Origin of the sequence: Novosphingobium olei (assembly GCF_012927405.1) — a bacterium.
In the GTDB taxonomy this organism is placed as follows: domain Bacteria; phylum Pseudomonadota; class Alphaproteobacteria; order Sphingomonadales; family Sphingomonadaceae; genus Novosphingobium; species Novosphingobium olei.
Genome location: NZ_JABBGM010000003.1, coordinates 274,953 through 331,338, shown reverse-complemented (window position 1 = coordinate 331,338; position 56,386 = coordinate 274,953). Strand labels below are relative to the sequence as shown.

At 66.8% G+C, this 56,386-nt stretch carries 51 protein-coding genes and 1 tRNA gene (2 of these 52 only partly in view); 19 read left to right on the top strand and 33 right to left on the bottom strand.

Features of this window, described 5'->3' with window-relative positions; all coding sequences use genetic code 11:
* Positions 1-1,156: the 5' portion of an excinuclease ABC subunit UvrB gene (uvrB, locus tag HHL27_RS09510; protein ID WP_169493162.1), read on the bottom strand. 1,034 nt of this gene lie to the left of the window's left edge; only the first 1,156 of its 2,190 coding nucleotides appear in the window; its start codon is at positions 1,154-1,156; the stop codon falls past the left edge of the window.
* Positions 1,157-1,253: 97 nt separating this feature from the next.
* Between uvrB and HHL27_RS09505 the strand changes: the two genes are divergently transcribed.
* The 7 genes from HHL27_RS09505 (at position 1,254) to HHL27_RS09475 (ending at position 8,985) form a co-directional block, all read left to right on the top strand.
* Positions 1,254-2,972, top strand: a complete 1,719-nt coding sequence (locus HHL27_RS09505) for a hypothetical protein (RefSeq protein ID WP_169493161.1) — start codon at positions 1,254-1,256, stop codon at positions 2,970-2,972.
* 73 nt (positions 2,973-3,045) lie between these two features.
* Positions 3,046-3,894 carry an alpha/beta hydrolase family protein gene (locus tag HHL27_RS09500; RefSeq protein ID WP_169493160.1) on the top strand — a complete coding sequence of 283 codons (849 nt, stop codon included), beginning with the start codon at positions 3,046-3,048 and terminating at the stop codon, positions 3,892-3,894.
* Positions 3,895-3,984: 90 nt separating this feature from the next.
* Positions 3,985-5,418 (top strand): circularly permuted type 2 ATP-grasp protein, encoded by a 1,434-nt coding sequence (locus HHL27_RS09495; RefSeq protein ID WP_169493159.1) that lies wholly within the window; start codon positions 3,985-3,987, stop codon positions 5,416-5,418.
* 40 nt (positions 5,419-5,458) lie between these two features.
* Positions 5,459-6,406 carry an alpha-E domain-containing protein gene (locus HHL27_RS09490; RefSeq protein ID WP_169493158.1) on the top strand — a complete coding sequence of 316 codons (948 nt, stop codon included), beginning with the start codon at positions 5,459-5,461 and terminating at the stop codon, positions 6,404-6,406.
* 20 nt (positions 6,407-6,426) lie between these two features.
* On the top strand, positions 6,427-7,239 hold the full coding sequence (locus tag HHL27_RS09485) for a transglutaminase family protein (RefSeq protein WP_169493157.1): 813 nt from the start codon (positions 6,427-6,429) through the stop codon (positions 7,237-7,239).
* A gap of 86 nt (positions 7,240-7,325) precedes the next feature.
* Positions 7,326-8,093 (top strand): proteasome-type protease, encoded by a 768-nt coding sequence (locus HHL27_RS09480; protein ID WP_169493156.1) that lies wholly within the window; start codon positions 7,326-7,328, stop codon positions 8,091-8,093.
* Positions 8,094-8,364: 271 nt separating this feature from the next.
* Positions 8,365-8,985, top strand: coding sequence for a response regulator transcription factor (locus tag HHL27_RS09475; protein ID WP_169493155.1), 621 nt, complete (start codon positions 8,365-8,367; stop codon positions 8,983-8,985).
* A 385-nt stretch (positions 8,986-9,370) separates the two neighbouring features.
* Here HHL27_RS09475 and HHL27_RS09470 read toward each other — a convergent pair whose 3' ends face one another.
* Complete coding sequence (locus HHL27_RS09470; RefSeq protein WP_169493154.1) at positions 9,371-10,039, bottom strand: extensin-like domain-containing protein; 669 nt, start codon at positions 10,037-10,039, stop codon at positions 9,371-9,373.
* 278 nt (positions 10,040-10,317) lie between these two features.
* Between HHL27_RS09470 and HHL27_RS09465 the strand changes: the two genes are divergently transcribed.
* The 4 genes from HHL27_RS09465 to bdcA all read left to right on the top strand — a co-directional run bounded on the left by HHL27_RS09465 (position 10,318) and on the right by bdcA (position 15,229).
* Positions 10,318-11,466 carry a phosphoserine transaminase gene (locus HHL27_RS09465; protein WP_169493153.1) on the top strand — a complete coding sequence of 383 codons (1,149 nt, stop codon included), beginning with the start codon at positions 10,318-10,320 and terminating at the stop codon, positions 11,464-11,466.
* 116 nt (positions 11,467-11,582) lie between these two features.
* Positions 11,583-13,169 (top strand): phosphoglycerate dehydrogenase, encoded by a 1,587-nt coding sequence (gene serA, locus HHL27_RS09460; RefSeq protein WP_169493152.1) that lies wholly within the window; start codon positions 11,583-11,585, stop codon positions 13,167-13,169.
* Positions 13,170-13,241: 72 nt separating this feature from the next.
* A complete protein-coding gene (locus HHL27_RS09455) occupies positions 13,242-14,372 on the top strand; it encodes an ATP phosphoribosyltransferase regulatory subunit (RefSeq protein WP_169493151.1) in 1,131 nt (376 codons plus the stop codon).
* 143 nt (positions 14,373-14,515) lie between these two features.
* The gene (gene bdcA / locus HHL27_RS09450) at positions 14,516-15,229 is read left to right on the top strand and encodes an SDR family oxidoreductase (RefSeq protein ID WP_169493150.1); all 714 of its coding nucleotides are present in this window, start codon (positions 14,516-14,518) and stop codon (positions 15,227-15,229) included.
* Between the two features lie 230 nt (positions 15,230-15,459).
* Here the strand turns inward: bdcA and HHL27_RS09445 are convergent, their stop codons facing one another.
* From HHL27_RS09445 to HHL27_RS09430, 4 genes are all read right to left on the bottom strand, one after another.
* Complete coding sequence (locus tag HHL27_RS09445) at positions 15,460-17,472, bottom strand: serine hydrolase domain-containing protein (protein ID WP_169493149.1); 2,013 nt, start codon at positions 17,470-17,472, stop codon at positions 15,460-15,462.
* 88 nt (positions 17,473-17,560) lie between these two features.
* The gene (locus tag HHL27_RS09440) at positions 17,561-18,427 is read right to left on the bottom strand and encodes a helix-turn-helix domain-containing protein (protein WP_169493148.1); all 867 of its coding nucleotides are present in this window, start codon (positions 18,425-18,427) and stop codon (positions 17,561-17,563) included.
* Positions 18,428-18,450: 23 nt separating this feature from the next.
* Entirely contained in the window at positions 18,451-19,692 is a 1,242-nt protein-coding gene (locus HHL27_RS09435; protein ID WP_206069485.1) for a cytochrome P450, read from the bottom strand.
* On the bottom strand, positions 19,692-21,908 hold the full coding sequence (locus HHL27_RS09430; protein WP_169493147.1) for a TonB-dependent receptor: 2,217 nt from the start codon (positions 21,906-21,908) through the stop codon (positions 19,692-19,694). Before HHL27_RS09430 ends, HHL27_RS09435 begins: the two co-directional genes overlap by 1 nt.
* A gap of 298 nt (positions 21,909-22,206) precedes the next feature.
* Here HHL27_RS09430 and HHL27_RS09425 point away from each other — a divergent pair, with 298 nt between their 5' ends.
* From HHL27_RS09425 to HHL27_RS09415, 3 genes are all read left to right on the top strand, one after another.
* Positions 22,207-23,496 (top strand): adenylosuccinate synthase, encoded by a 1,290-nt coding sequence (locus HHL27_RS09425; protein ID WP_169493146.1) that lies wholly within the window; start codon positions 22,207-22,209, stop codon positions 23,494-23,496.
* A 1-nt stretch (position 23,497) separates the two neighbouring features.
* On the top strand, positions 23,498-24,037 hold the full coding sequence (locus tag HHL27_RS09420; RefSeq protein WP_420874039.1) for a L,D-transpeptidase family protein: 540 nt from the start codon (positions 23,498-23,500) through the stop codon (positions 24,035-24,037).
* Positions 24,038-24,120: 83 nt separating this feature from the next.
* The gene (locus HHL27_RS09415) at positions 24,121-25,191 is read left to right on the top strand and encodes a winged helix DNA-binding protein (protein ID WP_240959598.1); all 1,071 of its coding nucleotides are present in this window, start codon (positions 24,121-24,123) and stop codon (positions 25,189-25,191) included.
* Between the two features lie 86 nt (positions 25,192-25,277).
* Here the strand turns inward: HHL27_RS09415 and HHL27_RS09410 are convergent.
* From HHL27_RS09410 to HHL27_RS09390, 5 genes are all read right to left on the bottom strand, one after another.
* Positions 25,278-25,353: transfer RNA gene (locus HHL27_RS09410), tRNA-Val, on the bottom strand.
* A gap of 156 nt (positions 25,354-25,509) precedes the next feature.
* On the bottom strand, positions 25,510-25,959 hold the full coding sequence (locus tag HHL27_RS09405) for a PaaI family thioesterase (RefSeq protein WP_169493145.1): 450 nt from the start codon (positions 25,957-25,959) through the stop codon (positions 25,510-25,512).
* Positions 25,960-26,000: 41 nt separating this feature from the next.
* A complete protein-coding gene (locus tag HHL27_RS09400; protein WP_169493144.1) occupies positions 26,001-26,585 on the bottom strand; it encodes a TetR/AcrR family transcriptional regulator in 585 nt (194 codons plus the stop codon).
* A complete protein-coding gene (locus HHL27_RS09395) occupies positions 26,578-28,008 on the bottom strand; it encodes an efflux transporter outer membrane subunit (protein ID WP_169493143.1) in 1,431 nt (476 codons plus the stop codon). The genes HHL27_RS09400 and HHL27_RS09395 overlap by 8 nt, the downstream gene beginning before the upstream one ends.
* A 17-nt stretch (positions 28,009-28,025) precedes the next feature.
* Positions 28,026-29,570 (bottom strand): DHA2 family efflux MFS transporter permease subunit, encoded by a 1,545-nt coding sequence (locus HHL27_RS09390; protein ID WP_240959596.1) that lies wholly within the window; start codon positions 29,568-29,570, stop codon positions 28,026-28,028.
* Between the two features lie 145 nt (positions 29,571-29,715).
* Here HHL27_RS09390 and HHL27_RS09385 point away from each other — a divergent pair, with 145 nt between their 5' ends.
* Positions 29,716-30,828, top strand: a complete 1,113-nt coding sequence (locus HHL27_RS09385) for an HlyD family secretion protein (protein WP_169493141.1) — start codon at positions 29,716-29,718, stop codon at positions 30,826-30,828.
* A gap of 148 nt (positions 30,829-30,976) precedes the next feature.
* Here HHL27_RS09385 and HHL27_RS09380 read toward each other — a convergent pair whose 3' ends face one another.
* From HHL27_RS09380 to HHL27_RS09365, 4 genes are read right to left on the bottom strand one after another with little or no spacing between them, the layout of a single operon-like run.
* Positions 30,977-31,348, bottom strand: a complete 372-nt coding sequence (locus HHL27_RS09380; RefSeq protein ID WP_169493140.1) for a hypothetical protein — start codon at positions 31,346-31,348, stop codon at positions 30,977-30,979.
* A gap of 46 nt (positions 31,349-31,394) precedes the next feature.
* Complete coding sequence (locus tag HHL27_RS09375) at positions 31,395-32,390, bottom strand: aldo/keto reductase (protein ID WP_169493139.1); 996 nt, start codon at positions 32,388-32,390, stop codon at positions 31,395-31,397.
* Between the two features lie 23 nt (positions 32,391-32,413).
* Positions 32,414-33,247, bottom strand: coding sequence for an SDR family oxidoreductase (locus HHL27_RS09370; protein WP_169493138.1), 834 nt, complete (start codon positions 33,245-33,247; stop codon positions 32,414-32,416).
* Positions 33,248-33,259: 12 nt separating this feature from the next.
* Positions 33,260-34,249 (bottom strand): aldo/keto reductase, encoded by a 990-nt coding sequence (locus HHL27_RS09365; RefSeq protein WP_169493137.1) that lies wholly within the window; start codon positions 34,247-34,249, stop codon positions 33,260-33,262.
* A gap of 94 nt (positions 34,250-34,343) precedes the next feature.
* On the opposite strand from HHL27_RS09365, the gene HHL27_RS09360 reads away from it, so the two are divergent.
* From HHL27_RS09360 to HHL27_RS09345, 4 genes are all read left to right on the top strand, one after another.
* Entirely contained in the window at positions 34,344-35,246 is a 903-nt protein-coding gene (locus HHL27_RS09360) for a LysR family transcriptional regulator (RefSeq protein WP_169493136.1), read from the top strand.
* 404 nt (positions 35,247-35,650) lie between these two features.
* A complete protein-coding gene (locus tag HHL27_RS09355) occupies positions 35,651-35,842 on the top strand; it encodes a hypothetical protein (protein ID WP_169493135.1) in 192 nt (63 codons plus the stop codon).
* The gene (locus HHL27_RS09350) at positions 35,839-36,117 is read left to right on the top strand and encodes a hypothetical protein (RefSeq protein WP_169493134.1); all 279 of its coding nucleotides are present in this window, start codon (positions 35,839-35,841) and stop codon (positions 36,115-36,117) included. Before HHL27_RS09355 ends, HHL27_RS09350 begins: the two co-directional genes overlap by 4 nt.
* Positions 36,118-36,295: 178 nt before the next feature.
* The gene (locus HHL27_RS09345; RefSeq protein ID WP_169493133.1) at positions 36,296-36,529 is read left to right on the top strand and encodes a hypothetical protein; all 234 of its coding nucleotides are present in this window, start codon (positions 36,296-36,298) and stop codon (positions 36,527-36,529) included.
* Positions 36,530-36,662: 133 nt separating this feature from the next.
* Here HHL27_RS09345 and HHL27_RS09340 read toward each other — a convergent pair whose 3' ends face one another.
* The 18 genes from HHL27_RS09340 to HHL27_RS09255 all read right to left on the bottom strand — a co-directional run.
* Positions 36,663-36,875 (bottom strand): cold-shock protein, encoded by a 213-nt coding sequence (locus HHL27_RS09340; protein WP_169493132.1) that lies wholly within the window; start codon positions 36,873-36,875, stop codon positions 36,663-36,665.
* A 204-nt stretch (positions 36,876-37,079) separates the two neighbouring features.
* Entirely contained in the window at positions 37,080-37,763 is a 684-nt protein-coding gene (locus HHL27_RS09335; RefSeq protein WP_169493131.1) for a response regulator, read from the bottom strand.
* Complete coding sequence (locus HHL27_RS09330) at positions 37,760-40,402, bottom strand: DUF4118 domain-containing protein (RefSeq protein ID WP_169493130.1); 2,643 nt, start codon at positions 40,400-40,402, stop codon at positions 37,760-37,762. The genes HHL27_RS09335 and HHL27_RS09330 overlap by 4 nt, the downstream gene beginning before the upstream one ends.
* The gene (kdpC, locus tag HHL27_RS09325; RefSeq protein ID WP_169493129.1) at positions 40,399-40,995 is read right to left on the bottom strand and encodes a potassium-transporting ATPase subunit KdpC; all 597 of its coding nucleotides are present in this window, start codon (positions 40,993-40,995) and stop codon (positions 40,399-40,401) included. Before kdpC ends, HHL27_RS09330 begins: the two co-directional genes overlap by 4 nt.
* Positions 40,996-41,007: 12 nt before the next feature.
* Positions 41,008-43,047, bottom strand: a complete 2,040-nt coding sequence (gene kdpB, locus HHL27_RS09320; RefSeq protein WP_338114859.1) for a potassium-transporting ATPase subunit KdpB — start codon at positions 43,045-43,047, stop codon at positions 41,008-41,010.
* Positions 43,048-43,058: 11 nt separating this feature from the next.
* Positions 43,059-44,762, bottom strand: coding sequence for a potassium-transporting ATPase subunit KdpA (gene kdpA / locus HHL27_RS09315; RefSeq protein ID WP_169493127.1), 1,704 nt, complete (start codon positions 44,760-44,762; stop codon positions 43,059-43,061).
* A 15-nt stretch (positions 44,763-44,777) separates the two neighbouring features.
* Positions 44,778-44,867, bottom strand: coding sequence for a K(+)-transporting ATPase subunit F (kdpF, locus tag HHL27_RS09310; protein WP_169493126.1), 90 nt, complete (start codon positions 44,865-44,867; stop codon positions 44,778-44,780).
* Between the two features lie 93 nt (positions 44,868-44,960).
* On the bottom strand, positions 44,961-45,260 hold the full coding sequence (locus tag HHL27_RS09305) for a hypothetical protein (RefSeq protein WP_169493125.1): 300 nt from the start codon (positions 45,258-45,260) through the stop codon (positions 44,961-44,963).
* 152 nt (positions 45,261-45,412) lie between these two features.
* Positions 45,413-47,305 (bottom strand): DUF3604 domain-containing protein, encoded by a 1,893-nt coding sequence (locus HHL27_RS09300; protein WP_169493124.1) that lies wholly within the window; start codon positions 47,303-47,305, stop codon positions 45,413-45,415.
* Positions 47,306-47,324: 19 nt separating this feature from the next.
* Positions 47,325-48,347, bottom strand: a complete 1,023-nt coding sequence (locus HHL27_RS09295) for a HupE/UreJ family protein (RefSeq protein ID WP_169493123.1) — start codon at positions 48,345-48,347, stop codon at positions 47,325-47,327.
* Positions 48,347-49,240, bottom strand: a complete 894-nt coding sequence (locus HHL27_RS09290) for a peptidyl-prolyl cis-trans isomerase (RefSeq protein ID WP_169493122.1) — start codon at positions 49,238-49,240, stop codon at positions 48,347-48,349. The genes HHL27_RS09295 and HHL27_RS09290 overlap by 1 nt, the downstream gene beginning before the upstream one ends.
* An 80-nt stretch (positions 49,241-49,320) precedes the next feature.
* The gene (locus tag HHL27_RS09285; RefSeq protein ID WP_169493121.1) at positions 49,321-50,274 is read right to left on the bottom strand and encodes a TauD/TfdA dioxygenase family protein; all 954 of its coding nucleotides are present in this window, start codon (positions 50,272-50,274) and stop codon (positions 49,321-49,323) included.
* A gap of 47 nt (positions 50,275-50,321) precedes the next feature.
* Positions 50,322-51,704 carry an MFS transporter gene (locus HHL27_RS09280; protein WP_169493120.1) on the bottom strand — a complete coding sequence of 461 codons (1,383 nt, stop codon included), beginning with the start codon at positions 51,702-51,704 and terminating at the stop codon, positions 50,322-50,324.
* Between the two features lie 32 nt (positions 51,705-51,736).
* Entirely contained in the window at positions 51,737-54,154 is a 2,418-nt protein-coding gene (locus HHL27_RS09275) for a TonB-dependent receptor (RefSeq protein ID WP_169493119.1), read from the bottom strand.
* A gap of 35 nt (positions 54,155-54,189) precedes the next feature.
* Entirely contained in the window at positions 54,190-54,354 is a 165-nt protein-coding gene (locus HHL27_RS09270; RefSeq protein ID WP_169493118.1) for a hypothetical protein, read from the bottom strand.
* A gap of 403 nt (positions 54,355-54,757) precedes the next feature.
* Positions 54,758-55,507, bottom strand: coding sequence for an arsenical resistance protein ArsH (arsH, locus tag HHL27_RS09265; RefSeq protein ID WP_169493117.1), 750 nt, complete (start codon positions 55,505-55,507; stop codon positions 54,758-54,760).
* A complete protein-coding gene (gene arsC / locus HHL27_RS09260; RefSeq protein ID WP_169493116.1) occupies positions 55,504-55,962 on the bottom strand; it encodes an arsenate reductase (glutaredoxin) in 459 nt (152 codons plus the stop codon). The genes arsH and arsC overlap by 4 nt, the downstream gene beginning before the upstream one ends.
* Positions 55,955-56,386 carry the 3' portion of an aquaporin gene (locus tag HHL27_RS09255; RefSeq protein WP_169493115.1) on the bottom strand. 249 nt of this gene lie beyond the right edge of the window, so only the last 432 of its 681 coding nucleotides appear in the window; its start codon lies off the right edge, out of view; it ends in the stop codon at positions 55,955-55,957. Before HHL27_RS09255 ends, arsC begins: the two co-directional genes overlap by 8 nt.

Below are 56,386 nucleotides of genomic sequence, written 5' to 3'. Positions count from 1 at the left end.
GGTCGCCGCGCGCCATCGCGCCGACCTGCGGCACGGTCTGGTGGCTTTCGTCGATGAACAGCAGGCAGTTGTCGGGCAGGTATTCGAACAGCGTCGGTGGCGGCTCGCCGGGCAGGCGGCCGGTCAGGAAGCGGCTGTAGTTCTCGATTCCCGCGCACGATCCGGTGGCGGCGATCATCTCGAGGTCGAAGTTGGTGCGCTGTTCCAGCCGCTGGGCTTCGAGCAGGCGCCCTTCCTCGGTCAGCTCCTTCAGCCGTTCGGTCAGTTCGAAGCGGATCGCTTCTGCCGCCTGCTTCATCGTCGGGCCGGGGGTGACATAGTGCGAATTGGCGTAGACGCGCACGTTTTCCAGCTTCGTGCCCGCCTTGCCGGTCAGCGGATCGAATTCGACGATGCTCTCGATCTCGTCACCGAAGAAGCTCACGCGCCAGGCGGTGTCGTCGTAGTGCGAGGGGAAGATTTCGAGGTTGTCGCCGCGCACGCGAAACGTGCCGCGCTGGAAGGCGGCGTCGTTGCGCTTGTACTGCAGCGCGACGAGCTTGCGGATGATCTCGCCCTGGTCGACGCTGGTGCCGACCTTGAGGTCGAAGATCATCGCCGAGTAGGTTTCGACCGAGCCGATGCCGTAGATGCACGAGACCGAGGCGACGATGATCACGTCGTCGCGTTCGAGCAGCGCGCGGGTGGCCGAGTGGCGCATCCGGTCGATCGCCTCGTTGGTCGAGGATTCCTTCTCGATGTAGGTGTCCGAGCGGGGTACGTAGGCTTCGGGCTGGTAGTAGTCGTAGTACGAGACGAAATACTCGACCGCATTCTCGGGAAAGAAGCTCTTCATCTCGCCATAGAGCTGCGCGGCGAGGATCTTGTTGGGGGCAAGGATCAGCGCCGGGCGCTGCAGTTCCTCGATCACCTTGGCCATGGTGAAGGTCTTACCCGAGCCGGTGACGCCGAGCAGCACTTGCGTCTTCTCGCCGCCGAGCGCGGACTCCACCAGATCGGCAATGGCGGTCGGCTGGTCGCCCGCCGGCTGGTAGTCGGAAACGACCTTGAACGGCCGCCCGCCGTCCGATTTCTCGGGCCGCTGCGGCTTGTGGGGGACGAAGGTGCCGGAAGTGTCGGGCTCTTCGAGCCCGCGGCGGATGACGAGTTCGGCCATGCCTTCGAGTATGGGTGTTCAGCTTGCGTTCTGCAATGCCGGGCAAGACCATTGCCCCTTGAACAGTGGGACCTGCCAAGCGCCTGAAGGAACTGCCATGCTCCAGATGCGAATGCTGTTTTCCCTGTCGTCCGCTGCCCTGCCGCTCGCGCTCGCCGGACAGGCTGTTCAGGCTGCGCCGCCGCCTGCCGGTCCCTCCGCTGCCGCGCCCGTAGGGGTGCAATTGCGGGCGACGACCAGCAATCCGTCGATCAGCACGTTCACGCCGGGACAGCCTGTCTCGCTGCGATTTGCGGTCACGGGAATGAAGCCGGGGGCGGCGACGACGCTTGCCGTGACGATCACCGACGACCGGCAGGTCACGGTCCTGAGCAAGTCGGTGAAGGTCACCGCCGATGCGACCGGCGCCGCGCAGGTCGCGCTCGATGCGCCGCACGGACGGCTGGGATATTACGAGGTCGCCGCGCGGCTTGCCGATGGCACGGCCATCGCGGCCGAAGGCACGCGGCCCGCCGGCATCACCAGCTATGCCGTTGTGCCCGATCCGGCCGGGCGCACCGACTATGGCCCTGATCTTTCGCACTTTGCGATGCAGGGCGGGTTCAGTTCCAAGGCGCAGATCGTGCCGCTGCTGGGCCTGCGCTATTACCTCGATCGCGTGCAGTGGCACTGGATGGAGGAGAAGGCCCCGGGTGACTTCGCCAAAGCCTGGGACAGCGAGCGTGCGCGCAACGGCAACAAGCCTTGGCCAAAGGGCCTGGACCAGGACATGGCCCCGTCGTGGCAGGGCAAGCCGTGGGCGATGTATCCGATCGCGGCGGCGATGGGTTCGGGCGTGCCCGACTGGGCGCTTGTGCCCGGCACCGGCGGCAAGATCTGCAAGACCTATGGCCGGCTCAACGCGCAGGGCAAGGCGGCGCTTCCCGTCTATGCCGCGGCGCTGGCAAGGGCCTTTGCGCACGATTACCCGACGATGCACAAGCGCATCTACCAGATGGCGTGGGAGCCGGGGCAGGGCTGGTGCTTCGGCGGAACGAACGAAGACCTGATCGAATACTTCCGCCTGACCTACGATGCGATCCACGCGGCCGATCCCGATGCGGTGGTGGCGGGGCCGACGCTGTTTCCATCGTCCAACTATGACGATCAGTTGCGCGGGCTGTGGGCGGGCGGCCTTGGGCGCTACATCGATGCCTATTCGATCCATCCCTATTCGCCGGGCGATCCGCCCGAAACCCACGGCCTTGCCGAACACCTGCGCACGCAGATCGCTGCGGCGGAAAGGAGCGGCGGCCATCCCATCGGCCTTGTCGGCACCGAGCACGGCTCGGAAACCAGCCGCAGCGGCAATCGCGGGCAGGCGCGCGAGAACATCCGCGTCACGCTGATCATGCTGGGCGAAGGCGCCAGCGTCGACACTGCGTTCTACGTCGCCGATTTCTGGGGGCCGGGCGGGCCGCGATCGAAGGACGTGCAGACCCACGGCTTCTACTGGAACCTCAACGACAGGCTCGCCTTCGGCACCGACCGCATCGCGCCCAAGATGAGCGTGCCGGCCTATGCCGCAATGACCCGGCTGCTCGACGGCACCACCACCCGCGGTCCGTTGAGCGGCCTTCTGCCGACGCAGCGCGGCTATCGCTTCGTGCGCGGCGGCACCACGATCGACGTGGTGTGGGATTATGCCGGGACATCGAGCCGTGCCGTCCCACGCGGGGCGCAAGTGTGCGACTGGATGGGCAATTGCCGCGCCGGCAGCGCCACTCCGGCGAAGGTCGATGGCCAGCCGGTCTACATCGTCACCGGTCCGGTGTGATTCTTGACACAAATATGAAACACTCGGGCGAATCTGGCGTTGTGGGCGAAGCGGACCTACCAGCGGAGCGATCATGGCATCGGCGCAGCAACAGACCCTTTCCCGGAAAACGGCGTTCGACTGGCACGCGCTGGGCGAGCGGCTGACCGCGTTCCGGGAAGAGGCCGCGCGCCGCAGCGCCCTGGCGTTCGAGCCGCGCCCGACCGCGGCGCGGGGCCCGCACATGGCGCGGCTGCTGGCCGAGCTGCGTACCCCTGTCGAGCTGTGGCAGGCGCACCGCGCCGCGCGGCGGCATGTCGAACCCGTGCCGGGGCCGGGGTCCGACGCCGCCGCGCCTTCGCGTCCGGTCATGCTGCTGCCCGGCTTCGGCACGCATCCGGTGCGGATGAAGAGCCTGCGCGTGGCGCTCGAAGCGGCCGGCCACCGCGTCTCGGACTGGGGGCTGGGCTTCAACTTCGGGCCGACCGAGGAAGGGTTCGAACGGCTGGCCGAGCGCGTGGTGACGATGGCGCGCAAGGAAGGCGAACCGCTGGTGCTGGTCGGCTGGAGCCTTGGCGGCCTGTTCGCCCGCGAAATCGCGCATCGCCACCCCGAAGCGGTGGCGATGGTCGTCACGATGGGCTCGCCTTTTTCGGGTGATCGGCGCGCCAACAATGCCTGGCGTGCCTATCAGGCGATCGCAGGGCACAGCGTCGATGCCCCGCCGGTCGGGCATGCCTTTGCCGCAAAGCCCCCGGTACCGACGGTGGCACTGTGGAGTGCGCGCGACGGCATCGTCGCGCCGCGATCGGCCTGCGGGCGCAAGGGCGAGCGCGACCGCGCCATCGCGCTGCGCTGTACGCACCTGGGGTTCGCCGGCCACCCCGACGTTGCGCGCACGCTGCTGGCGCTGCTGGCGGACCTTCACGGCGCGGCGGCGTAACCCGATCGTAAAATATTTCGCAGGTGCAGCATCGGCGCTTGCGGGCCGTCGGATCCTATGCAAGCTTGGGTCCGAAGACGGGATGCGCCTATGAACAACTCCTCACCCTCGTCCTATGACGAGATGGTTGATGCCGATGGGGCGGTTCGCCCTGCCTATGCCGGTTACCGCCAATGGTTCGAGGAGCAGCCCCCCGATCTCCTGCGCCGCAAGGGCAGCGAAGCGGAAGCGTTCTTTCGCCGGACCGGGATCACCTTCAACGTCTATGGCAACGAAGATGCCGAAGAACGGCTGATCCCGTTCGACATGGTGCCGCGGATCATCACCGCGCACCAGTGGCGCAAGCTTTCGCGCGGGATCGAACAGCGCGTGCGCGCGCTCAACGCCTTCCTCCACGATCTCTACCACCGGCAGGAAATCGTGCGTTCGGGCCGCCTGCCGGCACGCCTGCTTAAGGGGAACGAGGCGTTCCTGGCGCAGATGGCGGGCTTCACCCCGCCGGGCGGCGTCTACACCCACATCGTCGGCATCGACCTTGTCCGCACCGACGAGGACGAGTTCATGGTGCTCGAGGACAATGCACGCACGCCCAGCGGCGTGTCGTACATGCTCGAAAACCGCGAAACGATGATGGCGATGTTCCCCGAACTGTTCACCCGCGTCCGGGTGCGCGAGGTTTCGGACTATCCCCGGCGCCTCGCGCGCAGCCTTGCCGCCTGCGCGCCGCCTGCCGCCCGCGGGCACAAGCCGGTGGTCGCGGTGCTCACGCCCGGCATCTACAATTCGGCCTACTTCGAACACGCCTTCCTGGCAGACCAGATGGGCGCGGAACTGGTCGAAGGCAGCGACCTGCGCGTGGAGAACGGGCGCATCGCCATGCGCACCACGCGCGGCTGGCAGCCGATCGACGTGATCTACCGCCGGGTCGATGACGAATATCTCGATCCGTTGAGCTTCAATCCGTCGAGCGTGCTCGGCGTCGCCGGGATCATGGACGTCTACCGCGCGGGCGGGGTGACCATCGCCAACGCGCCGGGCACCGGCATCGCCGATGACAAGGCGATCTACAGCTTCATGCCCGAAATCGTCGAATTCTACACCGGCGAGAAGCCGATCCTTAAGAACGTGCCGACCTGGCGCTGCAGCGAGCCGGACGCCCTGAAGTACGTGCTCGACAACCTGGCCGACCTTGTCGTCAAGGAAGTCCACGGCTCGGGCGGTTATGGCATGCTGATCGGCCCGACCTCCTCGAAGAAGGAGATCGCCGCCTTCGAGATCAAGCTGCGGGCGCGGCCCGACAACTACATCGCGCAGCCCACGCTCTCGCTCTCGACCGTGCCGATCCTGACCAAGGCCGGGCTCGCCCCGCGCCACGTGGACTTGCGGCCATTCGTGCTGGTCAGCCCCAACGGGATCGACATCACGCCGGGCGGGCTTACCCGCGTTGCGCTCAAGAAGGGGTCGCTGGTGGTCAACTCCTCGCAGGGCGGCGGCACCAAGGACAGCTGGGTTCTGGACGACTGATGGCGGAATACAATCTCGAGGGCATGCCCAAGGACACGCGATGCTAGGCAGATCCGCAAACGGCATTTTCTGGCTGTTCCGCTACCTCGAACGGGCGGAGAACACCGCGCGCCTGATCGAGGCCGGTTTCCGCATGGCGCTCACCCGCGATACCCGCGATGCGCAGGACGAATGGCGCTCGGTGATCGTCACGCTGGGCTTGCAGGGCGCGTACGAGGCGAAGTTCGGGCTCGATTACGCAGGCCCGCAGGTGTTCAACTTCGTGCTGCGCGACAAGGACAATCCCGGCAACGTCCTCGCCATGGTGGAAGGCGCGCGGCAGAATGCGCGCATGGTCCGCACCGGCATCACGCGCGAGGTGTGGGAGACCGTCAACGAAAGCTGGATGCGGCTCAAGGAACTGCTCGCCCGCCCGGTGACGGATGCGCGGCTCGGCCTCGTCATCGACACCATCCGCCGCCAGTCGACCGAAGTACGCGGCGCGATGGAAGGCACCATGCTGCGCAACGACATCTACAACTTCGCGCGCATGGGCACCTTCATCGAACGCGCCGACAACACCGCGCGCATCCTCGACGTGAAGTACTACGTGCTCCTGCCCTCGCTGTCCTATGTGGGCTCCAGCCTCGACAACGTGCAGTGGGAGAACGTGCTGCGCTCGCTCGCCGGGGAACGCGCCTATCGCTGGCTCAACGCCGGCCGGATGGAAGCGCGCGGCATTGCCGAATTCCTGATCCTCGACGGGCGTTTCCCGCGCAGCCTGGCGTTCTGCTATGGCAAGCTGCAATCCAACCTTGCGCATCTGGCTCGGGAATACGGCGCGCACACGCCGGCGCACGATATCCTCAACGCCGCCGCCGCGCGGCTGCAGGGCATCACCATTGAATCGATCTTCGAACAGGGCCTGCACCAGTTCATCGGCGATTTCATCGCCACGAACAGCCGCCTTGGCGCGCAGATCCAGCGCGATTACCGGTTCACAGAATAGGCCACGGGGGGAAGGCCGCCATGCGCATCGCCATCGAGCACACCACGCACTACCATTTTTCGCCCGGCATCCAGAACGGGTTGCAGCGGCTGCGCCTGACCCCGCGCAACAGCCAGGGCCAGAGCGTGATCGAATGGGCGGTCCATTTCGAAGGCGCGCGCGTCCAGCTCGAATACGACGATCACAACGCCAACCGCGTCACCCTGATCAGCTTCGAGCCGGGCACGCGCGAAGTCTCGATCCGCTGCGAAGGGGTCGTCGAAACGTCCGACCAGTCGGGCATCGTCGGGCGCACGGCGGGCTACCTGCCGCGCTGGCACTTCCTTGAGCCGACTCCGCTCACCCAGGTCGGGCCCAAGGTGCGCGCGCTGGTCGCGCGGCTTGCGCCGGGCGCCGACATGCTGGCCCGGCTCCATGCGCTGTCCGATCTCGTGGCCGACGCGGTGACCTATGAACTCGGCCATACCGACGCCGCGAGCACGGCCGAGGCAGTGCTCGCCGCAGGGCACGGCGTGTGCCAGGACCACGCCCACGTGTTCATCGCCGCCGCGCGCGCGATCGGCGTGCCGGCGCGCTATGTCTCGGGCTACCTGCTGATGGACGATCGCATCGATCAGGATGCCGGGCACGCCTGGGCCGAAGCCGAGGTGGAAGGGCTGGGCTGGGTCGGTTTCGACATCTCCAACCGCATCTGCCCCGATGCGCGCTACGTCCGCGTCGCCTCGGGCGCGGACTATCGCGATGCGGCCCCGGTTACCGGCATACGCGTGGGCAGCAGCGACGAGACGATGCACGTCAGGCTTGCGGTGCAGCAGCAGCGTGTGGAACAGTAAGACCGATCGGTGACAAAGCGCAGGGGCCGGGTTGACTCAGCGGCCCCTGTCGGACGATCGGCGACAGGGGAAAGCCGGGGAAGACAATGACGTATTGCGTGGGCATGGTGCTCGACAAGGGCCTCGTCCTGATGAGCGACACCCGCACCAACTCGGGCGTCGACAACATCTCGGTGTTCCGCAAGATGCATTCCTGGCAGGTGCCGGGCGAACGCATCATCACGATCATGACCGCCGGCAACCTCGCCACCACGCAGGCCGTGATCAGCCAGCTCGAAGAACGCAACAAGGCACCCAGCGAACGGCGCCCGTCCATCCTCGAGGCGCCCACCATGTTCCAGGTGGCCACCCAGGTCGGCCGCCTGCTGCGCGACGTGATCGAAGGGCGGCAGGATTCGGGCATGCAGTCCGAAGGGCCGCGCTTCACCGCCTCGATGATCGTCGCCGGGCAGATCCGCGACATGGAGCCGCGGCTGTTCCTGATCTATCCCGAAGGCAACTTCATCGAGGCCAGCTTCGACACGCCCTTCTTCCAGATTGGCGAGACCAAGTACGGCCGCCCTATCCTGCTGCGCGGCTACGATCCGGGGATGAGCTTCGAGAACGCGGTCAAGCTGATGATGGTCAGCTTCGATTCGACGCTGGCCGCGAACCTGTCGGTCGGGCTGCCGCTCGACCTGATGGTGATCGAGCGGGATCGGTTCGAACCGTTGCACCAGAAGCGCATCCTGGCGAGCGATCCCTACTTCAAATCGATCTCTTCCAGCTGGAGCGAAGCCTTGCGCAAGGCGTTCCATTCGCTGCCCGACTACACCTTCGATGATGAGGCGGCCTCGATCAGAACTATCGAGTAAGTAGAAAGCCTTAGGATAACCTCTGAGGCGAGTTTGGTAAGGGGCGAACCATACTTGGTAACTGCGATGAGACGCGCCAAGGCGCATATCCGCGGTCATGGAACACGACCTTCACCCTCGAACGCAAACGATCGCCGGGAACAAAATCCGATCCGGATATAATGCGGCTAAGGGAAAGCCTGTAGCAGCGTCCGAAAGGGCCACCATTTCGTTTCGGAACGAAGCTTTCGTCGATGGCGCTGCGTCTTCGGACGGCGTCTTACTTCCCGGCATGGTCGAACGTGTCACACTCCACATCCTCGATGGCGATAGTGCGCGACGCGCGCAACTCGCCCGTCTCGCTTTCGCAGCGGGGCATCATGCCGAAATCTACGCCAACGCGGAGGAGCTGCTCTCCCACGCGCCGTCGAACGGCCTGGTGCTGGCGCACGACGAACCGACAGGGCAGGGCATCGCCACGCTCATCGCGGCGATGATGCGCGCCGGGCACTGGCTGCCGGTGATCGCCGTGGCTGAAACGCCCGAAACCCACGCGGTCGTCACCGCGATCAAGGCGGGCGCGCTCGATTACCTCGCCGTGCCGCAGCAGATCGGCCCGCTCAACGAAGCCATCGCCCACGCCACCAAGGAAGCGGAAACGCACCGCGCCCAGCGCGCCCGCGCCGCCGAAGCGCGCCAGCGCATCGCCCGCCTCAGCTTGCGCGAACGCGAAGTGCTCGATCGCCTGGCCGAAGGGTGCAGCAACAAGGCGATCGCCCGCGATCTCGATATCAGTCCGCGTACCGTGGAAATCCACCGCATGAAGATGATGGGCAAGCTCGGCGCCCGCCATGCGGCAGAAGCGGTTCGCCTGCGCATCGAGGCGGCCGGCCTCGGAGACGTCGCGGCGTGACGACAGGGGGCATCAAGGCCGTATCGCAAAGCCGGTAACGCCCAGGAGGGATTGGGGCGCGGCAGGCGCACAGGGGGTGCGCAACGGCCAGGATCGACCATTCGCCACGCCGCGGCCATTCCATCTTCCTGCCGACCGCGCGCACCTTGCGCGCCCCGCTGGACAGGCTGGATATACCTGAGACCACGTTGCCCCCCGCGGTCTCATCGAGCGGGCCGCCCGGATCGTCAGCCGGGCGGCCCGCCTTCGTTTCGGGCTTCTGCATTCTTGGTCGCCCGGGTGGAGCATCTGACAGGCGCGCCGCGCCCATCGCTGCGCCGATGTATCCCCTTTCAAGCTCCATTCTCGTCGGGATGCCAGGGCAGCGCGGCTTTCTCCTTGCCGATCAGCGGCAGAAGCTGCGCGTGCCGCCCACTTCCAGGTGCAGGTGATCGTGGTGGGCCGCGTTGTAGTCCGGGCTCAGCACGGTGCCGAATCGCTTGCAGCCGCTGTCGCGGACGGTGCGCAGGAAGGCGCGGATTTGTGGTGAATCGCTGTTCCAGTCGCGCATCACGTTGATCCGCCGTCCGTCCGCTAACACAAATCCGCCGACGTCGATGGCATTGGCGGTGGCGTGGGCGGACATCCGGCTTGTGCCCGCCACCGTACGGCAGCTGTAGCTGCCCATCGTCTCGATGCGGACAAGCGGGCTGCCCAGGATCTGCCGCGCGGCGCGGTCCACGCCAAAGCGCGCCCAGCCCGAAAGCGTGTTGGCCGCCGTGCAGGTCACCGGGCCAAGGTTCGAAAGCTGCAGCCGCGAATCGTCGCTGCGCAGCCAGTTCAGCCGCACCGCGCCCAGCGTCGAACAACCCGCGCCGTAATACTGGTCGGGCAGGGGGGTGAAAGCGGCTTCGCTGCGGCCAAGGTTGGCAAGGCACTGCCGCTCGTCCGGGCGCGGCGCGATGGTGTCCACGGTCGTGCGCGTCGGGCGGCGCGGCGGCGCCTCGGGCGCGCCGACGCAGCCGGCCAGCAGCGTGGCAACAGAAAGCGCGGCCAGGGCAAGGGCGCGGGTCATGCAGCCGACTTTCGGCCCGGATGGTTAACGATTGGTGAGCGTCGCGACGAGCCGTGCATGACGATTCGCTGTCCTCCCCGGCGCCGCCTGTCACCGTCCTTGCGCCGCATGAAAATAAATCTGCGGCAGGGCGAAGCCACGGCCTTCCGCGGTTTTGGCGCCTGACCCGCGTAGAATCGCACAAGGGGCCGTGATTGACAACGCAGGGATCGCCGCTAGGGCGGCCGACGGGCCACGCGGTCCCAACGCCGCGCGTGCTCTCTGCAAGGAGAGACTACATGACTGAGCTTCCCGCCGCCAAGCCGGCCAATACGCCTGCACGTCCGTTCTTTTCGTCCGGACCCTGCGCCAAGCCGCCCGGCTACGCTCCCGAAAAACTCGCCACCGAATCGCTCGGCCGCTCGCACCGCGCCAAGATCGGCAAGTCGCGCCTGCAGTACTGCATCGATCTGATGCGCGAAGTGCTCCAGCTGCCCGATACGCACCGCATCGGCATCGTGCCCGGCTCGGACACCGGCGCCTTCGAAATGGCGATGTGGACGATGCTCGGCGCGCGCCCGGTCACCACGCTGGCCTGGGAATCGTTCGGTGAAGGTTGGGTCACCGATGCCGCGAAGCAGCTGAAGCTCGATCCCACGATCCTGCGCGCCGACTATGGCCAGATCGCCGATCTGAACGCGATCGACTGGTCGAACGACGTGCTGTTCACCTGGAACGGCACCACGTCCGGCGTGCGCGTGCCCAATGCCGACTTCATCCCGGCGGACCGCGAAGGCCTCAGCTTTGCCGACGCCACTTCGGCGGTCTTCGCCTACGACATCGACTGGTCGAAGATCGACGTCGCCACCTTCTCCTGGCAGAAGGTGCTGGGCGGCGAAGGCGGCCATGGCGTGCTGATCCTCGGCCCCCGCGCGGTCGAACGGCTCGAAACCTACACCCCCGCCTGGCCGCTGCCCAAGGTGTTCCGCCTCGTTTCCAAGGGCAAGCTGGCCGAAGGCGTGTTCAAGGGCGAAACGATCAACACCCCCTCGATGCTCGCGGTCGAAGACGCGATCTTCGCGCTCGAATGGGCCAAGGGCCTGGGCGGGCTGAAGGGCTTGCAGGCGCGCAGCGATGCCAACGCCGCCGCGCTCAACAAGATCGTCGAAGAGCGTTCGTGGCTCTCGCACCTTGCCTCCGACGAAGCGACCCGGTCGAAGACCTCGGTCTGCCTCTCGGTCGAAGGCGCCGATGCCGACTTCATCAAGAAGTTCGCCGCCCTGCTCGAAAAGGAAGGGGCCGCCTACGACATTGCCGGATACCGCGATGCCCCGGCGGGCCTGCGCATCTGGTGCGGCGCGACCGTGAACGCCGAAGACATCGAGGCGCTCGGTCCCTGGCTCGACTGGGCCTACGCCGAAACCAAGGCCGCGCTCGCCGCTGCCTGATTTCCTGTACCACTTGGCGTCACCCCGGCCTTGAGCCGGGGTCCCGCTTCGTTTTCTCGCCCGCGCAAACAAGCGGGATCCCGGGGCAAGCCCGGGGTGACGAAGGACATAAAGACATGACCAAGCCCAAGGTTCTCATTTCCGACAAGATGGATCCCAACGCCGCCCGCATCTTCACCGAGATGGGCTGCGACGTCGACGTGATCACCGGCGAAACGCCCGAACAGCTGGCCGCGCGCATCGGCGAATACGATGGCCTTGCCATCCGTTCGTCGACCAAGGTCACCAAGGAAATCCTCGCCGCCGCCAAGAACCTCAAGGTGATCGGCCGCGCCGGCATCGGTGTCGACAACGTCGATATCCCGGCGGCTTCGGCACAGGGCGTGGTGGTGATGAACACCCCGTTCGGCAACTCGATCACCACCGCCGAACACGCCATCGCCATGATCTTCGCCCTCGCGCGCCAGATCCCCGAAGCCAACGCGCAGACCCAGGCGGGGCTGTGGCCGAAGAACGGCTTCATGGGCGTTGAAGTCACCGGCAAGACGCTGGGCCTGATCGGCGCGGGCAACATCGGCTCGATCGTTGCTACCCGCGCGCTGGGCCTCAAGATGAAGGTCGTCGCCTACGATCCGTTCCTCACCCCCGAACGCGCGATCGAGATGGGCGTCGAAAAGGCCGATCTCGACACGCTGCTGGCCAAGGCCGACTTCATCACGCTGCACACCCCGCTGACGGCGGAAACGCGCAACATCCTCAGCCGCGAAAACATCGCCAAGACCAAGAAGGGCGTGCGCATCGTCAACTGCGCGCGTGGCGGCCTGATCGATGAAGCCGCACTGAAGGATGCGCTCGATTCGGGCCAGGTGGCCGGCGCCGCGCTCGACGTGTTCGAAACCGAACCCGCCAAGGCCTCGCCGCTGTTCGGCACGCCCAACTTCATCTGCACGCCGCACCTCGGCGCATCGACCACCGAAGCGCAGGTCAACGTCGCGCTGCAGGTGGCAGAGCAGATGGCCGAATACCTCACCACCGGCGGCGTGACCAACGCGCTCAACATGCCGAGCCTGTCGGCCGAGGAAGCGCCCAAGCTCAAGCCGTACATGGCGCTGGCTGAAAAGCTCGGCAAGCTGGTTGGCCAGCTGGCGCACGACAACCTGACCAAGATCGCGATCGAGGTCGAAGGCGCCGCCGCGCAGCTCAACCAGAAGCCGATCACCGCCGCGGTGCTCGCCGGGCTGATGAGCCAGTATTCGCAGTCGGTGAACATGGTCAACGCGCCGTTCCTCGCCAAGGAGCGCGGGCTGGACGTGCGCGAAGTGCGCCATGACCGCGAAGGCGAATACCGCACGCTGGTGCGCGTCACCGTTGGCACCGCAGCGGGCGACCGCTCGGTTGCGGGTACGCTGTTCGGCAACGGCCAGCCGCGCCTTGTCGAAATCTTCGGCATCGGCATCGAAGCCGATCTCGACGGCGACATGCTGTATATCGTCAACAGCGACGCACCGGGCTTCATCGGCCGCATCGGTACGCTGCTGGGTCAGGCGGGTATCAACATCGGCACCTTCCACCTCGGCCGCCGCAACGCCGGTGGCGAAGCGGTGCTGCTGCTCTCGCTCGATAGCCCCGTCCCGGCCGACGTGCTCAAGCAGGCGTGCGAGATCGAGGGCGTCCGCACGGTCAAGGCGCTCAAGTTCGTCTGACGGACGCCATGCTCCGACCCGTTCGCTTCGCCTTCGACTTTGGCGGGGCGAGCGGGTAGGGGGCGAATCGCGATGACCGACGATACCGACCTGCTGCCCGAGGGGCTCGAGGACCGCCTGCCGCGTGAAGCGGCGACGACGACGCGTGCGATGCGCAGCATCCAGGACGTGATGCACGGCCATGGCTACGACCGCGTGCTGCCGCCGATGATCGAGTTCGAAAAGAGCCTCGCATCGCGGATGGCAGGCATCCAGAGCAGGCGCATGTTCCGCTTCGTCGATCCGTCGAGCCTGCGGATGATGGCGCTGCGCAGCGACTTCACCCCGCAGATCGGCCGGATCGCGCAAGGCCGGCTGGCAGGCGCGGCGCGGCCGTTGCGGTTGATGTACGCAGGCCAGGTGCTGACGATCAAGGGCGACGGGCTCGACCCGGCGCGCGAGAAGCTGCAGTGCGGGGCCGAACTGATCGGCGCCGACAACGTGGCGGCGGCCATCGAGATCCTGATCGTGGCGATCGAGGCGCTGCAGGCGGCGGGCGCCCGCAGCGTCAGCGTCGATTTCACGCTGCCCGATCTGGTCGATACGCTGGCGGCCAAGGCCTTCCCGCTCGAACCCGGCGCGATCGAGGCGGTGCGGCGCGAGCTGGATACCAAGGATGCCGGCGGCCTGCGCGATGCAGGTGGTGAAGCGTACGTTCCGCTGATCTACGCGACCGGGGATTTCGACGGCGCGATCGAAAAGCTGGCCGCCATCGATGCCGGTGGCGCACTGGCCAGCCGCATCGCCGCGCTGCGTGAAATCGCCGCCGCCATCGCTCCGACCGGTGCGCGGCTGACGCTCGATCCCAGCGAACGCCACGGCTTCGAATACCAGAGCTGGTTCGGCTTCACGCTCTACGCCGAAGGCGTGCGCGGGCTGCTGGGGCGCGGCGGCACCTACCGCATCGCCGGCGCGAATGCGGGGGGAGAGGGCGAAGTCGCGACAGGCTTTTCGCTCTATCCCGATGCGCTGATCGACCTGATCGCGCAGAGCGAGCCGCTTTCCGACAAGGTGTTCCTGCCGCTGGGCCACGACCGCGAAGTGGCCGCCCGGCTGCGCAGCATCGGCTGGCGCACGGCAGCCGCATTGAGCGAGGGCGACAGCGCCGTATCGCTCGGTTGCAGCCACACGCTCGATGGCGGAGAGGTCGTGGCGCTGGCCTGAGCATCCCAGCGGCCTGAAACTTTTCGATTTACCTGTAGGGTTTGGCGGCAATTGTCGCACTGGTGCGATGGGGGATGCGGGTGCATCTCTGTCGCAACCGGTGGCTATCGGGCTGCCGACGATCGAAACAGGGGATTGAAATCATGACCGACCTTGCAGGCAAGACCGTCCTCGTGCTGGGCGGAAGCCGGGGCATCGGCGCCGCCATCGTCCGCCGCTTTGTTGCGGGCGGCGCCAAAGTATCCTTCACGTATTCGGGCTCCGAAGCCGCTGCGCTTGCCATAGCGGCAGAGACCGGTGCCGAGGCGATAAAGACCGACAGCGCAGATCGCGATGCGCTGGTCGCCACCGTCGCCGGTGCGGGCGCGCTTGACGTGATCGTGATCAACGCCGGTATCGCTCTGATGGGCGATCCGCTGACGCTCGATCCCGACGCGGTCGACCGGATGATCGACATCAACGTCCGCGCACCGTATCACGCCGCGGTCGAGGCGGCGCGGAAGATGAACGACGGCGGCCGGATCATCGTGATCGGATCGGTCAATGGCGACCGCATCCCGTTTCCCGGCGTTACCGCCTACACCATGACCAAGTCGGCGATGCAGGGCATGGTCCGGGGCCTGGCCCGCGATTTCGGCCCGCGCGGCATTACCGTGAACGTGATCCAGCCGGGGCCGACAGACAGCGACATGAACCCCGCCGACGGTCCGATGGCTGACCTTATGCACACCACGATGGCCATCAAGCGCCACGCCCGCGCCGACGAGATCGCCGAATACGCGGCTTATCTCGCAGGGCCGCACGCGGCGATGATCACCGGCGCGCTGCAGACCATCGACGGCGGATTCGGCGCCTGATGCGGGGCCTGATTCGGGGCCGCCTAAATCGGCCAAGTTGACGAAGTTGACAGACTTCAAAGAGCAAAGTCACCGATTGCCCCTGCCTGGCACATGCTGGCAGGGCAATCGGCGCAAATGCGTGGGTCAGGACCCGGGCAACAGGGTTGTAACGACCTTACGCACTGTAGGACAGAAGGTGGAGGGGCGTTGGTGATGCATCATGCATACGCAATGCCGCTTTGGAGCGCCTAGCCGGTCGTTTCGAGCAGGACATATTCGCGCTGCGGATCCTGCAGGACCAATGCGCGCTTGCCATCGCGGGTGGTGGCGAGAAATTCGAAGCCGCTGGCGCCCGGCGAGATCGTGGCGAGGCTGGTCGAGCCATCGGCGTTCTTCTTGAGCGCGAGGTCCGACCAGATCGATGTGGCACGCGCGTGGAGCACGCCGTCGGCATAGGTGACGGTGAGGGGGCCCAATTCGCGGTTGGCGTAGTTGCCGACATAGCGGCGCGCTTCTTCCGGCGAGACGTTGCGATCGAGCTGGCTGCGGTTCTTTTCAACCCAGAGATCGGCCTGCCGGGCGGCAACGGCGACCTGTTGGGCGGCCTTCGGCGCGCCGTCGTAGAGCAGCTCGATCATGCGGCGGCTGGCCGCCTTGGTCAGATCGTAGCCCATTTCGGAATTGGTAAGGACGACGATGCCCACCTGGGCCGAAGGGACGGCGAACCAGTCGGACTTGTAGCCGAACATGCTGCCGCCGTGGTGGATGACCGAGACGCCCGACATGATCGAATCCTCGAGCCCCATGCCGTACCACTGCTGATCGGCCACGGGCACGTTGTGGACGCGGCGGGCGAGCAGGTTGGTGGCCGAGACGAGGCGCTTGCCATTGGGCAGGCGGCCCTGGTCGAGTTCATCGAGCACGTAGCGCGCCATGTCATGCGCCGAGGACCATGCGCCACCGGCGGGGCGATAGGGCACGACGGTATCGTTGAACTTCATGTCGATCAGCGCGACCTTGCCGTCGATGTCGAGATCGTAGGGCCGCGCCCAGTTGCCCGCCGTGGCGACGGTGTTGCTCAACGTCGTGTCGCGCATGCCGAGCGGGGTGAAGATGCGGTCCTGCATCGCCTTGTCGTAGGCGGCGCCGAGTTCCTTGCCCGGTGCGATCAGGCGGGCGCCGAGATAGCCCGCCGCGCTGGCCATCAGGTTGTTGTACTGGAAGACTTCGCCGAAGCCGCTGGTGGGCTGCGAGGCGGCCAGCTGGTCGAACGTGGCGGTCGCCGGGGTGGAGGGGCTTGTGTTGAACAGCCATTCCATGTCGCGCCGGGGCAGGCCGGTGCAGGCGCATACGAGATGCTTGACCAGCACCTTGCGGGTGGTCGCGTCATCGCCGAGGCGGAATTCGGGCATGTAGCGGGTGACCGGCTGGTTCCAGTCAAGCTTGCCCTGATCGACCAGGGTGGCGAGCAGCAAGGTGGACATGCCCTTGGTGTTCGAGGCGATCATGAACAGGGTGTCGGCATCGACCGGCGTGCCGGTGGCGAGGTCCTTCACCCCGAGGCCGCCTTCGTAGACGATCTTGCCATGATCGACCACGGCGAGGCCGATGCCGGGGATCTTGAGCTGCTGCATGGCGGACAGGACAAAGCGCTTGAGCGCTTCGACCCTTGTCGCATCGAAGCGGTGGGCGGCCTTGCCGGCAAAGCTTTCGGACGTGAAACCCGCCGGCTTGAGCGTGTCGCTGGCGACGCGCAGCTGGGCGTTGCGCTTGGCGAGCGTAGCCAGCGCGCCTTCGATCGCGACCACGGTGTAGCTGGTGCCCTTGCGCAGTACGATCGCCTGCGCGATCGCCTTTTCGGCGGGCGGCACGTCAAACCCGGTGACAGCGGCATCGTCCCACCCTTCGCGCGGGGGCAGGGGCTGGGTAAGGTCGATCGCACGCGAAAAACCGGGGCGCGCCAGCGCGAAGGCCTGCATTGCGGCATCATCGGCATTGCGCGCGCTGGCGATGGGGACGATCACCGCCGAGGCATCGCCTTCGGGCGCGACGAAGCGGACGAGCTGGCCTTCGCGCTTCTGGCTCCAGCCTTCGGGCGGGACGATGGTGGCCCCCGTGCCGACGGGGATGGCGGTGGCGCCGGGAACGGGCGTGGCTGGTGCGGCCGGCTCTGCCCGCGCGGCGACGGCCGGCGCAAGGGTGGCAAGCGGGAGCGCGAGGCCCGCCAGCAAGGTGCGAACGCGCATCGACCGGGTGTTCATCGGGAAGCCCCCTTCCAGCAGAGCGACGATCCTGCTCTGCCATCGGCCGCTTGGCAAGCGGGCTGGCCGGTGGCGCGTGCCGCCCCGTTCAGCCCAGCGATTGCTGGCGCCAGGCGGCGGGGGTGACACCGGTGAAGGTGCGGAAGGCGCGGGTCAGGTGGCTTTGGCTGGCAAAGCCGAGCTGGTCGGAAATCTGCGCGATGGTGAGGTCGGTGGTGACGAGCAGATCCTGCGCGCGTTCGAGCCGGGCCTTCATCACGAACTGGTGCGGGGTGAGGTTGGTGGCGCGCTTGAACACACGGCAGAAGTGCGACGGGGTAAGGCCGGCGATGGCGGCGAGCGCTTCGATGGGGTGATCGTCCCCCGGCTGGGCCAGCACTGTGTTCATCACGCCGTGGAGGCGATGGGCGGAAAACTCCGAAGTGGGGATCGCGGTATCGTTGGCGGCGAGGGGGCCGCGCAGCATATGCGCGGTGAGCGCATCGACCAGCGTGGACACGTAGACCTTACGCGCATCGTCCTGCGGGGCGTAGATTTCGGCCAGGATCTGGCGGGTGAGGGCAACGCCCAGCGGATCGGAGAAGGCGAAGCGCAAGGCGCGGAACTGGTCTGCCGCCGGCACGCCCTGCAGATCGCGCGAGGCGATGGAGAGCGTGACGACGTCGAGCTCTCCATCGACCAGCCAGCCACTGGGGCGACCCGAGGGCAGGATGGTGGCGCAGCCGGGGATCGAGCTGGTCTCGCTCCAGCCGTGCTGCAGGCGGGTGCGGACCTGCGGCTTTCCGGCGATGTGGACGACGAAGGTGGGATCGGGCAGCGCGGGCAGTTCATAAGTACCGACGAACTGGCGCCAGCGCGACAGCCGCCAGGAATTGTCGCGCGCGCCGATCTGCACGTCGGCGCCGCGCCCCAGCGCATCGGCGATGATCTGTTCGTTGGTCCAGCTCTCTCCCATGTCCTGTCCTTTGCCGCCGGGCTTCAGCCGGGGGTGAGCACGACGTCGAGGTTCTTCAGCCCGTTGAGGAAGTTCGAGCGGAAGCGCCGCGACGGGCCGGTGACATCGAAGGATTTCACCCGATCCGCCAGGATGTCAAACGCGACGCGCAGCTGCATTTCGGCGAGGCGGGACCCCACGCAGACGTGTTGGCCGAAGCCGAAGCCGAGGTGCGGGTTCCTGGTGCGGGCGATGTCGAACCGGTCGGCGTGGTCGAACACGTCTTCATCGCGGTTGGCGGCGGCATACCACAGCACCACCTTGTCGCCCCTGGCGATGGCCTTGCCGCCCAGCTCGGTGTCCGCAGTCGCGGTGCGGCGCATGTGCAGCACGGGGCTGGCCCAGCGGACCATTTCGGGCGCGGCGGTCTTGAGCAGGCTGCGATCGTTGCGCAGGGCCTGCCACTGGCCGGGGTTGTCGCTGAAGGCGCGGACCGAGTGCGACAGTGAATTGCGCGTGGTCTCGTTCGCGCCGACCAGCACGAGGATCATGTTGCCGAGGAAATCGCGGAAGCTCGCCGGCTCGCCGCCCACCTCCATCGTCGCCAGCAAGGTGGCGATGTCGTGGCCCGGCGCGGCACGGCGGGCTTCGAACAGTTCGGCGGCGAAGGCTCCGAATTCCTCGAAGGTCGCCGCCATGGCCTCGGGGCTCTGGCGGAACTCGGGGTCGTCCTCGCCGACGAAGGCGTTGGTCCAGTGGTAGAGCTTGTCCCACATGTCGGGCGAGAGGCCGAGCAGCTCGCACAGCGTGAGCAGCGGCAGCGGGGCCGAGAGCAGGGGCACCAGATCGATCTGTTCGCCCAGCGGGATCGCGTCGATCAACCGGGTGGCGCGTTCGCGGATGCGCGCCTCGATATCGCCGAGGCGGGCGGGCGAGACGGCGGGCATGATGTGCTTGCGGTATTGCGTGTGGGTGGGCGGATCGCGCGAGATGAAGGGAATGCCGATCGCGCTTTCGCCCGCGCCGGTCAGTCCCACCTCGTTTTCGTTGAAGATGCGGTGGCCGCCGTTTTCATAGGCCGAGGAGAACAGGCCCGGGTTCTTCGACACCGTGACGATATCGGCGTGGCGGGTCAGCGCCCAGAAGCCGGCCCCGTCGCTTTCAGGGTTCCAGTGGACCGGATCTTCGCGGCGCAGGGCCGCGAAGAGGTCCCACGGGACCCCGGCTTCGTAAAGCGCGGGATCCCGAAGGTCGGTCGACAGGTCGGCTTCGATGGGGAGAGACATCAGAAATCGACCCGGACCGAGCCGCCGAAGGTGCGCGGCAGGGCTGGCACGAGGAAGTTGTAGGGGAAGCCCGCCCCGCGCAGATCAAGCCCGTAGACATAGGTGCGCGCGTTGAAGAGGTTGTTGACGTAGCCCTTCACGGTGAAGCGCCCGGTCTTGAACGCGGCGGTGACATTCACCTTGGCATAGCCGTCCTGCGCCAGTTCGGCGTTGTTCTGGGCAGAGCCGGTGGCGTTCACCGCGTTGAACGGCGAGAAGTACTGCTTCGAGAAGTAGGCGACGCTGGGCGAGATGGTGAGCTTGCCCGCGCTGCCGTCGTAGGGCGTGATGTCGGCCCCGGCCTGGATCGTCCAGGTCGGCGCGAAGGGCAGGCGGTTGCCATCGAGCACGGTGTTCTGCAGCGTCAACTGCTTGTAGCGGGCGTGGAGGTAGCCCAGCGAGGCGTTGAGGCTGAGCATGGGCGAAACCTTGGCGCTGGCTTCGATTTCACCGCCATAGACTTCGGACTTGGGCGCGTTGACCAGGAACGAGACCGGGCCGGGGCGCGTATCCTGCACCTGCTGGTTCTTGTAATCGTAGTAGAATGCCGCGCCCGACAGCGTGAGCATGCCCGCGATGCGGCCCTTGGCACCCAGTTCGAAGGCGTTGACCTTTTCGGGATTGATGTAGGTGATCCCCACCGACGAGGTGTAGCCGCCGCCGTTGAACGCACCCGAGCGGTAGCCGCGGTTGTAGCTCGCATAGACCAGCGCGCCGCCGTCGGTTTTGTAGGACAGCGCGACGCGGCCGGTGAGCGCGTTGTTCTGCCCCTTGAGGTTGAAGCGTGCGGCGGGATCGTAGGGGCAGGTGCCGGGCGGGGTTGCGCAAGGCACCGTGGTGGCGAGCGGGGTGTCGGGTCCGTCAAAGCCACCGGCGTAGAGGTAGGCGTAGCCGTCCTTGTAGGTGGCGCGGTCCCAGGTGTAGCGCGCGCCGAGGGTGAGGGTGAGCGAACGGGCCAATTCGACGTCGCCTTGCGCGAACAGCGCGGTGGACGAGCGGCGCTGGTTGTAGTGCTGGAAGAAGCCGCCGTCGACGCCGGGGGCGAGCGCACTGCCGATGGCGAAGCGGTTGTCGGTGACGACGCGGTCCCAGCCATAGAAGGCGCCGGCGACGAGCGAGAGGCCGTTGCCGCTGTAGTTGAAGCGCGCTTCTTCGCTGAACTGGTCGTAGTCCGACTTCCAGCGGATCTGCAGGATGTCGAGCGGGCTGCCGTCGGCCGCCTGGTCGAGATCCTGCTTGCCGCCATCGCGCGAGGTGATCGAGGTGAAGGTCAGCTTGTCGCTGATTTCATAGGCGATGTTGGCCGAAACGCCCCAGGCGTCGGTGTTGGCGCGGCCGATGCGGTTTTCGTTGGTTTCGAAGAAGCCGAGTCCGGCGCGCGAAGGCAGGAAGCCGTGGACGGCGGTGCCGGTGCCACGATCGCGCCCGCCATAGGCCTTGAGCTTGATGTCCAGCGCGCCGTCGCCGGGCTTGATGCGCAGCATGGCGCGGCCCTGCAGCGTATCCTGCGCGTAGGGATCACGCGCGCCGGGGGCGACGTTCTTCATCTGGCCATCGCCGTTGACGAGGTTGCCGGCAAGGCGCAGGCCGACGTGGTCTTCGACCACCGTGGTTTCGAGCGCGGCCTGCGCGGTCCAGGTGTTGAAGCGGCCATAGCCGACTTCGCCATAGCCTTCGTTGCCCGAGAGCGAGGGGGTGCGAGTGATGAAGTTGATCGCGCCGCCGGTGGTGTTGCGGCCGAACAGCGTGCCCTGGGGGCCGCGCAGCACTTCGACGCGATCGAGATCGAACAGGCCCATGCCGTGCGCGGTGCGGTTGGCGAGGTAGACGTCATCGAGATAGACGCCGACGGGCGAAGCCTGGTTCGAGTTGTATTCGTTGGCGACCGAAATGCCGCGCAGCGAGAAGTTCGGCTGGGTCGAGCCATAGGGGCTGCTGATCTGCAGGTTGGGCACCGCCGACTGCAGGTTGGCCGAATTGGTGATGCCCTTGGACGCAAGGCTGTCTCCACCCACGGCCGAGATCGCGATCGGCACGTCGAGCAGCGACTGTTCGCGGCGCTGTGCGGTGACGACGATCACGCCTTCATCGGCGGCGTCGGTGGCTTCCTGCGCCAGGGCGGGCAACGGGCTGAGCACGCTGGCCAGCAGCAAAGCGCGCGAAAGGGTCTTGTTCATGCAATCCTCCCCATGTCGGGCCGGACAACTCCGGCGTTCTCTTGGGGGCAGAGATAGAGGCAAGGGCCGCGCAGGGCTTTAGCCAGGGTCGCGGGGCTTTTTGCACAATCTTGCTGTCTGTCAGTGCGCCGCGAAGCCGCCGGGCGCCACTGCCCCCTTGACCCTCTCGCCATGCCACCCTAGGGCGCGCACCGCACATCGGGTGCGCCGCTTCGCGTGCCCTTTATCCCGTCCGCTACGCCGAGACCTGTCGAAGGGCGTTTCTGGATCCACCTTGGCAGGGTGGAGGAGTATATTCATGGCCAGCGTTACCGTGATCGGCGCCCAGTGGGGCGATGAGGGCAAGGGCAAGATCGTCGACTGGCTGGCAAGCCGCGCCGACGCCGTGGTCCGCTTCCAGGGCGGCCACAATGCCGGCCACACGCTGGTGGTGGGCGAACAGGTCTACAAGCTGAGCCTGCTGCCTTCGGGCATCGTCACCGGCACGCTGTCGATCATCGGCAACGGCGTGGTGCTCGATCCCTGGGCGCTGAAGGCCGAGTTCGACAAGCTCACCGCCCAAGGCGTGACGATCACCACAGAAAACTTCGCCATTGCCGACAACTGCCCGCTGATCCTGCCGTTGCACCGTGATCTGGACGGTCTGCGCGAACAGGCGGCGGGTTCGGGCAAGATCGGCACGACCGGGCGCGGCATCGGCCCGGCTTACGAGGACAAGGTCGGCCGCCGCGCGATCCGCGTGTGCGACCTGGCGCACCTCGATGCGCTGGACAGCCAGCTCGACCGCCTGTGCGCCCACCACGATGCGCTGCGCGCGGGCTTCGGCCAGCCGCCGGTCGACCGCGCGGCGCTGCTGGCCGAGCTGGCCGAGATCGCGCCGTTCGTGCTGCAGTTCGCCCAGCCGGTGTGGAAGCGGCTGAACAAGGTGCGCAAGGCAGGTGCACGCATCCTGTTCGAAGGCGCGCAGGGCGTGCTGCTCGATGTCGACCACGGCACCTATCCGTTCGTCACCAGCTCAAACACGGTATCGGGCACGGCGGCATCGGGTTCGGGGCTCGGCCCCAACGCCACCGGCTTCGTGCTGGGCATCGTCAAGGCCTATACCACCCGTGTCGGGTCAGGCCCGTTCCCGACCGAGCTGGAGGACGAAACCGGCCAGCGCCTTGGCGAACGCGGCCACGAATTCGGCACCGTGACCGGGCGCAAGCGCCGCTGCGGCTGGTTCGATGCGGTGCTGACGCGCCAATCGTGCGCGATTTCTGGCGTGACCGGCATTGCGCTCACCAAGCTCGACGTGCTCGACGGGTTCGACAAGGTGAAGATCTGCACCGGCTACCGCCTGCGCGGAAAGGTGCTCGACTACTTCCCGAGCCACGCCGCCGACCAGGCCGCGGTCGAGCCGATCTACGAGGAAATGGACGGCTGGCAGGGCACCACCGCCGGGGCGCGTTCGTGGGCCGACCTGCCGGCACAGGCGATCAAGTACATCCAGCGCGTGCAGGAACTGATCGAAACGCCGGTCGCGCTGGTTTCGACCAGCCCCGAGCGCGAGGACACCATCCTCGTGCGCGATCCCTTCGTCGACTGACATGGCACTGCGCCGCCCGTTCCGGACCGGAGCGATGGCGGCGCTGCTGCTGTTCGCCGTGTCTTCGCCGGCCATGGCGGCGGGCGATGTGCCACAAGCCTCGGCCGAGGAGGATGGCCCCGTTGCCGCCTCGGTGCTGGTCGAAAAGGCGGCGCGGCGGCTGACGCTGTTCGACGAAAGCGGCGTCCCCTTGCGCGTCTATACCGGCATCGCGCTCGGCGGCGCGCCCGTTGGGGCCAAGCGCTTTGAAGGCGATCGGCGTACGCCCGAGGGGCGCTATGTGATCGACTGGGGCAATCCGGGCAGCGCCTACCACCTGTCGCTGCACATTTCCTATCCCGATTCGGACGATGTGGCGCGGGCGCGATCGGCGGGCCGAAGCGCAGGGGGCCTGATCTTTATTCATGGCCAACCAAACGGCTACGGAATGACACGTATAAAAGGCGACTGGACGGACGGCTGCATTGCCTTAAGCAACGAAGAAATAGAGGAAATCTGGGGTCTGGTGGCCGATGGCACCCCGATCGAGATTCGACCTTGATCCATTCTGGAAGCATTGCCGATTGAACGCCCGCTGTCGTTCCCGTGTTGTTCGCTCAGGAATGTTACGGAGGCACTGAGTTAATGGGGCAATCGGCCGCACCGTTCGATCATCGGCCCGGCGGCTCTGGCGGCGCCGAACGGAGAGGCGGTGCCCTGGCAGTCTCGATCTTCGCCGACCGAGGCTATCTTCGCGCCGAAATGGCGGAAGATGCGGCGGCGGCTGGCTTGCGCGTGGCGCAGACCGGATCGCTCGACGTGGTGCTGGGGTGCGGGGACAACGGGCCCGAAGCAGGCGTGATCGCATCGGCCGAACTGGTGCTGGTGGATTGCCCGATGGCCGAAGCGGCGCAACTGGCGGCGCTGGCCCGGCTGGACAGGGATGCGGCGCGGACCGGCGCGGCGCTGGTGGTATCGACCAGCATGGGCTCGCTCGACGACGTGTTCGGCTGCCTTGACCAGTCGGATGCGCAGATCCTCGTTTCGCCGAGCCGTGCCGAGCGGATGATCGCACTGGGGCAGGTGATGGCGCGCAGCGGATCGCGGGTGCGCGAACTGTCGGAGGAAGACCGGCTGTCGCTGCTGCGGCTGACCGACCAGGTGACGCAGATCGCGCAGAAGCTGGAGGCGCTGTCTTCCGGGCAGAACGTGCTTTCGCCCGATGCCTCGGCCTTCCGTTTCGACGGCACGGCCAGCAACGATCTGGGCGACGAGCAGATCGACCGGTCGGGCGAGCGGGCGCTTGATCGTGGTGCCGACCGTTCGGGCGACCGGCTGGTGCGCCCGCCGCGCCCGCCGATGCCCGATCCGCGGCTGGTGCGCCGGATCATCCGCCACCGCCAGGCGCGTGCGCGGTTCCTGCCGCCCGACCTGTTCGCCGATCCCGCCTGGGACATGCTGCTCGACCTGACCGCCGCGCGCGAAGAACACACGCGGGTGTCGGTCACTTCGCTGTGCATCGCATCGGGCGTGCCGCCCACCACCGCACTGCGCTGGATCGGCCAGATGACCGAGGCCGGGCTGCTGCAGCGGCTTGAGGACGAAACCGACCGGCGCCGCGCGTTCATCACCCTGACCGAAAAGGCGGCCGACGCGATCGCGCGCTATTTCGTGGAGATCGCGACACCGGCAGCGTCGGCGGCGCTGGTGGTGTAGCACGCTGGGTTATCAGGGCGGGTTGTCGGGAAGGGACGCGGAGGTCTTGCTGACCAGCGCCGGCGCGGAAATGCGCCATCGGCGCGTGGTGGGCGGTGACGGGCTCGAACCGCCGACCCTCTCGGTGTAAACGAGATGCTCTACCAACTGAGCTAACCGCCCGGATCCCCGGAAGGCGCGCTATTGCGCGGGTTATCGGGAATAGTCAATGCCCGCCATGTCCGCGCTGAAAGCTTGATCGAGGCGGCCGGCTTTTCCGGTGCCGCAACGCCATCCTTCGGTAGGCGGGCGATGCTGTCCCCCGCGTGATACGATGGATCAGGTGGTCCCGAACACCATCAGCGTCGAGGTCGCCGTGGCACATATCCGGCCCTGGTCATCGGTCAGGGTCGCCTCGGCGAAGGCTACACGCTTGCCGATCGAAATTGTGCGTCCCTCGGCGCGGACCCGGCCGGATTGCGCGGACAGTCCACGCAGGTAGGAGACCTTGAGTTCCAGCGTCGTGAAGCTCTGGTCCGCGTCAAGGTGGGCATGCACCGCACAGCCGCAGGCGGTGTCCAGAATTGTCGCTGCATAGCCGCCGTGGACCGATCCCATCGGATTGAGCATCGTCGCCTTGGGCTCTCCTTCGAAAACGGCGCGGCCGGGTTCGATTTCGACCAGCGTGAAGTCCATGAGCTCGATCATGGGAGGACGCGTTCCGGCGGCCAGGAAAGACTGAAGCAGGGCAAGGCCGCTCATATCGCGGGTGTCCGGGGCGGTGGTCATCGGCTTGGTCCTCCATATTGGAGCGGGCGGGCGGCTCTGTGTCAGGTGAGCCCGAGGCGCTTCTTGAGATCGGCGCGCGCGGAATCGACGAAAGCGACGGCGGCGGTCTGGTCCTGCATCGTGCGGGCGAGGGTCAGCGCGCCGACCATCTCGGCCAGCACCGAGCGGGCCAGGGATTCCTCTTCGGCACAGCCGGCATCCTTTAGAGCCGCCGCAAGCCGGGTCTGGAACATCTGCACGCCCTCCTCGAAGGTGCGGCGCGCGGCAAGCGGCATGCGGCTCGCCTCGCTCGAGAGCGCGGGGATGGCGCACCCCTTCTCGATGTTGCGCACGTTTGCCTCGGACAAGTAGAAGTCGAGCAGCGCTGCGAGGCCCTCTTTCGGAGGGCTGCCGGCAAGCGACGCGTCGAGCATCCGTCCTGTGCCCGAAAACATTTCGGCAATCGCTTCTGCCACCAGCTCGTCGCGGTTCTTGTAGTAGGCATAGAAGCCGCCATGCGTGAGCCCGGCGCGCTGCATCAGCTCGGCAACGCTGACCCCGTTCAGCCCCTTGGAGCGAAGCGCGAAGGACGCCTCCCTGACGATCGTGTCGCGCATCTTCGCCTTGTGCGCACTCTTGTTAGCCATGGTCGTTGTCTCGCTGTTCAAATCCGCCGCCCAGCGCGCGCACTGCAAAGATCGAAGCCTGTGCAGCCTGGGCGCGAGCCAGGGCAAGTTGCTGCGTTGCAGACAGCACATGCTGATCCGCTTCGAGCACATCAAGAAGCGCCACGTCGCCCTTGCGATAGGCCGCGTTGATTCGATCGCGCGCTGCGGTCAAGGCTTCGACCTGCTGCTGGCGGGTGGCAAGCGCCACGCGCGCCTCGCCAAGGCCGGTGAGCGCGGTTTCGACATCCGCGGTCGCCTGTACCAGCGCGCCGCGATACCGGGCGAGAGCCTCGGCGTGACGGCCGCGCGCCAGAGCCACTTCGGAATCGACGCGGCTGAAATCGAACAGGCGCCAGCGCAGGGAAGCGCCGCCCGCGGTCTGTACCGAATCCCCGGTGAACATCTTGGACACGCCCAGCGTCACCACCCCCAGCAATCCGCCCAGCGAAATCCGCGGATAATACTCCCCGAGTGCGACCGCGACGCGATCGTCGGCGGCGATCATGCGCCGCTCGGCCGCGACCACGTCAGGCCGGCGACGCATGAGATCGGACGGAACGATGGCGGCACCGGGATCGATCGTTTCCGGGATGGCGGCAAGCTCGCCCACGCCTCCGGCAAGTTCCGTGCGCGCTGCTCCTGCATTGCGGCCCATCAGCACATCGATGCGGTCGGCATCCGCAGCGACGGCGGCGCGAAGACCGGGCAGTGCGGCCCGGGCTTCGTCCCTGAGAGCCAAAGCCTGGTCGAGCGCGCGAGCGGGGACAAAGCCTTGATCGACTTTCAGGCGGACCAGTTCGACGGCTTTCTCGGCGTTTGCCACCTGTGACTCGGCAATGGCTAGACTTGCCTGCAGACGGCGCAGATCCACGTAGGCGGTCGCGGCCTCCGCTGCGAGACTGAGACGCATCGAGGCGGCATCATGGGTGGCAGCATCGAGATCGGACAACGCGGCGTGGCGTTCGCGGCCGAGACGACCGAACACGTCGATCTCCCACGATGCCTCGGCCCCGGCCTGATACAGATCGAAGGATCGCGGCAGGCCCAGCGCTGACCCTGCCGCGCCCATCGGGCTTTCGAGCGATTGGCTGACGCGCTGGGCGCTGGCCGACAGATTGGCAGACGGCAGCATGTTGGCGCGCGCGTAACGTGCCATCGCGCGGGCCTGCGTTATACGAGCCGAGGCAGCCTTCAGATCGAGATTCTGGTCGAGCACCGTTGCGACGATCCGGTCAAGCACAGGGTCGCCAAAGGCCCGCCACCAGCCGGCAGTTTCAGCCTGCGTGTGCACCGCCGGAACGTCCGACGCAGGCCGGACGCGCAAAGGCCTCGCCTCGACCGGCGAGAGAGCGCCGATCGTGGCCGTGGCTGTGAGCAGGAGTGCGAGTTTGGAAAAAGCCATTTTGTCCTCGTAGCCCTTCAATGTGCGGCTGAAGTGTCGGCGGGAGCGGCGCCGGACTGACGACAGAACGGCACCAGCACGAGCGCTGCCAGAAACATCCAGCAGATGGTCAGAAAGACATTGTCGAAGGCCATCGTGAGGGCCTGCCGCCCGACTACCTGGGCGAATTCGCTGCGCGCCATTTCCTGCGCGATGACGGGATCGGGCGTAGTGGCAGAGAAGCGGGCCGCCAGCCCATCGAGCGCGGTGCCGGCTTCCTGCCGCGCTTGGCCAAGCGTTTCGCTAAAGCGCAGCGCGGCGATCCGGGTGTTGTCCTGCAGCCAGGTGTTGACCGTGGCGATGCCGATCGCGCCACCCAGATTGCGCATCAGGTTGAACAGCCCGGATGCCGCGCCGAGATCCTTGGGCGCAACCCCGGCGAGCGCCATGTTCACGCTTGGCACGATGCACAGCATCAGGGACAGCCCGCGCACCGCCTGCGGCCAGAACATTTCCCAGAAGCCCCACTCGCTCGTCAGGTGCGAGGTGATCCAGTTGCTCCACGCGAACAGCAGCAAGCCGACGGTGATCATCCAGCGCATGTCGACCCGCTGGCTGAGACTTGCGGCGATGAATGTCGACACGAGCTGGGCAATGCCGACGACGTAGACGGTGAGCCCGATCTGCAGCGAGCTGAACCCGCGCACCCGGCCCAGGTAAATCGGCACGAGATAGATCGAAGCGAACAGGCCAAAGCCGATGACCAGGCTGAACAGGCAGGCAAAGGCGAAGTTCGGTGCGAGAAGGGGCTTCAGCGAGACCACCGGGTTGGGCGAAAACAGCGCGCGTTCGAGGAACACGACGAAGCCCACGAAGGAGAGCCAGGCCGCGATCTGGATCGTCGTATCGCCGAACCAGTCATGGCGCGGCCCTTCCTCCAGCACGAATTGGAGCCCGCCGAGGAACAGGGCCATCGAGAAGAAGTGCAGCCAGTCGATGGTGAGGAACAGCGCAGGCGCGGCGCGGTCGACGCGGATCAGGATGATCGCCGCGATGGTGATCGCGATACCGGGCAGGACATTGACGAAGAACAGCCAGTGCCAGCTGAGCGCGTCCGAAATCAGACCTCCCGCCGTGGGCCCTAGCGCGGGGCCGAGCACCGCCGTGGTACCGAGGATCGCCGGGATCAGTGCCCGTTGCGGACCCGAAAAGATGGTGAAGCCGACTGCGAAGGCGAGCGGCACCATCGCGCCGCCGGTGAAGCCCTGGATCGTGCGGAAGGCGATCATCGATTCGATGTTCCATGCGAACCCGCACAGCAGGCTCGAAAGCGTGAACATCCCCGACGAGAAGGCGAACAGCCAACGCGTCGACATCGCTCTTGCCAGGTATCCCGACAAGGGGATCATCACCAGCTCGGCCATCAGGTAGGCGGTCTGCACCCAGCTGATCTCGTCCGGTCCGGCCGACAGCCCCGCCTGAATGTCGCGCAGCGAGCCCGCGACGATCTGGATGTCGAACAGCGCCATGAACTGACCGAAGGCCATGATGCCGAAAAGCGTGAACTTGCGCGCGGTCGGCATGGCCGAGGGATCGTGCGACCAATCCTGGCTTAAGCCCGCGAGACGCTGAGGGAGGGAGGACATCGGCAACGAACCTGCTTGTAAATATGTTGAGCATCATATATCTGATGAACGTCATATTTACAAGCAGGGTCATGAGACTTCGATGGCAGACGAAACTTTGACGGCCGACGACGGCAATTCGGCAGGGGTGGGCAAGAAGCGTTTCCCTCGCGCATTGCTGGTTGCAGGGGTTGCGGCTGTGGTCGCGACGGGCGGCATCATCTGGCTCACGGCCAGTCCCGCTGCAGAGACGACCGACAACGCCTATGTCGCGGCAGACACCACCACGATTGCCCCGCGGATCCGTGGCTTCGTCGCCAAGGTTCTGGTGCGTGACAACCAGCAGGTGAAGGCGGGCGATCCCCTGGTCGTCATCGAGGGCAGGGAATTCGACGCGCGGCTCGAGTCGGCCCTTGCCGAACTTGCACAGGCGGATGCCAACGTCGCAGCCGCCAAGGCCGCTCTGTCGAGCCAGTCGGTTTCGGTGTCGCTCGCCCAAGCGCGGGTGTCTGCCAGCCAAAGCGCGCTGAAGGCCGCCAGCGCCGAGGAAGGGCGTGCACTGTCGGATCGGCGCCGCAACGAGGCGCTTGCGCAGAGCGGGGCGATTGCCGCGCGCGATATCGAGGCGGCCCAGTCGACTGCCATCGGAGCGCAAAGTTCCGCTGAACAGGCACGGTCCGACATCATCGTGAAGCAACGCGAGGTGGCGCTGGCCTCGGCCCGCCGCCCCGAGCTGGAGGCGGCCTTGCAGCAGGCCCTGTCGGCGCGTGCGCGCGCGCAAGCCGCGGTGACGCTTGCTCGGCAGGATAGCGGCTACACCTTTATCCGCGCTCCGATCGATGGCGTGGTTGGCAACAAGAAGGTGCGGGTCGGCGACTATGTCCAGCCCGGCACGTACCTCCTCGGCCTGGTGCCGCAGAGCGAAGTCTATGTGGTCGCCAACTACAAGGAGACGCAAACCGAGAGAATGCATCCCGGCCAGGCAGTGACCGTGAAGGTAGACGCGCTGGGCGACACCCAGCTGCGCGGCAAGGTAGAAAGCCTTGCTCCCGGCACCGCATCCAGCTTCGCGCTGCTGCCGTTCGAACCGGGCACCGGCAATTTCACGAAGATCGTGCAGCGCGTGCCGGTGCGGATCTCGCTGGAGCAGGGACAGAAGGTGGCCATGTTGCGTCCGGGCCTGTCCGTGACCGCAAGGGTCGAAGTGGCGCGCTGAGCGCGCCCAGCATCCACCGTCCATCATCAATCGGGATACGGCCAATGACCGAGGAAAGCGAAAAACCGACCCAGCCACCGCTATGGCGCCGGCTCGTCGCCCGCCTTTCGGCTTTTGCCGAAGCGATGGAGATGAGCGAGACCGAGTTTCAGGCCCGGAGACTGTCCGCTCTGGAGCGGCGGCTGGCTGGCAACCAGGCTCCGGAACAGAAGGAGCCGGTCAGCCGATCGCAGTGACCGCTGCCCGGGATGACCACCACGGCAATGCCGGTCTGCTTCTCGCGGGTGGGAAGCACGGGGGTAACCGTCGGCCGCACCACGTTGCGCACGATCGTCTGGCCTTGCCAGCTGTCCCAGATTTCGGTGTCCTCCACCGGCGCGTTGCGCAAGGGAATCTCGCGCAACTCGGCCGGCTTGGAGATCCGGATGGTGGTGTCGGCGGCGTGCGCCGGTTCGGCACACAGCCCCACCGCAAGGCTCACCGCTCCCGCCCACGCACGGGCGATCCGCAGTCCTTGCATACCACTTCCCTCCCGACTTCAGGATGTTCGCTGAGCTCCGGCGACTTTACAACCCGGTCATCGCTTCGGCCGCAGGGGTGTAGCGGTTGCCCTCGACTGCCACGGTGGCGAGCAGCGCATCGATCCGCGCAAGTTCTTCCGGCGCGAAGGAAAGGTTCGCCGCGCCGAGGTTCTCTTCGAGCCGGTGCAGCTTTGTGGTGCCGGGAATGGGCACGATGAACGGCGCCTTCGCCAGCAGCCAGGCCAGCGCCACTTGCGCCGGGGTTGCCGCGTGATCGGCCGCGATGGACTTCACCAGATCGAGCAGTTCGAGGTTCTTGGCAAAGGCGTCCTGCTGGAAGCGTGGGAGGGTTCCGCGGAAATCGCCCTTGGCCACCTGGTCGGCGCTGGCGATTCCGCCGGCGAGAAAGCCCTTGCCGAGGGGGGAGTAGGGCACGAGACCGATGCCCAGTTCGTCGCACGCATCGAGGATGCCGTTGGTTTCGACCTGGCGGCTCCACAGCGAATATTCGTTCTGGAGGGCCGAGACCGGCTGCACCGCATGGGCGCGGCGCAGCGTGGCGGCACCGGGCTCGGACATGCCGAAGTGCTTCACCTTGCCTTCGGCGATGAGGTCGCGCACCGTGCCCGCCACGTCCTCGATCGGCACCTTGGGATCGACCCGGTGCTGGTAGAACAGGTCGAGGCTTTCGACCCGCAGGCGCTTGAGCGATGCTTCGCAGACCTTGCGGATCTGTTCGGGGCGGCTGTCGACCCCGCGCATCGTGCGGCTGTCGGGATCGATGTCGAAGCCGAACTTGGTCGCGATCACGACTTCGCCCTTGAACGGTTCCAGCGCTTCGCCGACCATGTCTTCGTTGGTCCACGGGCCATAGACCTCGGCGGTGTCGAAGAAGGTGACGCCACGTTCGAACGCGGCGCGGATGATCGCAATGCCATCCTCACGCGAAAGCTTGCTGTTGTAGCCGAAGTCGATGCCCATGCAGCCGTAGCCGAGGGCGGAGACGGAAAGGCCGGATTGGCCGAGATTGCGGTGTTGCATCATCATTTCCTCACTTCGAAAATTCAGCCGGGCAGGCCGATCTTGCCGGCGAACATGGCAGCGATCACGCCGCCATCGATCAGCAGGTCGCTGCCGGTCACGAACCCGGCTTCGGGGCCGAGCAGCCACGCGCAGGCCGCCGCGATTTCATCTGGCGGTGCCATGCGTTTGGCCGGCGAAGCTGTGATCATGGCGCGGTAGCCATCGCCGATGGGCGAGGCGAGTTCGTGCAGGGCAAGCGGCGTGACCACGATTCCCGGCGAGATGGCGTTGATCCTGGCGCCACGGTTGCCCCACGCGATCGAGGCGCCGCGCACCCGCACCGTGTTGGCCCGCTTGGCGAGGCAATAGGCAACCATCGAATCCGGTACGGCAGCCGGGGACAGGAAGTCGAGTGCGAGCAGGTCATCGGCCGGCGTGAAGGCGAGCGCCTTTTCCTGTTCCGCCGGAAGCTGCGGGATCATGTGGCCTGCCATGCTCGACACGACGAGCGCGGCACCGCCGCGGGCGATTACCTGTTCGAACACCTCGAACACTAGCGCGGTGCCGTAGAGATCGACCTCCAGCACGCGCGCCGGAGGAGCCATGTTGGGCGATACACCGGCCGTGTTGACGAGGTTCACAACCGCGCCGAGGTCTGCCGCACGCTGTGCGAGCGCGGTGACCGACGGGCGCGACGTTGTGTCGACCAAGGTCGTCTCGACCGTGTAGCCCGCTTCCTGCAGGCGGGTCGCGGCTGCGGAAAGCACGCCCGAGTTGATGTCGGCCAGCAGTACGGTGCGCCCGACGCCCTGCCGGCGGGCGACCGCTTCGCCGATCCCGCCAGCCCCGATCACGACAATCACTTCACTGGTCATCTGGTCTGCCTTTCAAAGGTAGGAATACCGCAGCACGCTCTCGGGCAGACGGGCGCCCTCGATCGCGATGGAGGAGAGAACGTCGTCAAGACGGGCAAGGTCTGCCGGCGGAATTCGAAGGGTGGTCGCGCGGTTGTTCTCTCGCACCCGGTCAAGCCGCCGCGAGCCGGGGATGGGCACGATGAACGGTGCGCGGGCGAGTAGCCAGGCGAGCGCGACTTGCGCAGGCGTCGCCTGAAGCGAGGTGGAGATGGCTTCGACCACGTCGAGCAACGCGCGATTGGCTTGCCGGGCCTGCTCGGTGAAGCGGGGCGAGGCAGAGCGGAAGTCTTGCGCGGCGATGGGCGTCGTCGCGTCGATGGTGCCCGTGAGAAACCCCGCGCCAAGCGGGCTCCAGGGCACGAACCCGATCCCTTCGCTGGCGCACAGGGGCAGGACCTCGTCTTCGGGATCGCGCGTCCACAGCGAATATTCGCTCTGCACCGCCGTCACCGGCTGGACCGCATGGGCGCGCCGGATAGTGTCGGCGGAAGCTTCCGACAGCCCGAAGTGTCGCACCTTGCCCGCGGCAATCAGGTCACGCACCGTGCCGGCGACGTCCTCGATCGGGACTGCCGGGTCGACGCGATGCTGGTAGAGCAGGTCGATCGTATCGACCCGCAGCCGCTTGAGCATGCCATCGACCGATTGAACGATATGCGCCGGCTGGCTGTTCAGGCCGGCGCGTCGTTCTCCGGTAACGGGATCGATGTTCCAGCCGAACTTGCTGGCAATCACCACCTGATCGCGAACGGGGGCCAGCGCCTCGCCGACGAGTTCCTCGTTGGTGAAAGGGCCATAGGCTTCGGCCGTGTCGAACAAGGTGACGCCGTCTTCGAACGCGCCCCTGATCACGCCGATGGCCTCGGACCGGTCCGGCGCAGCACCATAGATGCCGGTGAAGCTCATCGTCCCGAAGCCCATCGCCGATACGTCAAGCGTGCCGAGCTTGCGCATTTCCATGTGGGATCTCCTGCTGTGCCTGCTGCAGATAGACCTTGCGCATCTGTTCGATTAGACGCTGATTCCTGCACGAACCAATACTGGAATCTAATCAATGGCGCGGGATGAACTCGGCGACCTGGCAATTCTTCTGGCCGTGGCGGAGGAACGCAACTTCACGCGGGCGGCGGCGAGGCTCGGCACCTCGCAGTCGGCGGTGAGCCAGGCGGTGCGCCGCCTCGAGGAAAATCTCGGCATCAAGTTGCTCGCCCGCACGACCCGCTCCGTCGCGCCGACCGAGGCGGGCGAGCAATTGCTCGAAACCTTGCGTCCCGCGCTGGGCGACATCCGCGAGCGGCTTGCCAGGCTGAGCCACTTTCGCAGTGCGCCCGCAGGGCTGGTCCGCATCACCACCAGTCGTCATGCCGCCGAAACCATACTGTGGCCCGCGATAGACGCGGTCGTTGCGCGCTATCCCGAGATCGAGGTCGAGCTGTCGATCGACGGCGCGCTGACCAACATCGTCGCCGACCGCTTCGATGCCGGTGTGCGCCTGGGCGAAAGCGTGGAAAAGGACATGATCGGCGTACGTATCGGACCCGATCTGCGGCTCGCGGTGGTGGGCGCGCCGTCGTATCTGGAGCGCCACGGAACGCCCATCGTGCCGCGCGATCTGTTGCAGCACCGGTGCATCAACCTGCGAATGGCCACGCGCGGCACGCTGTATGCCTGGGAATTCGAGAAAAATGGCCAGTCGCTGAGCGTGAGGGTCGAGGGGCCACTGGTGCTGAACGACAGCGCAATGGCGGTGAAGGCGGCGATCGCGGGGCATGGGCTGACCTGCGTGCTGGAAGATGCGCCGCTGCACGAACACCTTGCCAGCGGGCGGCTGGTCCGGGTGCTCGATGACTGGTGCGAGCCCTTTGCCGGGCACCACCTTTATTATCCCGACCGGCACAACCTTTCGCCAGCGTTTCGCGCCGTGCTGGCGGAACTGAGACTTCGCGCCCAGGGATGAGGCGGGTTGTCCGACGCGCCACCGGCGCCAGGCGTCAGACGATGGCGAACAGCACCACCAGGCCCAGCACGGCAACAATGGCGATCAAGCCCGCAATCAGCAGGGCGACCAGCCATTCCGCGGTCGTCCAGTCTGGCAGTTTCATCACCGGCTCCCTGCCCCGGCAAGGGGACTTGGAGGATCAATGCGTGGTGACGCAAGCCTTTCCCGACGTTGCACTTTTTTCATTTAGCCTCACGATGGAGGCAATGGTGGAAGGCCGAGCAGGGCAGGCGAGATGAAGCTCGGCACCGGGGCTGACTTGCAAAAGTCGCAATTCATCCCTATCTGATGCGCATCGCCTGCATGAACATGCACCAGGCGGCTGAGAGACCAACGCGCTCCCGCAAAATCGGAGAGCTGCCGTGGACCTCAATCACCTCCTTTTCCAGCATCAGGTCGCGGTGCTGCGCGCTTCCGGGGCGAACGAGGCGGGATGTGGATCGCGCTTCGATCTCGTGCGGCACTACCAGGTCCGCATCGATCGCCTGCGTCACCATCTGGGGGCGTCGGCCTATCCCGAATGGTGCGGCATGCCGGTCGGCGACATGTCTTGAGCGTGCTGCCGCGGAGAGCAGAGCGGCGGCATTATCAACTGCATTATCGCAATCCCGCCGTATTGCGCCGTGGGCAGGCCTTCCACCTAGCTTTCGAGCTGCTTGGCGGACCGCGCGCAGCGCAGGCGTTTATGACGACGCCGCAGGGCGAACTTGGCGAAGCGCCCGAACGGGTGGCGATGGCTTCTCGCTGGGGTCTGATCAAGGTTCTGAAAATGATCCACCGCGACGCCGCGCGGCGCCCGCAGGTAGAGCGCAGCCGTTGGGCGCGCTGACCGCGCTGGCGGCATGCGCCGCGCGGAGAAATTCGCGGGAGGTCCGGCAATGCCGGGGCCCTGCGTTGCGTCACCGTACCCGGTGAGCGCTGTGGGCGGGGCCGTCCGGGCCAGCGCCTGCGCCAGAAGGACGGGGCGGCCGCCGGTCGGGCCTCGTGACGAGACGATGGAGCATCACATGGCGACACGTGCGATAAATCTCGCCCTGCCCGAGCAGGACATCATCGACCAGTGCAAGCGCAAGGACATCCGCATCAGTGCGATCGAGCCGCTGCGTTCGGGCGGCACGCATCTCGTCTGCCTGACGATCGAGGGCGCCGATGCGGCGCGCGTGGTATTCAAGAAGGCGATCATCGAAGGCGCGGTGAAGAGGTTCGCGTTCCTGCGCCATGACGAAGTACGCTACAGATAAGGCAAAACGAAAGGGCCACCCCTGGCTTGATCCGCCGGGAGTGGCCCTTGCCGTTTGGTGACGCCGCTGCCGACGCGAAGGCCGGCCGCGACTGGCGCCGGACGATCCTTTGCAGGAACGCCCGGCAGCCGGATCAGTCGACCGACTGCAGGTTGACCGCGCTGGTCTTGCCGCGCTGGTCGGTTTCGAGATCGTAGCTCACGCGCTGGTTCTGGTTCAGCGTGCGCAGGCCGGCGCGCTCGACGGCGGTGGCGTGGACGAAAGCGTCCTGGCCGCCGGTTTCAGGCGCGATGAAGCCATAGCCCTTGTCGACGTTGAAGAACTTGACGGTTCCGGTGATAGCCATGTGCGTATCCTTTCAAAAACGGCTCTCCGAAAGGCGGGAGCCTCTAGCTGCAAGGGGCAGGGATTGAGGGAAACGCAGCAGCCGCGAAGCGCCGAAAAACCGTCAGTGTGCGACTGGTAGCACGGCCTATGTAGGGACGATCGGGCGCCACACAAGGACAATCGTGCGAAAGGCGCGGTTTGCCGGGCGCTCTGGCCCTGCGGATCATGCGATCAGGCGGTAGCCGACGCCGGGTTCGTTGCGGATGGCGCTGCGTTCGACATCGACGTCTTCAAGCTTGCGCCGCACCCCGCGCGCCGCGACGCGCAAGTATTCGACGTCGTTTTCATGGCCCTGGCCCCACACGGCGCGCAGCAGCTGGGCGTGCGAGACGACGCGGCCGGGATGGCGGCACAGTTCGGCAAGAAAGCCGTATTCCTTGGGGGTGAGGTGCACCTCCACGCCCCGGCGGGTGATGCGGCGGGCGGCGAGATCGACCTCGACTTCGCCGAAGCCGACGATGCTGTCCTCGCTGCCCTGCTGGCGTCGGGCGCGCAGCGCGGCGCGGATGCGGGCGAGGACTTCGTGGGTATCGAACGGCTTGGTCACATAGTCGTCGGCGCCGAGATCGAGCGCGGCGACCTTTTCCTCCGTGGTGTCGCGCGCCGAGACGACGAGCAGCGCCGCGCCCGCCGCCTTGACCAGCGGCACCAGCTCCATGCCGTCGCGATCGGGCAACCCGAGATCGAGCAGCACCGCATCGGGCTTGTCGATGGACACGGCGGCCAGCCCGGCGCGCGCATCGCCCGCCTCGATCACATCGTAGCCTTCGTGGCCAAGGCTGCCGCGCAGCAGGCGGCGGATGGCGGGTTCGTCATCGATGACGAGGATCTTGAGGCGCAGGGTCATTCGGGTTCGCTCGGTTGGCGCAGGCGGTCAGGCGGGAAGCGGATGGTAAAGCATGCACCCGGCCCGTCGTTCCGGTTGGCGGCGATCGCATCGAGCTGCATTGCCTTGCAGAAACCGCGCACGATGGCGAGGCCAAGGCCGGTGCCGCCCTTGCGGTCTGAGCCTTCGAGGCGGGTGAAGGTTTCGAACACGCGTGCTTCGCTGCCGGGGGGAAGGCCGGGGCCGGCGTCGATGACCATCAGGTCCAGCCCGTCGCCCCGGCGCGCGGCAACGATGGCGATCGGGCCTTCGCCACCATGGCGCGCGGCGTTTTCGATCAGGTTGATCAGGCAATGATGGAACAGGCGCGGATCGACCAGCGCCAGCGGCAGGTCTGGCGCGATGTCGATGCGCAAGGGCTGCGTGCCCAGCGCGCGGCGCAGGTCGTGCACGGCGCTGGCCACGGCTTCGGCAAGGTCCACCGGCTCGATCGACAGCGCGATGGCGCCGGCTTCGATCCGCACCATGTCGAGCAGGTTGGCGACGAAGCGCTGCAGCCGGTCGGCCTCTGCCCGGGCGACGCCGAGCAGTTCGCGCTGTTCTTCATCGCGCGGCTCCAGCGTGCGCAACGAGCCGAGCACGGCAGTCAGCGGGGTGCGCAGATCGTGGCTGACCGAGGAGAGCAGCGCTGCGCGCAGGCGGTCACGCTCTTCCAGCGTGCGCACGTCGGCGGCTTCCTGTTCGAGCCGGATGCGCTGCAGCGCGAGCGCGGCCTGATCGACCAGGCTGCCGAGCAGGGGCAGCTGGTCGGAGCGGACGGGCAGGGCGCCATCGCCGCGCGCCACGCCCAGCGTGCCGAGCGTGGCCCCGCCGGCCATCAGCGGGGTGAACAGCCATTCGCAGGCGGTCAGCGTGCTCGAACCGCGTCCGGCGGGTTGGCCCTTGTCCACGCTCCAGCGCGCGGCGGCGAGATCGAGTGCGGCGAGCGGGGTTTCGGGCGCGGTCGTGGCGAGGATCGACAGGTCGTCGGCCGAGCCGAGCAGCAGCACCGCGCGCACATCGAGCAGGCGCGCGGCTTCGGCGCAGAGCACGTCGCCCAGCGCTTCGGGCCGGGCCATGCCGGTCAGCGTGCGGGCAAAGCCGGCGAGCGCCGCGCTCTGGCGCGCGCTGCGGGCCGCGAGCAGGGCCTGCGCGCGCAGCCGGGCGGCGAGCTGGCTGGCCACGGCGGCAACGAGCAGCAGGACGCCCACGGTAATGATGTTCTGCGGATCGGCGATGGTGAAGGTGCCCGTCGGCGGGATGAAGCAGAAGTTGTAGGCGAGCGAGGCGACAAGGCCGGTTAGGATGCCGGTGGCAAGGCCATAGCGGGTCGCGGCGAACAGCACCGGCAGCAGGTAGAGCAGGCCGACGTTGGTGATATTGTTGCCCCGCGCGAAGATCGCCTGGCCGAGCGCGGTGACCAGCGCAGTGGCGAGGAACGAGGGCACGAGGCCTGCCGGGATGCCCGGCATGGGCGGGCGCAGGCCGTGCCCCGCCGCCTCGGCATGGCTGGTCTGGACAAGGTGAAGCGACAGCCCCGGCAGGCGGCGTGCCAATGGGCGGGCGTGGAGCCGGCGCTGCCAGGGCCAGCGGCGCGGCTGCGGGCGGCCGATCACGAGCAGGGTGGCGCGCGTGTCCGCCGCCGCATCGGCCAGGCCATCGACCACGCTTGGCCCGGACAGCGTCAGCACTTGCCCGCCGAGCTGGGTGGCAAGCTGCATCGCCTGCGCCAGATGGGCGGCGGCGGGGCCGCTGCGCTCGCCCGTGGTTTCGATGTGGACGGCCGTCCAGGGCGCACGCAATGCATCGGCCAGCCGCTTGCCGGCCCGTACGACTTCGCTCGCCACCGGGTTGGCGCCGACCGCGACGAGCAGGCGTTCGCCCACAGCCCACGATCCCCCGGTTGCCGATGCGCGCAGATCGTCGAGCATCTGCGCGTCGACCGCCTGCGCCGCGCGGCGCAGCGCAAGTTCGCGCAGGGCGGAAAGGTTCGATTTCGAGAAGAAGTGATCGAGCGCCCGCGCCGCTTCGTGGGGGACGTAGACCTTGCCTGCCTTGAGCCGGGCGATGAGCTCGTCAGGGGGCAGGTCGACGACTTCGATCTCGGCATTGTCGAGCAGGCGGTCGGGCACCGTTTCGCGCACCCGAACATGGGTGAACGAGGCGACGACATCGTTGAGGCTTTCGACGTGCTGGATGTTCAGCGTTGTCCAGACGTCGATCCCGGCGGCGAGCAGTTCCTCGACATCCTGCCAGCGCTTGTCGTGCCGGCTGCCCGGCGCGTTGGTGTGCGCGAATTCGTCCACCAGCACCAGCGCCGGGTGGCGGTTGAGGATGGCGTCGAGGTCCATCTCCTCGAGCGGCTGGCCACGATGCGCGATGCGCGCGCGGGGCATGATCTCGAACCCGGCAAGCTGCGCCTGGGTTTCGCTACGGCCATGGGTTTCGACGACCCCGACGACGACGTCCAGCCCGCCCGCGCGGCGGGCAGCGGCGTCGCTCAACATCTCGTACGTCTTGCCGACGCCCGGAGCCGCCCCGAGGAAAACCTTGAGGCGGCCGGTGCTGGCGCGCGCGGCGGTGCGCAACAGGGCGTCTGGATCGGGGCGGGCAGGGCTCACGTCGGTCCGTTTGCCCCCGAAGCGGCCATCGCGTCGAGCGCGATGTTAAGTTCTAGCACATTGACGCGCGGTTCACCCAGAAGGCCGAGCAGCGGGCCTTCGACATGGTCCTGCACCAGCGAGCGGACGCGCGCCTCTGGCAGGCCGCGGGCCTTGGCGATGCGGCTCACCTGAAGAAAGGCCGCCTCGGGGCTTACATGGGGGTCGAGCCCCGAGGCGGAAGTGGTCACCAGGTCAGGTGGAACGAGGGAACCCGGTGAGGATGGGGTGGACTTGAGCGCATCGCGCACACGGTCGTGCAGCGCCTGCGAGGCGGGGCCTAGATTGGAGCCGGACGAGGCCGCCGCATCGTAGCCATTGCCGGCGGCCGAGGGGCGGCCGTGGAAGTAGCCGGGCGCGGCGAACTGCTGCCCGATGAGGTGCGAGCCGACGACCTTGCCACGCTCCACGATCAGGCTGCCGTTGGCCTGCTGTGGCATGGCGACTTGCGCCACGGCGGTGATCGCCGCGGGATAGGCAAGGCCGAGCAGCCCTGCAAAAAGGCCGGTCATGACCAGTGCCGGACGCAGGCTGGTGGCGAATTCCTTGAGCATGGAAGCGATCCTTCAGGCGAGGTGGAGCGCGGCGACGACGAGGTCGATCGCCTTGATGCCGATGAACGGGGCGATGAGGCCGCCAAGGCCATAGACGGCAAGGTTGCGGGCAAGCAGCGAGCCGGCGTCCATCGGGCGATAGCGCACGCCCTTGAGCGCGAGCGGCACCAGCACGGGGATGATCAGCGCATTGAACATGATCGCCGAAAGGATCGCGCTCTGTGGGCTGGCCAGCCGCATCACGTTGAGCACGCCGAGCTGCGGGTAGAGCACGATGAACATCGCCGGGATGATCGCGAAGTACTTGGCGACATCGTTGGCGATCGAGAACGTGGTCAACGCGCCGCGCGTCATCAGCAACTGCTTGCCGAGGCCGACGATCTCGATCAGCTTGGTGGGGTCGCTGTCCAGATCGACCATGTTGCCCGCTTCGCGCGCGGCCTGGGTGCCGGTGTTCATCGCGACGCCGACGTCGGCCTGCGCGAGCGCGGGGGCATCGTTGGTGCCATCGCCACACATCGCCACCAGCTTGCCGCCTTGCTGTTCGCGGCGGATCAGCGCGAGCTTGTCCTCTGGCGTCGCTTCGGCGAGGAAATCGTCGACGCCGGCTTCGGCGGCGATGGCGGCGGCGGTCAGCGGGTTGTCGCCGGTGATCATCACCGTGCGGATCCCCATGCGGCGCAGTTCGGCAAAGCGTTCGCGCACGCCGGCCTTGATCACGTCCTTCAAGGCGACGACACCCAGCAGCACGCCGTCCGATGCGACCGCCAGCGGGGTCTGCCCGGCGCGAGCGATGGTTTCGGCAATCTGGCGCAGTTCGGCGGCGGTCGCACTGCGTTCGCCCTGCGGGTTGGCGCGCAGGATCGCATCGACCGCGCCCTTCTGCACCAGGCGTCCGTTGTGGGAGAGGCCGGAGATGCGGGTCTGCGCGGTGAAGGGGATCACTTCGGCGCCGTCCGGCACGCCCTGGCGGACAAGGCCGTGCAGTTCGCCCGCAAGGCGCACGATCGAGCGGCCCTCGGGCGTTTCGTCGGCAAGGCTGGCCAGCAGGGCTGCTTCGGCAAGCGTTTCGGGCATGACGCCGGACAGCGGGCGAAAGGCGCTGGCCTGACGATCGCCGATGGTGATCGTGCCGGTCTTGTCGAGCAGCAGGACATCGACATCGCCCGCCGCCTCGACCGCGCGGCCGGACTTGGCGAGAACGTTGAAGCGCACCAGGCGGTCCATGCCGGCGATGCCAATGGCCGACAGCAGGGCCGCGATCGTCGTCGGGATCAGCGTGATCAGCAGCGCGGCGAGCACGGCCACGGGGATGCGGCCACCGGCATAGTTGGCAAAGGCGGGGATCGTGCCGACCGCGATCAGGAAGATCAGCGTCAGCCCGACGAGCAGGATGGTGAGCGCGATCTCGTTCGGCGTCTTCTGCCGCTGCGCGCCTTCGACAAGGGCGATCATGCGGTCGAGGAAGCCTTGCCCCGGCTCTTGCGTTACCCGCACGACGATGCGGTCGGAAATGACGCGGGTGCCGGCCGTCACGGCGCTGCGATCGCCGCCGGCTTCGCGGATCACGGGCGCGCTTTCGCCGGTGATCGCCGCTTCGTTGACGCTGGCAACGCCTTCGATGACTTCGCCGTCCGCCGGGATCAGGTCTCCGGTTTCGACCACCACGGTATCGCCCCGGCGCAGCGTTGCGGCGGGCACCTGTTCGCCCGAGGGGAGGCGGGCGACGAGATCGGACTTGGTGGCGCGCAGCGATGCGGCCTGGGCGCGGCCACGCCCTTCGGCCAGTGCTTCGGCAAAGGTGCCGAACAGGACCGTCAGCCAGAGCCAGACGATCAGCTGGAGCTGGAAGCCGAGCGAAAGGCCGCTGCCGCCGACGAACACGAGCACGCTGAGCAGCGCGGCGACCACGGCGGTGGTGAACAGCACCGGGTTCCTGACCAGCTCGCGCGGGTTCAGCTTGCGGAAGGCGTCGCCGATGGCGGGCAGGACAAGCTCGCCCGAGAACATCGACGTGGCTTTGGAGGTTTCTTGGGACGCTGATTGGGACACGTTCATGGTCCTCAGTAAAGCTTGCCGGACAGCAGGGTCAGGTGGTCCGCCACCGGGCCGAGCGCGAGCGAAGGCAGGAAGGTGAGGCCGCCGACGATCAGGATCGTGGCGACGAGCAGCCCGATCCACAGGCCGCCGGTGGTCGGGAACGATCCCGATGTCGCGGGGGTGTGCTTCTTGGCGGCAAGGCTGCCGGCGATGGCCAGCACGGGGACGATCACCAGGAAGCGCCCCAGCCACATCGCAACGCCAAGAAGGCCGTTGTAGAAGGGCGTGCCAGCGGTAAGCCCCGCAAAGGCCGAACCATTGTTGCCGGTGGCCGAGCTGAAGGCATAGAGCACTTCGGAGAAGCCATGCGGGCCTTTGTTGAGGGGGCCTGCAAGACCCGCCGGCAGCACCACGGACAGCGCGGTAAAGCCCAGGATGCAGAGCGGCAGGATGACGATGGCCAGCACCGCCAGCTTGACCTCGCGCGCCTCGATCTTCTTGCCGACGTATTCGGGCGTGCGACCGACCATCAGCCCGGCAATGAACACCGCGAGCAGGGCATAGAGCAGGAAGCCGTAGATCCCCGACCCGACGCCGCCGATCACGATTTCGCCCAGCTGCATGTTGAACATCGGCACCAGGCCGCCGATCGCGGTGAAGCTGTCGTGCATGGCGTTGACCGCGCCGCAGGATGCAGCAGTGGTGACGACCGAGAACAGCGCGCTGGCGGCAATGCCGAAGCGCACTTCCTTGCCTTCCATGTTGGCGCCGGCAAGGCCGATCTGGTGCAGCGCGGGGTTGCCCGCGGCTTCCTGCCAATAGGTAACCGATGCGCCGACAAGGAACAGCGCAAGCATGGCGGCAAGGATAGCCCAGCCCTGCCGGGTGTTGCCTACCGCCTTGCCGAAGGTGAAGGTAAGCCCCGCGCCGAGCACAAAGATCGACAGCATCTGGACCAGGTTGGTCAGCGCGCTGGGGTTTTCGAACGGGTGGGCGGAGTTGGCGTTGAAGAAGCCGCCACCATTGGTGCCAAGCATCTTGATCGCTTCCTGGCTGGCGACGGGGCCAAGCGCGATCGTCTGGCGCGCGCCTTCGAGCGTCGTGGCATCGATGCTGCCGACGAAAGTCTGCGGCACGCCGCAAAGCACCAGGAACAGCGCGTAAAGGATCGAGGCGGGCAGCAGCAGGTAGAGCGTGACGCGCGTCATATCGGCCCAGAAGTTGCCGACCGTCTTCGTCTCGGTGCGCGCAAAGCCGCGGAACAGCGCGAAGGCGATGGCGATGCCGGTCGCGGCCGACAGGAAGTTGTGGATCGTCAGGCCCAGCATCTGCGACAGGTTGGAAAGCGTCGCCTCGCCCGAATACCACTGCCAGTTGGTGTTGGTGACGAAGGCGATGGCCGTGTTCATCGCGCCATCCGCGCCGACGCCGGCAAGGCCGCGCGGATTGAGCGGCAGCACGCCCTGCAGGCGCAGGACGGCGTAGGTGAACAGCGTCGTCACCAGCTGGAACATCAGCATGTGCAAGGCATAGGCCTGCCAGCTTTGCTGACGGTCAGGATCGATGCCGGACAGGCGATAGAACCCGCGCTCGATGGGGCCGGCGACGCGGTGGAGCGGGGTGGTGCGGCCTTCGTACAGCGCGAAGAGCCACAGCCCGAACGGCTTGGCCAGCAGCGCGACGAGTGCGGTGAAGCCGAGGATGAGAAGCCAGCCGGCGAAAGTCATGACGGTGGGCCCTTTTCAGAACCGCTCGGGCCGCAGCAGCGCGGCGACGAGATAGACGACGAGGCCCGCCGCGGTGATCGCGGCGAGCAGTTCGGGCAGATGCATGGGAAAAGTCTCCTCAGGCGCTTTCGCACAGGCGCAGGAAGGCGAGCGTGGCGAGGACGAGGCCGGCGAGCACGGCGATCCAGACGAGATCGGTCACGACCGGTGGCGCCGACGTTCGGGCAGCCACGAGCGCGGCGGCGCAGGCTGCGGGCGGAACAGTTCGCGCCCGCCGACGAGCAGGGTCAGCCCGCTCCACGCCAGCAGGACGACGGCGAGCGAGAGCAGCAGGGCAAGCGGGCTGGCGCCGCCAAAAATGTGCTGTTCGCGTTCCTCGAACGCGCCGGTGGCGACAGAGGCGGCCAGCACGGCCGCGCCGGTCAGCCGCAGCGCGACGCCAAGGCGGCGGGAACGCGGACCTTGCGCGGCGCGGCGAAGGCTTTGGGTGGAAATCATCTCGGGCTCCTTGAAGGATAGCGCGAGAGACGATGTGGGCCGCGTGCCCGTTAAGCTTCCACGGGAAAGGCGGCGCGCGGGCGTAAAGAACCCATAAGCAAAACGGGGAGGCACGCCCGGCGCGCCTCCCCGTTCAATTCACGGCGCGACGATCAGCGGCTGCGTATGGGCGTGTACCAGATCGGCGAGGACCAGGCGCGCTGCTGGATCGTCGGCGCGACTTCCTTGGGCAGCGGCAGGCCGAACTCGATCGCGCGCAGGGTGGACCAGCGCGGGGTCGGGATTTCCAGCACGCGGACGTAGTAGACTGCGGCCTGGTCGGCCTTGAAGGTGGGATCGGTCCACACCGTGGCGAGGCGGGCGGCGCCGATCGAGTTGTCCCACTTGCCGGTCTTGAGATCGACCGTATTGCCGACGGGCGCCAGCTTGCCGGTCCTGGCGTCGATCTTGCGGGCCCCGCCGGCGGCATTGCCCCAGGCAACGTCGAAGATCCTTTCCTGCTGCTTACCGCCGTCAAGGAAGACCTTGACCACCTGCACGCGGTCGAGATTGCCGCTCAGCGGATCCTTCACCGCCTCGATCACGAAGTTCGGGGCCTTTCCGGCGCGCGCCTGCGGCAGATCCCCGCCCATCGGCACGCCGAGCTTGTAGGCATCGTGCACCCAGTTGGGCTTGGCCACGAAGCTGCGCGAAAAGTCCCAACCGCCGAAGAAGCGCACCTTCAGGCGGCTGCCGCTGGTGGCATAGGTCTCCTTGCGGCGGAACGCGGCGTAGAGCGCGTCGCGCGTATTGGCCTCTGCCCACACGCCGGTAAGGGCACCGGGGCTGAGGATCACCGGATTGAGGCCGACGGTGTGGCCCGGCGCAAGGCCGAGCTGTTCCTTGGCAGTGTCGCCTTTCAGCTTGCCGCCGCCCAGGTTCGCGCCGGCAATGCCGCCGTATTCCTGCGCGGTGCTGACCTGCAGCCCGCCGTGCAGATCGCTCGATCCTTCCGCACCGTCCTTGTAGGGGTTCACGCCGAGCTTCTGCTGCAGCACGAGCCCGCGGCCCAGCGCATCGCGCCAGTAGGAACCGGCCGGCTTGCTCGGGGTGTTGCCGAGCAGCAGCTTGTCGAAGATTTCGTAGTTGGCGAATTCGTCATTGGCTGAAAGCGCCGGGTGGGTTTCGCTGGTGCCTTTGTTCTGCGAGACTTCGGACAGCGGCTCGTTGGTGGCGCGCAGCTGGGCCCAGGCTTCGTCGATCGGCTTTCCGTCGAGCGAGGTCCAGTCGTACATCAGCCCGTTCGAGGCGTTGCCGTTGTGCGGAATGGCCAGCGCTTCGTAGCCTTGTCCCCGGATCTTCGAAAGCCAGGTCCACAGGTCCTTCGGATCCTTGCTGTCGATCGCGGTGAACGGCGCGGGCGCCTTGTCGCCCTTGAAGATCACGTTGCGGTGCAGGTTCGCGCCGCCCGGCATCGAGGTCCATTCATAGGCGATGAAGGCGGTGAACTTGCCCGGTTCGTTGAACTTGTTCGCCGTCTCGATCTCGCGCGCCCAGGTGGAGGCTGCCACCTGATCGGCATTGCCGCCCAGCGGCTTGCCACTGGTGATCAGCAACGCGATCTTGATGAAGTTGGCCGCCCCACCTTCACGCGCCAGCTTGCCGATGTCGGAAAGCGAGAAGGCGCTGTTGGGATCGTCGAGCTGGTTGAACACGCCGAGGTTTTCGGAGTGGTCGGTGACCGCTTCGAAATCCAGCGGGAAGCTGCGCTTGATCGGCTGGCCCAGGTACTGGATCGTGTCGCCGCGCGCGAAGCGATAGGCATCTTCGGGCGTGGTGCGCGTGCCCATCAGCACATAGGCGTCGAACGAATTGGTGGTGTGGAGGTGCAGGTCGCCGAAAAAGGCCTGCTTGTCCGGAAACGTCTGCACCCCGGCCGGCTGCGCCGCGGCGCTTGCGGCGCCGACCGGCTGGCTGGCCGAGGCGGTGCCGAAGCCGATCAGCAGATGGTAGGCGAGCGGCGCGGCGATGGCAGCGCCGGCAAGCCAGCGGGTACGCTTGGTCATGGTAAGTCCCCTCCTGTCGTCATGCAAAGTCGATCACGGCGTGGAGCCGCTCGAGAAACCAGAAAAACGAGAACGAGCCGATCGCGTAGCTCGCCGCCGTCCAGGCGATGCGCGGCGTGGCGGCGGGCCAGCGCAGCCGCTTGAGGCCCCACAGCGCGGCCATGACAGCGGCAACGAACAGCAGCTGGCCGATCTCGACGCCGACGTTGAACAGGAACAGCGAGGCCGGGATGTTGCCTTGCGGCAGGCCGATCTGCTTGAGCGCGCCGGCGAAGGCAGCGCCGTGGAGCAGGCCGAAACCGAAGGCGACCAGCCATGGCTGCCGCTGGGTCAGGCCATCGACGCCGCGCTGCTTGCGCACCAGTTCGACCGCGAGGAACAGGATCGACCAGGCAACCATCGCTTCGACCAGCGCAGGATCGAGCGCCATCACGTGCAGCGCGGTAAGCGCGAGCGTGATCGAATGGGCGATGGTGAAGGCGGTGATGGTGCGCAGCAGCTGCCGCCAGCCTGAGCTGAGCAGCAACAGGCCGAACACGAACAGCAGGTGATCGATGCCGGTCAGGATGTGTTCGATGCCGAGGACGAGATAGGCGGGAACGGCGGCACCGGCGTGGGCGTCGATGGTCATCGCCGGCTCACCCGGGGTCAGCACGCGGCTTTCCTCGTCGCCATTGGCAAGCTGGATCAGGACGAGCGTGTCAGTGATCGTCTGGTCCAGCCCATCGACCCGCACTTCGCGGCCATTGAGCCCGTTCGTGCCAATGTCGACCCCATCCCAATGGCGGATCTCGAAATTGGTGGCGCTTTCGACGCGGCTTGCCTTGCCGTCGATCAGCCCGCCCGAAATGCGCGGACGCAGGGGCACCACCAGCATGCCGATGGACGGCTGCTTCCAGGTGACGTCGGCCTTGCCATCGGCACGCGCGGTGATCTCGAGAAAGGCGGGCCGCACTTCGTGCGCACAAGCGCCCGTCGAGCCGGCCATGGCCCCGCCGATCAGCAGCGCAAAGAGCGCGAAAAGGGCGCGGATCCGCCGCATCAGCGCACCTGCGGCACGGTGACGGTGTAGCGCGCGCGCAGTTGCTGCCACGCCTGGTCATTGCGCGCCTTGCGGTCCGCCTCGATCCAGTCGCTGCGCACATCGGCGCGGGCTTCGTCAAAGCTGCGCGGATGGGCGGCGCTGTGCTCCGTCACGCGGACGAGATGCCAGCCGAAGCCCGAACGGAACGGGCCCGTCCAGCGGTCCGTGGGCGCGGCGAAGACGTTCGCGGCAAAGCCTGTGCCGCCGAACACGCGGTCAACGTCGTCGCGGGCGAGCGAGACGATCCGGGGCGGTCCGGGAAAGGTGTCGCCCGGCGCGGTTTCGGGATGGGCCAGTGCGGCGGTGGCGAGTGCCCTGGCCGCAGCATCCCCGCGCTGATCCGGCGCGAAGTAGCGTTGTTCGAACGAAACCTTGGCGGGCGCGGCGAAGCGGTCGCGGTGCGAGCCGTACCACCCGCGCAGTTGCGCCTCGCTCGGTTCGCGTGGGGCCGCCTGGTCCTGCTGCAGGAAATCGAACTTCTGGGCGATGCGGCGGCGGACGATCTCGTCGTTGCGGTCGAGCCCGAGTGCGAGGCCTTCGCGCAGATAGATTTCTTCGCGCACGGCGTTGTCGATCATCGTGCGCATCTGTTCGGGCGTTGCCTGCGCGCCATATTGCTGGGCGTAGGAGTTGGCGATGCGCAGCACGTCGGCGTTGGTCAGCGTGAGGTTGTAGCGCGACTGGCGCTCCTCGATTACGTGGCTGATCACGAAGATGCCGATGCCGATGGCGACGAAATGGGTCAGCGGTTCGCGCAGCAGGCGGCGCAGCAAGGGCTGGCGCACGGGCGCTTGATGGCCTGGCGCCAGGGGCGCTTCCCAGCCGTGGTCGGTTTGGGCGTCACGGTACATCGGGGCGAACCTTCGCATCGGGAAATGGGTGGAGGCGACCAAGGGGGCCGCCTCCGAGGGAGTGTGTCAGGTCAGGCCGATCAGGCCTGTTCGTACTGCGTGGCCTTTTCCTTGCGCACGATGCGGCTGGTGCGGCCGTCGATGCCCACCGGCACTTCGCCTGCCACGGTCGCGCGGCGCAGGGTGCGGCGCTGCAGGCCGAAGTCGGCCACGGCGCGGTGCTGGGTCGACTGGTTGTCCCAGAACGCCACGTCGCCCTTGCGCCAGTTCCAGCGCACGACGTTTTCGGGGCGGGTGATGTGATCCTGCAGGATCTGGAACAGGCGCGCCGAATCCGCCTGGTTCAGCCCGACGAACTGCTTGACGAAGTGGCCCAGCAGCAGGCTGCGCTGGCCCGAGACGGGGTGGACGCGGACCACCGGATGTTCGGTTTCGTAGACGGTCGAGGCGAAGACGTTGCGGTTGAAGGCCGAGCGGTTCTTCTCCGCCTCGTCGTTCTTCGGCGCGTTCTGCAGCACGGCGGCATAGTCGTAGACGTTGGTGTGCACCGCCCAGAGGTTGTTCACCAGCTGGCGCAGCGATTCCGGCAGGCCTTCGTACGCCGTCTCGCCGTTGGCCCACAGCGTGTCGCCGCCCGCTTCGGGAATGGTGATCGCGCGCAGGATCGAACCCTTGGGGTAGGCATCGACGAAGGTGACGTCGGTGTGCCAGCTCGACGCGGCGTAGCCTTCCTTGCTGTCAAGCTCGAGCAGATAGCGCGAACCTTCGGCGACGGGGACGGTGGGGTGCGCGACCGGATCGCCGAACAGCGCGGCGAAGGCTTCATGGGCTCCATCGTCGAGTTCATGCTGATCGCGGAAGAACACCACCTTGTGGCGCACGACGGCGTCCTTGATCGCCTGGACGGTGCTGCCGTCCAGATCCCCCGACAGGGTCACGCCCCGGATCTCGGCGCCAATGGTGCCGGTCACGGGGCGGATGTCGAGCGGCGAGGCGGGGTCCTTGGCGTTCGCGTAGGTCACGATTGCAGTCATTTCACGTCTCCTCAGGGATTATGGGGGGCACTTCAGGGGGGAGGGGATCATTCTGCCGGAACAAGCTCGGGCACCCGGGCATCGAGCCTGCTGCGGATTTCGGCGTGGGCGCGGCTGTCGAGCGGGAAGCCCGCGACAAGCGCTGCGGAAAGGGCATGGGCGAGGGCCGGGCCGAGCGCGAAGACCAGCACCAGCGCCTCGAGCGCCTGCGGCGGATTGACCACGCCGCGCGGATCGAAGCCGAAGGCCGACACCAGCGGCAGGGCAATGCCCACGGCCAGCGCGCCGCCGAGCTTCTGCGAGACGCTGAACACCGAGTAGTACAGCCCGACGCGGTCCTCGCCGGTTTCGACGCGGTGATGGTCGGCGATGTCCGCCACCATCGAGCGCAGCATGAGGTTGCCCGAACCCTGGCTCAGCCCCTGCAGGAAGGCGAGGAACAGCATCAGGCCGAACCGGTCCGGCGTCAGGAAGACCAGGCCGAGGTTGATCGCGGTCTGCACGAGTTCGGCGAGCACCGCAGCGCGGCTCTTGCCCAGCGCCTGGCCGATGCGCTGCCAGATCGGCCCGGCCAGGATGCCGAACGAATACTGGAACAGGAACATGCCGGCGGCCCATTCGGGCTTGCCGAAGTAGATCGTGATCACGAACAGCAGCAACGCGGTGCGCACGCCTTGACCTGCGGTGACGGCGGTGTCCGAAGCGAGCACGCGCAGCAGCAGCTTGTTGGCAAAGATCGCGCGCAGCGTGGCCTTGAGATCGAACGGGCCCTGTTCGCCCGGCACGGCGCTTCGATCGGGCAGGGCGGTGAGCGTCAGCCACAGGCTGGGCACGGCGGTGCCGAGCACGAGCACGCCGAACAGCGTCAGCCGCAGCGGGCCATCGTCGGGCCGCAGCTGGTCCGCGATCGCCGGCAGCACCAGCGTGAGCACCAGCGCCGAAGCCGAAAGGAAGGTGAAGAGCGAGGCGATGCGTGTGCGTTCATGGTAATCGCCGCTGATCTCGCCCGACCAGGCGAGCAGCGGCGTGACCGTCGCCGCAGCGCCGGTGTAGTAGAGCAGCACCGCGATCGAGACCCAGGCCACGCTGACGAAGCCGGCGGGCGGGAAGAACAGCATCGCGCAGCCGATGATGAACAGCAGGCCGCCACCGGCGATCCACGGCCGCCGCCGCCCGAAGCGGCTGACGGTGCGGTCGGACAGCGCGCCGATCACCGGATCGAGCAGCGAATTGAGCGCCTGGCCGATCAGGAACAGCACGCCGAGCGAGGCGAGCGGTATGCCATAGTGCCGCGAAAGGATTGCCGGCACGAAGGCGACCACCGGCTGCGCGGCGGCATAGATCGGCACGGCCATGGCCGAGAAGCGCAAGAGCCGCGTCCTGCCCAGCACGTCAGAGGGGCGATCCTCCGTTGCGGTATGAAAGGGCATGACGCGGCTCCTTGATCGTCTGGCTGGTGGGATCAGAACTTCGTGCGCAGCGTGGCGCCGATGGTCCGCGGTTCACCCACCTGGCCGGTGACGACGCCGGTCGTCGCGGCCGAGAGGCTGAGGTAGTAGTTCTTGTCGAGCAGGTTGCGCGCCCAGATCGAGGCATCCCACAGGCCGTCGGCGGTCTTGAAGCCGATGCGGCCGTTGAGCAGGCCGTAGCCCGCGACGTCGGCCCAGGCCGAGTTGCTCGACGAGGTGTTGAAGTGGGTGCGGTATGACCAGTCGGCGTGGGCGTAGATGCTCAGTTCGCGCCCGCCCAGTTCACCCAGCGGCGCATTGGCATCCGCGCCAAGGGTATAGGCGAACTTGGGCACGCCCGGCAGCTGCTCGCCCGAGAGGTCCTGGTTGACGATGCCGTGCTGTTCGGGCGCGACCGGGGCATTGGTGTAGCGGACGTACGTCGCCTCGGTGTAGCTGGCCGATGCGTTGACCTGGAAATGCTGGCTCAGCGCCAGGTTGAAGTCGCCTTCCACACCCTTCGAGCGGACCTTGGGGATGTTGGCGATGTACTGGCGGGTGACCAGCGGGTTGGCCGGGTCGACGTCGGTGATGGCGGTCTGATAGTCGCTGATCTCGGTCAGGAACGCGGCCGCGTTGAACGTGGCGCGGCGGTCCCAGAACTGTGACTTGAAGCCCGCTTCGAACGAATTCACCTTTTCCGGGCGCACCGTCGGGTCGGTGATGCTGGCCGGCAGCTGCGTCAGATTGAGCCCGCCCGACTTGTTGCCGCGCGCGTACGTGCCATAGAGCAGGACGTCGGGCGCGACCTTCCAGCTCAGCGAAGCGAGGCCCGACAGGCTGTCGTCGTTGAAGCTGGTCTTGTAGAGCGGGACGACCTTGTTGAAGTTCGCTCGGATGCCAAGGATTGCCGCTTGTACGGCGGCGGGAAAGGCCGAGATATTGGCGGCGCTTGCCACCCATTGCTGGAACTTGCCCTTCTTCTCCTCGTGGGTGAAGCGAAGGCCCGTGGTGAGCGTCAGCGAAGGCGTGACGTGCCAGTCGGTCTGGCCGAACGCCGCGATCGTGCGGGTCTGCGGCTCGGAATACGAGTTGACCTCGTAACCGTTGAGCGCGGCGTTGGCGACTGCCTTGGCCACCGTCGGGATGAACCAGGTCGGCGCTGCCGAGCCATAGCCGGTGGCGCCATAGCCGCGCACCGTCTGCCAGAAGTAGTAGGCGCCGACGACGTAGTCGAAGGTGTTGGTGCCCTTGCTGGCAAGGCGGATTTCCTGGCTGAACTGGCGCTGGCGGTTGGCCTGCTGCGCCTTGACGATCACCGGCAGCGAGGTGTTGTCGGCATCGTTGGCCGGATCCCAGTCCCACCAGCGATAGGCGGTGATCGACGTCAACGCCGCGCCGCCCAGATCCCAGTCGACCTGCCCCGAAACGCCATAGCCCGCCATGTTCGCCTGGTAATGGCTGTCCGCTTCGCCCACGCGGTCAAAGGCGTTGAAGCTTGGCAGGGTGTAGCCGGCAAAGCGCGAAGTGCGATCGGTGAAGTTGTTGGCGATCCTGGTGCCGTCGGCATACGTCGTGTGGTTGGCGACGAACAGGTTGAGCACGTTGTGCTGGCGCTGGCGCGAATAGTCGCCGATCACGCGAACTTCGAGGTTCGACGAAGGCGTGAACAGCGCCTGCGCGCGGATGCTTTCGTTGCGATAATCCTGCGCGCGGCTCGCCGTGGTCTTGTTGTAGACGAAGCCGTCGTTCTGGCTGATCGCGCCCGACACGCGCACGGCGAGCAGGTCCTTGATCACCGCGCTCGAAACCGATCCGCGGATTTGGTGGTAGCCGTAGTTGCCGACGCTCGCTTCGAAAGAGGCTTCGGGGTCGAAGCTCGGCTTGCGGCTGGTGATGTTGATCACGCCCGAGGTGGTGTTCTTGCCGAACAGGGTGCCCTGGGGCCCGCGCAGCACTTCGATGCTTTCGAGGTCGACGAGGTCGAACTGGGTCAGGCCGACACGGCCGTAGTAGACGTTGTCGATGTAGAAGCCGACGCCGTTTTCGAGCCCGTCGTTGGTCAGCGAGACGTTGGAGCCGAGGCCGCGGATGTTGATGTTGGTGTTGCGCGGGTTGAAGCTGAAGACCTGCAGGCTGGGCACCTGCTGCTGGATCTGGCCGAGCGTGTAATCGCCCCGCTTTTCGAGCGCGGCGGCGCTGACCACCGAGACGGCAAGCGGGATGTCCTGCACGTTCTCTTCGCGGCGGCGCGAGCCGGTGACGACGATGCCACCTTCGTCAGCCGCGTCCGACGGTGCGAGCGTGGCGGCGGAAGAGGACGCCTGCTCCTCGGCCGCGCCATTGGCGGCGAACGCAGGGCTGGCGAAAAGGGCGAGCGCGCTTGCCGAAGCAAGAAGCGCGGTGCTGACAGTGTTCGGTACGTTCTTCATTGGTCGATCCCTGAACCTTCGTTTTTTGCGGATGCTTAGTCGGGCCGGTTCTCTGCGGACGCGGGCGCGGCGGGCGCAGTGCGGGGCAGGCCTTCGGCGCATGCCGAAAGCTCGACGCCAGCGAGGGCGGCGATGATCTGCTGCAAAGACACCGGATATCGCGCCAGATCGCGCAGGTCGGCCTGCGTCAGTCTGTGCATGGCGATCCCCCTGCCGCGCGATGGCGGCGGAAGTGCTGATGTGTCTGGGTTTTACGGCGCAAGGAGAAGCCGTCGCGCCTCCCGTCCAAAGGGGCGCCCGTCTGCTCCTGGTCCTGCCGTTACGCGGCCTAGCCGCGCATCATGGTCATGCGCATCATGTCACCTCGTTGTTGAGGGGAACACGACGCCTGGCGATGTCGCCCTGGTGTCGCGCGCTTTAGCTATTGGTCACGCGGAGCAAAGCTTGCCCGTAAAATGCCGCGGTCCAGGAACCCTTGAAACGAAGGGAACGGCCTGGACTCCGTTACCCTCGGGTTAATCTCTATCTATTTGATAGACTCATGAGCGTCAAGCAAATGCTTTGCTACACACCCCCCAAGAAGAACTTCTTGCGGCGCCGGCTTCAGATGGAAGAGAGGATCGAGGATGCAGCGGAAACCGGACGGTCCTGTTCGACCCGTTCCGAATAGCGATCCACCAGGCGATCGGCATGCGGTCGCAGCAGGACGGTGAAGCGGACCAGTTCCTCCATCACGTCGACGATGCGGTCGTAATAGCTGGACGGCCGCATCCGGCCCGCCTCGTCGAACTCCTCATAGGCCTTGGCCACGCTCGACTGGTTGGGGATGGTGAACATCCGCATCCACCGGCCCAGCACTCGCAACGTATTGACCGAGTTGAACGATTGCGACCCTGCGCAGACCTGCATCACCGCCAGCGTGCGCCCCTGCGTCGGGCGCAGGCCCTTGTAGGCAAGGGGCAGGTGGTCGATCTGCGCCTTCATGATCCCGGTGATCTGGCCGTGCCGTTCCGGGCTGCACCAGACTTGTCCTTCCGACCAGAGCGAATGTTCGCGCAGTTCATGGACGGCGGGATGATCGTCGCCCGCCACCTGGTCGGGAAGGGGCAGATCGGAAGGGTCGAAGATCCGTGTTTCGCAGCCGAAGTGATGAAGCAGCCGCGCCGCTTCCTCCACCGCCAGCCGCGAAAACGAGCGTTCGCGCAGCGAGCCATAGAGCAGCAGGATGCGGGGCGGGTGATCGAGCGGGCCAAGACCCAGCGCCGGACTCGCGTCGAGATAGGCAGGCTTTAGCGCAGGCAGCACGCCCGGCGCATCGAGCGTGCGCAGACGACCATGCTTGCTATCGTTCATCCGACGCGGTTGCCTGCCGCATCGACCACCTGTTCGCCATCTTCCTTGGCGAACGCGCCCTGCTGCGCGGCGGGGAGCAGATCGAGCACCAGTTCCGACGGACGGCACAGCCGCACGCCCAGCGGCGAGACCACCAGCGGTCGGTTGATCAGGATGGGGTGCGCCATCATCGCATCGAGCAGCGCCGCGTCGGACAGGCTTTCGTCGGCAAGGCCGAGCTGGTCGTAGAGATCGCCCTTGGCGCGCAGCAGATTTCGCACGGTGATCCCGGCCCGCGCGATCAGGCTTTCGAGCAGCGAGCGGGTCGGCGGGGTCTTGAGATATTCGACCACGTGCGGCTCGATCCCCGCGTTGCGGATCATCGCCAGCGTGTTGCGCGAAGTGCCGCAGGCAGGGTTGTGGTAGACGACGATGTCGACCGGAGCGGGAGCGGTTGGGGTGGCGGTTTCAGGCATCGGCGGTGGCGTCCTTGTCGAGCTCGGCTTGCGGGAACAACAGCCGGGCAACGCCAAGCGCGAGCAGGGCGCCGGCCAGCTGGCAGGCGATGAACGGGGCGGCATCGACAGGCGCGATGCCGGCGAAGGTGTCCGACAGGCTGCGCGCCAGCGTGATCGCGGGATTGGCGAAGCTCGTCGAGGAGGTGAACCAGTAGGCGGCGGTAATATAGAGCGCAACCGCGGCTGGGACCGCGCGGGGCCGATGGTGCAGGGTGCCGAGGATCGTCAGCACCAGACCGAACGTCGCCACCACCTCGCCGGTCCACTGGCCCGCGCCGCTGCGCGCCTTGGTCGACAACTGCAGCACATCGAGCCCGAACATCGCGTGTGCGCACCACACGCCAAGGATGCCGCCCGCGATCTGCGCCGCAACGTGCCCCAG

What these genes read in the sequence shown, in the direction of transcription:
- HHL27_RS09505 (WP_169493161.1), top strand. Translation starts at nt 1,254, where the DNA reads ATGCTCCAGATGCGAATGCTGTTTTCCCTGTCGTCCGCTGCCCTGCCG.
- HHL27_RS09500 (WP_169493160.1), top strand. Translation starts at nt 3,046, where the DNA reads ATGGCATCGGCGCAGCAACAGACCCTTTCCCGGAAAACGGCGTTCGAC.
- HHL27_RS09495 (WP_169493159.1), top strand. Translation starts at nt 3,985, where the DNA reads ATGAACAACTCCTCACCCTCGTCCTATGACGAGATGGTTGATGCCGAT.
- HHL27_RS09490 (WP_169493158.1), top strand. Translation starts at nt 5,459, where the DNA reads ATGCTAGGCAGATCCGCAAACGGCATTTTCTGGCTGTTCCGCTACCTC.
- HHL27_RS09485 (WP_169493157.1), top strand. Translation starts at nt 6,427, where the DNA reads ATGCGCATCGCCATCGAGCACACCACGCACTACCATTTTTCGCCCGGC.
- HHL27_RS09480 (WP_169493156.1), top strand. Translation starts at nt 7,326, where the DNA reads ATGACGTATTGCGTGGGCATGGTGCTCGACAAGGGCCTCGTCCTGATG.
- HHL27_RS09475 (WP_169493155.1), top strand. Translation starts at nt 8,365, where the DNA reads ATGGTCGAACGTGTCACACTCCACATCCTCGATGGCGATAGTGCGCGA.
- HHL27_RS09470 (WP_169493154.1), bottom strand. Translation starts at nt 10,039, where the DNA reads ATGACCCGCGCCCTTGCCCTGGCCGCGCTTTCTGTTGCCACGCTGCTG.
- HHL27_RS09465 (WP_169493153.1), top strand. Translation starts at nt 10,318, where the DNA reads ATGACTGAGCTTCCCGCCGCCAAGCCGGCCAATACGCCTGCACGTCCG.
- serA (WP_169493152.1), top strand. Translation starts at nt 11,583, where the DNA reads ATGACCAAGCCCAAGGTTCTCATTTCCGACAAGATGGATCCCAACGCC.
- HHL27_RS09455 (WP_169493151.1), top strand. Translation starts at nt 13,242, where the DNA reads ATGACCGACGATACCGACCTGCTGCCCGAGGGGCTCGAGGACCGCCTG.
- bdcA (WP_169493150.1), top strand. Translation starts at nt 14,516, where the DNA reads ATGACCGACCTTGCAGGCAAGACCGTCCTCGTGCTGGGCGGAAGCCGG.
- HHL27_RS09445 (WP_169493149.1), bottom strand. Translation starts at nt 17,472, where the DNA reads ATGAACACCCGGTCGATGCGCGTTCGCACCTTGCTGGCGGGCCTCGCG.
- HHL27_RS09440 (WP_169493148.1), bottom strand. Translation starts at nt 18,427, where the DNA reads ATGGGAGAGAGCTGGACCAACGAACAGATCATCGCCGATGCGCTGGGG.
- HHL27_RS09435 (WP_206069485.1), bottom strand. Translation starts at nt 19,692, where the DNA reads ATGTCTCTCCCCATCGAAGCCGACCTGTCGACCGACCTTCGGGATCCC.
- HHL27_RS09430 (WP_169493147.1), bottom strand. Translation starts at nt 21,908, where the DNA reads ATGAACAAGACCCTTTCGCGCGCTTTGCTGCTGGCCAGCGTGCTCAGC.
- HHL27_RS09425 (WP_169493146.1), top strand. Translation starts at nt 22,207, where the DNA reads ATGGCCAGCGTTACCGTGATCGGCGCCCAGTGGGGCGATGAGGGCAAG.
- HHL27_RS09420 (WP_420874039.1), top strand. Translation starts at nt 23,498, where the DNA reads ATGGCACTGCGCCGCCCGTTCCGGACCGGAGCGATGGCGGCGCTGCTG.
- HHL27_RS09415 (WP_240959598.1), top strand. Translation starts at nt 24,121, where the DNA reads ATGGGGCAATCGGCCGCACCGTTCGATCATCGGCCCGGCGGCTCTGGC.
- HHL27_RS09405 (WP_169493145.1), bottom strand. Translation starts at nt 25,959, where the DNA reads ATGACCACCGCCCCGGACACCCGCGATATGAGCGGCCTTGCCCTGCTT.
- HHL27_RS09400 (WP_169493144.1), bottom strand. Translation starts at nt 26,585, where the DNA reads ATGGCTAACAAGAGTGCGCACAAGGCGAAGATGCGCGACACGATCGTC.
- HHL27_RS09395 (WP_169493143.1), bottom strand. Translation starts at nt 28,008, where the DNA reads ATGGCTTTTTCCAAACTCGCACTCCTGCTCACAGCCACGGCCACGATC.
- HHL27_RS09390 (WP_240959596.1), bottom strand. Translation starts at nt 29,570, where the DNA reads ATGCCGACCGCGCGCAAGTTCACGCTTTTCGGCATCATGGCCTTCGGT.
- HHL27_RS09385 (WP_169493141.1), top strand. Translation starts at nt 29,716, where the DNA reads ATGGCAGACGAAACTTTGACGGCCGACGACGGCAATTCGGCAGGGGTG.
- HHL27_RS09380 (WP_169493140.1), bottom strand. Translation starts at nt 31,348, where the DNA reads ATGCAAGGACTGCGGATCGCCCGTGCGTGGGCGGGAGCGGTGAGCCTT.
- HHL27_RS09375 (WP_169493139.1), bottom strand. Translation starts at nt 32,390, where the DNA reads ATGCAACACCGCAATCTCGGCCAATCCGGCCTTTCCGTCTCCGCCCTC.
- HHL27_RS09370 (WP_169493138.1), bottom strand. Translation starts at nt 33,247, where the DNA reads ATGACCAGTGAAGTGATTGTCGTGATCGGGGCTGGCGGGATCGGCGAA.
- HHL27_RS09365 (WP_169493137.1), bottom strand. Translation starts at nt 34,249, where the DNA reads ATGGAAATGCGCAAGCTCGGCACGCTTGACGTATCGGCGATGGGCTTC.
- HHL27_RS09360 (WP_169493136.1), top strand. Translation starts at nt 34,344, where the DNA reads ATGGCGCGGGATGAACTCGGCGACCTGGCAATTCTTCTGGCCGTGGCG.
- HHL27_RS09345 (WP_169493133.1), top strand. Translation starts at nt 36,296, where the DNA reads ATGGCGACACGTGCGATAAATCTCGCCCTGCCCGAGCAGGACATCATC.
- HHL27_RS09340 (WP_169493132.1), bottom strand. Translation starts at nt 36,875, where the DNA reads ATGGCTATCACCGGAACCGTCAAGTTCTTCAACGTCGACAAGGGCTAT.
- HHL27_RS09335 (WP_169493131.1), bottom strand. Translation starts at nt 37,763, where the DNA reads ATGACCCTGCGCCTCAAGATCCTCGTCATCGATGACGAACCCGCCATC.
- kdpC (WP_169493129.1), bottom strand. Translation starts at nt 40,995, where the DNA reads ATGCTCAAGGAATTCGCCACCAGCCTGCGTCCGGCACTGGTCATGACC.
- kdpA (WP_169493127.1), bottom strand. Translation starts at nt 44,762, where the DNA reads ATGACTTTCGCCGGCTGGCTTCTCATCCTCGGCTTCACCGCACTCGTC.
- kdpF (WP_169493126.1), bottom strand. Translation starts at nt 44,867, where the DNA reads ATGCATCTGCCCGAACTGCTCGCCGCGATCACCGCGGCGGGCCTCGTC.
- HHL27_RS09305 (WP_169493125.1), bottom strand. Translation starts at nt 45,260, where the DNA reads ATGATTTCCACCCAAAGCCTTCGCCGCGCCGCGCAAGGTCCGCGTTCC.
- HHL27_RS09300 (WP_169493124.1), bottom strand. Translation starts at nt 47,305, where the DNA reads ATGACCAAGCGTACCCGCTGGCTTGCCGGCGCTGCCATCGCCGCGCCG.
- HHL27_RS09295 (WP_169493123.1), bottom strand. Translation starts at nt 48,347, where the DNA reads ATGCGGCGGATCCGCGCCCTTTTCGCGCTCTTTGCGCTGCTGATCGGC.
- HHL27_RS09290 (WP_169493122.1), bottom strand. Translation starts at nt 49,240, where the DNA reads ATGTACCGTGACGCCCAAACCGACCACGGCTGGGAAGCGCCCCTGGCG.
- HHL27_RS09285 (WP_169493121.1), bottom strand. Translation starts at nt 50,274, where the DNA reads ATGACTGCAATCGTGACCTACGCGAACGCCAAGGACCCCGCCTCGCCG.
- HHL27_RS09280 (WP_169493120.1), bottom strand. Translation starts at nt 51,704, where the DNA reads ATGCCCTTTCATACCGCAACGGAGGATCGCCCCTCTGACGTGCTGGGC.
- HHL27_RS09275 (WP_169493119.1), bottom strand. Translation starts at nt 54,154, where the DNA reads ATGAAGAACGTACCGAACACTGTCAGCACCGCGCTTCTTGCTTCGGCA.
- HHL27_RS09270 (WP_169493118.1), bottom strand. Translation starts at nt 54,354, where the DNA reads ATGCACAGACTGACGCAGGCCGACCTGCGCGATCTGGCGCGATATCCG.
- arsH (WP_169493117.1), bottom strand. Translation starts at nt 55,507, where the DNA reads ATGAACGATAGCAAGCATGGTCGTCTGCGCACGCTCGATGCGCCGGGC.
- arsC (WP_169493116.1), bottom strand. Translation starts at nt 55,962, where the DNA reads ATGCCTGAAACCGCCACCCCAACCGCTCCCGCTCCGGTCGACATCGTC.